Source organism: Streptomyces sp. NPDC052036 (assembly GCF_040680495.1).
Lineage (GTDB): Bacteria > Actinomycetota > Actinomycetes > Streptomycetales > Streptomycetaceae > Streptomyces.
Genome location: NZ_JBFAWW010000015.1, coordinates 56180 through 112494, shown reverse-complemented (window position 1 = coordinate 112494; position 56315 = coordinate 56180). Strand labels below are relative to the sequence as shown.

47 protein-coding genes, 3 pseudogenes and 2 riboswitches (1 of these 52 cut by a window edge) are annotated in these 56315 nt (G+C 71.4%); of the genes and pseudogenes, 16 read left to right on the top strand and 34 right to left on the bottom strand.

What is annotated here, in order from left to right:
• Positions 1-11 precede the first annotated feature (11 nt).
• Together AB0L95_RS21755 and AB0L95_RS21750 are read right to left on the bottom strand one after the other, a co-directional pair.
• Entirely contained in the window at positions 12-3896 is a 3885-nt protein-coding gene (locus AB0L95_RS21755; protein ID WP_365163615.1) for a Pls/PosA family non-ribosomal peptide synthetase, read from the bottom strand.
• Positions 3897-4192: 296 nt separating this feature from the next.
• On the bottom strand, positions 4193-4564 hold the full coding sequence (locus tag AB0L95_RS21750) for a helix-turn-helix domain-containing protein (RefSeq protein WP_365163613.1): 372 nt from the start codon (positions 4562-4564) through the stop codon (positions 4193-4195).
• A 138-nt stretch (positions 4565-4702) separates the two neighbouring features.
• On the opposite strand from AB0L95_RS21750, the gene AB0L95_RS21745 reads away from it, so the two are divergent.
• On the top strand, positions 4703-5353 hold the full coding sequence (locus AB0L95_RS21745; protein WP_365163610.1) for an NAD(P)H-dependent oxidoreductase: 651 nt from the start codon (positions 4703-4705) through the stop codon (positions 5351-5353).
• Between the two features lie 31 nt (positions 5354-5384).
• Here AB0L95_RS21745 and AB0L95_RS21740 read toward each other — a convergent pair whose 3' ends face one another.
• Positions 5385-6308 carry a DMT family transporter gene (locus tag AB0L95_RS21740; RefSeq protein ID WP_365163608.1) on the bottom strand — a complete coding sequence of 308 codons (924 nt, stop codon included), beginning with the start codon at positions 6306-6308 and terminating at the stop codon, positions 5385-5387.
• Between the two features lie 224 nt (positions 6309-6532).
• The gene (locus tag AB0L95_RS21735; RefSeq protein ID WP_365163740.1) at positions 6533-9910 is read right to left on the bottom strand and encodes a pyruvate carboxylase; all 3378 of its coding nucleotides are present in this window, start codon (positions 9908-9910) and stop codon (positions 6533-6535) included.
• A 303-nt stretch (positions 9911-10213) separates the two neighbouring features.
• Between AB0L95_RS21735 and AB0L95_RS21730 the strand changes: the two genes are divergently transcribed.
• Positions 10214-11830, top strand: coding sequence for a PH domain-containing protein (locus tag AB0L95_RS21730; RefSeq protein ID WP_365163605.1), 1617 nt, complete (start codon positions 10214-10216; stop codon positions 11828-11830).
• Here the strand turns inward: AB0L95_RS21730 and AB0L95_RS21725 are convergent.
• Genes AB0L95_RS21725 through AB0L95_RS21710 form a run of 4 tightly spaced genes read right to left on the bottom strand, consistent with a single transcriptional unit; the run spans position 11825 to position 15625 of the window.
• Positions 11825-13330 carry a glycosyltransferase 87 family protein gene (locus AB0L95_RS21725; RefSeq protein WP_365163603.1) on the bottom strand — a complete coding sequence of 502 codons (1506 nt, stop codon included), beginning with the start codon at positions 13328-13330 and terminating at the stop codon, positions 11825-11827. The two genes, AB0L95_RS21730 and AB0L95_RS21725, sit on opposite strands and share 6 nt — an antisense overlap.
• The gene (locus AB0L95_RS21720) at positions 13327-14205 is read right to left on the bottom strand and encodes a methyltransferase domain-containing protein (RefSeq protein WP_365163600.1); all 879 of its coding nucleotides are present in this window, start codon (positions 14203-14205) and stop codon (positions 13327-13329) included. The genes AB0L95_RS21725 and AB0L95_RS21720 overlap by 4 nt, the downstream gene beginning before the upstream one ends.
• Entirely contained in the window at positions 14202-14858 is a 657-nt protein-coding gene (locus AB0L95_RS21715) for a DUF2064 domain-containing protein (RefSeq protein ID WP_365163598.1), read from the bottom strand. Before AB0L95_RS21715 ends, AB0L95_RS21720 begins: the two co-directional genes overlap by 4 nt.
• Positions 14855-15625 carry a glycosyltransferase family 2 protein gene (locus AB0L95_RS21710; RefSeq protein WP_365163595.1) on the bottom strand — a complete coding sequence of 257 codons (771 nt, stop codon included), beginning with the start codon at positions 15623-15625 and terminating at the stop codon, positions 14855-14857. The genes AB0L95_RS21715 and AB0L95_RS21710 overlap by 4 nt, the downstream gene beginning before the upstream one ends.
• A gap of 166 nt (positions 15626-15791) precedes the next feature.
• Between AB0L95_RS21710 and AB0L95_RS21705 the strand changes: the two genes are divergently transcribed.
• On the top strand, positions 15792-16526 hold the full coding sequence (locus AB0L95_RS21705; RefSeq protein ID WP_365163593.1) for a response regulator transcription factor: 735 nt from the start codon (positions 15792-15794) through the stop codon (positions 16524-16526).
• The gene (locus tag AB0L95_RS21700; protein WP_365163591.1) at positions 16516-17628 is read left to right on the top strand and encodes a HAMP domain-containing sensor histidine kinase; all 1113 of its coding nucleotides are present in this window, start codon (positions 16516-16518) and stop codon (positions 17626-17628) included. The genes AB0L95_RS21705 and AB0L95_RS21700 overlap by 11 nt, the downstream gene beginning before the upstream one ends.
• 23 nt (positions 17629-17651) lie before the next feature.
• Here the strand turns inward: AB0L95_RS21700 and AB0L95_RS21695 are convergent, their stop codons facing one another.
• The 4 genes from AB0L95_RS21695 to AB0L95_RS21680 all read right to left on the bottom strand — a co-directional run bounded on the left by AB0L95_RS21695 (position 17652) and on the right by AB0L95_RS21680 (position 21472).
• Positions 17652-18704 carry an NAD-dependent epimerase/dehydratase family protein gene (locus AB0L95_RS21695; RefSeq protein ID WP_365163588.1) on the bottom strand — a complete coding sequence of 351 codons (1053 nt, stop codon included), beginning with the start codon at positions 18702-18704 and terminating at the stop codon, positions 17652-17654.
• Positions 18705-18757: 53 nt separating this feature from the next.
• On the bottom strand, positions 18758-19285 hold the full coding sequence (locus tag AB0L95_RS21690) for a hypothetical protein (RefSeq protein ID WP_365163587.1): 528 nt from the start codon (positions 19283-19285) through the stop codon (positions 18758-18760).
• A complete protein-coding gene (locus AB0L95_RS21685; protein ID WP_365163586.1) occupies positions 19282-20418 on the bottom strand; it encodes a molybdopterin-dependent oxidoreductase in 1137 nt (378 codons plus the stop codon). The genes AB0L95_RS21690 and AB0L95_RS21685 overlap by 4 nt, the downstream gene beginning before the upstream one ends.
• A 109-nt stretch (positions 20419-20527) precedes the next feature.
• Positions 20528-21472, bottom strand: a complete 945-nt coding sequence (locus AB0L95_RS21680) for a LysR family transcriptional regulator (protein ID WP_365163584.1) — start codon at positions 21470-21472, stop codon at positions 20528-20530.
• 105 nt (positions 21473-21577) lie between these two features.
• Here AB0L95_RS21680 and AB0L95_RS21675 point away from each other — a divergent pair, with 105 nt between their 5' ends.
• Positions 21578-22207, top strand: coding sequence for a LysE family translocator (locus AB0L95_RS21675; RefSeq protein ID WP_365163582.1), 630 nt, complete (start codon positions 21578-21580; stop codon positions 22205-22207).
• Positions 22208-22354: 147 nt separating this feature from the next.
• On the opposite strand, the pseudogene AB0L95_RS21670 reads toward AB0L95_RS21675, so the two are convergent.
• The 3 genes and pseudogenes from AB0L95_RS21670 to AB0L95_RS21660 all read right to left on the bottom strand — a co-directional run.
• A pseudogene (locus tag AB0L95_RS21670) lies at positions 22355-22732 on the bottom strand (DUF6114 domain-containing protein); the annotation flags it as partial.
• 109 nt (positions 22733-22841) lie between these two features.
• Complete coding sequence (locus AB0L95_RS21665) at positions 22842-23468, bottom strand: DUF6230 family protein (RefSeq protein WP_365163580.1); 627 nt, start codon at positions 23466-23468, stop codon at positions 22842-22844.
• A gap of 217 nt (positions 23469-23685) precedes the next feature.
• Positions 23686-25092: a short-chain fatty acyl-CoA regulator family protein gene (locus tag AB0L95_RS21660; RefSeq protein WP_365163578.1), complete on the bottom strand. Its 1407-nt coding sequence runs from the start codon at positions 25090-25092 to the stop codon at positions 23686-23688.
• A 375-nt stretch (positions 25093-25467) separates the two neighbouring features.
• Between AB0L95_RS21660 and aceA the strand changes: the two genes are divergently transcribed.
• The 4 genes and pseudogenes from aceA to metE form a co-directional block, all read left to right on the top strand.
• On the top strand, positions 25468-26751 hold the full coding sequence (gene aceA / locus AB0L95_RS21655) for an isocitrate lyase (protein WP_365163576.1): 1284 nt from the start codon (positions 25468-25470) through the stop codon (positions 26749-26751).
• Between the two features lie 120 nt (positions 26752-26871).
• A complete protein-coding gene (gene aceB, locus AB0L95_RS21650; protein ID WP_365163574.1) occupies positions 26872-28470 on the top strand; it encodes a malate synthase A in 1599 nt (532 codons plus the stop codon).
• The gene (locus AB0L95_RS21645) at positions 28467-29327 is read left to right on the top strand and encodes a 3-hydroxybutyryl-CoA dehydrogenase (protein WP_365163572.1); all 861 of its coding nucleotides are present in this window, start codon (positions 28467-28469) and stop codon (positions 29325-29327) included. Before aceB ends, AB0L95_RS21645 begins: the two co-directional genes overlap by 4 nt.
• Positions 29328-29599: 272 nt before the next feature.
• Positions 29600-29821: riboswitch (cobalamin riboswitch) on the top strand.
• A gap of 259 nt (positions 29822-30080) precedes the next feature.
• Positions 30081-31148: pseudogene (metE, locus tag AB0L95_RS21640) on the top strand (5-methyltetrahydropteroyltriglutamate--homocysteine S-methyltransferase); the annotation flags it as partial.
• Positions 31149-31243: 95 nt separating this feature from the next.
• Here the strand turns inward: metE and AB0L95_RS21635 are convergent.
• The 4 genes from AB0L95_RS21635 to AB0L95_RS21620 all read right to left on the bottom strand — a co-directional run bounded on the left by AB0L95_RS21635 (position 31244) and on the right by AB0L95_RS21620 (position 34465).
• Positions 31244-31996 (bottom strand): CbtA family protein, encoded by a 753-nt coding sequence (locus tag AB0L95_RS21635; protein WP_365163570.1) that lies wholly within the window; start codon positions 31994-31996, stop codon positions 31244-31246.
• Between the two features lie 21 nt (positions 31997-32017).
• A complete protein-coding gene (locus AB0L95_RS21630; protein ID WP_365163568.1) occupies positions 32018-32239 on the bottom strand; it encodes a CbtB-domain containing protein in 222 nt (73 codons plus the stop codon).
• A gap of 36 nt (positions 32240-32275) precedes the next feature.
• A riboswitch (cobalamin riboswitch) is annotated at positions 32276-32420 on the bottom strand.
• 85 nt (positions 32421-32505) lie between these two features.
• Positions 32506-33582, bottom strand: coding sequence for an enoyl-CoA hydratase/isomerase family protein (locus AB0L95_RS21625; protein WP_365163566.1), 1077 nt, complete (start codon positions 33580-33582; stop codon positions 32506-32508).
• 79 nt (positions 33583-33661) lie between these two features.
• Positions 33662-34465: an alpha/beta fold hydrolase gene (locus tag AB0L95_RS21620; RefSeq protein ID WP_365163564.1), complete on the bottom strand. Its 804-nt coding sequence runs from the start codon at positions 34463-34465 to the stop codon at positions 33662-33664.
• Positions 34466-34727: 262 nt separating this feature from the next.
• On the opposite strand from AB0L95_RS21620, the pseudogene AB0L95_RS21615 reads away from it, so the two are divergent.
• Positions 34728-34913 (top strand): annotated as a pseudogene (locus tag AB0L95_RS21615) (SGNH/GDSL hydrolase family protein); the annotation flags it as partial.
• A gap of 54 nt (positions 34914-34967) precedes the next feature.
• On the opposite strand, the gene AB0L95_RS21610 reads toward AB0L95_RS21615, so the two are convergent.
• Entirely contained in the window at positions 34968-35420 is a 453-nt protein-coding gene (locus AB0L95_RS21610) for an NUDIX hydrolase (RefSeq protein WP_365163561.1), read from the bottom strand.
• A gap of 178 nt (positions 35421-35598) precedes the next feature.
• Here AB0L95_RS21610 and AB0L95_RS21605 point away from each other — a divergent pair, with 178 nt between their 5' ends.
• Together AB0L95_RS21605 and AB0L95_RS21600 are read left to right on the top strand one after the other, a co-directional pair.
• Positions 35599-36015, top strand: coding sequence for a DUF3224 domain-containing protein (locus AB0L95_RS21605; protein WP_365163558.1), 417 nt, complete (start codon positions 35599-35601; stop codon positions 36013-36015).
• A 455-nt stretch (positions 36016-36470) separates the two neighbouring features.
• Positions 36471-36950: a YfbM family protein gene (locus tag AB0L95_RS21600; RefSeq protein ID WP_365163555.1), complete on the top strand. Its 480-nt coding sequence runs from the start codon at positions 36471-36473 to the stop codon at positions 36948-36950.
• Positions 36951-37345: 395 nt separating this feature from the next.
• On the opposite strand, the gene AB0L95_RS21595 is transcribed toward AB0L95_RS21600, so the two are convergent.
• The 5 genes from AB0L95_RS21595 to AB0L95_RS21575 form a co-directional block, all read right to left on the bottom strand.
• A complete protein-coding gene (locus tag AB0L95_RS21595; RefSeq protein ID WP_365163552.1) occupies positions 37346-38230 on the bottom strand; it encodes a hypothetical protein in 885 nt (294 codons plus the stop codon).
• Between the two features lie 198 nt (positions 38231-38428).
• On the bottom strand, positions 38429-38950 hold the full coding sequence (locus AB0L95_RS21590) for a nitrilase-related carbon-nitrogen hydrolase (protein ID WP_365163549.1): 522 nt from the start codon (positions 38948-38950) through the stop codon (positions 38429-38431).
• Positions 38947-39081 carry a hypothetical protein gene (locus tag AB0L95_RS21585; RefSeq protein WP_365163546.1) on the bottom strand — a complete coding sequence of 45 codons (135 nt, stop codon included), beginning with the start codon at positions 39079-39081 and terminating at the stop codon, positions 38947-38949. The genes AB0L95_RS21590 and AB0L95_RS21585 overlap by 4 nt, the downstream gene beginning before the upstream one ends.
• Positions 39082-39194: 113 nt before the next feature.
• A complete protein-coding gene (locus AB0L95_RS21580) occupies positions 39195-39515 on the bottom strand; it encodes a hypothetical protein (RefSeq protein ID WP_365163543.1) in 321 nt (106 codons plus the stop codon).
• Between the two features lie 90 nt (positions 39516-39605).
• Positions 39606-39995, bottom strand: a complete 390-nt coding sequence (locus AB0L95_RS21575; RefSeq protein WP_365163540.1) for a MerR family transcriptional regulator — start codon at positions 39993-39995, stop codon at positions 39606-39608.
• A 115-nt stretch (positions 39996-40110) separates the two neighbouring features.
• On the opposite strand from AB0L95_RS21575, the gene AB0L95_RS21570 reads away from it, so the two are divergent.
• Both AB0L95_RS21570 and AB0L95_RS21565 read left to right on the top strand, forming a co-directional pair.
• Positions 40111-41184, top strand: a complete 1074-nt coding sequence (locus tag AB0L95_RS21570) for an alkene reductase (RefSeq protein ID WP_365163538.1) — start codon at positions 40111-40113, stop codon at positions 41182-41184.
• Between the two features lie 250 nt (positions 41185-41434).
• Entirely contained in the window at positions 41435-41734 is a 300-nt protein-coding gene (locus tag AB0L95_RS21565) for a hypothetical protein (protein WP_365163535.1), read from the top strand.
• Between the two features lie 343 nt (positions 41735-42077).
• Here the strand turns inward: AB0L95_RS21565 and AB0L95_RS21560 are convergent, their stop codons facing one another.
• The 3 genes from AB0L95_RS21560 to AB0L95_RS21550 form a co-directional block, all read right to left on the bottom strand.
• Positions 42078-42587 (bottom strand): inclusion body family protein, encoded by a 510-nt coding sequence (locus AB0L95_RS21560; RefSeq protein ID WP_365163533.1) that lies wholly within the window; start codon positions 42585-42587, stop codon positions 42078-42080.
• Positions 42588-42648: 61 nt separating this feature from the next.
• On the bottom strand, positions 42649-44478 hold the full coding sequence (locus AB0L95_RS21555) for a thiamine pyrophosphate-binding protein (RefSeq protein WP_365163531.1): 1830 nt from the start codon (positions 44476-44478) through the stop codon (positions 42649-42651).
• Complete coding sequence (locus AB0L95_RS21550; protein WP_365163529.1) at positions 44475-46547, bottom strand: FAD-dependent oxidoreductase; 2073 nt, start codon at positions 46545-46547, stop codon at positions 44475-44477. The genes AB0L95_RS21555 and AB0L95_RS21550 overlap by 4 nt, the downstream gene beginning before the upstream one ends.
• A gap of 900 nt (positions 46548-47447) precedes the next feature.
• Between AB0L95_RS21550 and AB0L95_RS21545 the strand changes: the two genes are divergently transcribed.
• On the top strand, positions 47448-48833 hold the full coding sequence (locus AB0L95_RS21545) for an MFS transporter (protein WP_365163527.1): 1386 nt from the start codon (positions 47448-47450) through the stop codon (positions 48831-48833).
• 122 nt (positions 48834-48955) lie between these two features.
• On the opposite strand, the gene AB0L95_RS21540 is transcribed toward AB0L95_RS21545, so the two are convergent.
• The 4 genes from AB0L95_RS21540 to lnt all read right to left on the bottom strand — a co-directional run bounded on the left by AB0L95_RS21540 (position 48956) and on the right by lnt (position 53952).
• A complete protein-coding gene (locus AB0L95_RS21540) occupies positions 48956-50878 on the bottom strand; it encodes a GAF domain-containing protein (RefSeq protein ID WP_365163524.1) in 1923 nt (640 codons plus the stop codon).
• Positions 50879-50946: 68 nt separating this feature from the next.
• On the bottom strand, positions 50947-51747 hold the full coding sequence (locus tag AB0L95_RS21535) for a 3-hydroxybutyrate dehydrogenase (RefSeq protein WP_365163522.1): 801 nt from the start codon (positions 51745-51747) through the stop codon (positions 50947-50949).
• Between the two features lie 54 nt (positions 51748-51801).
• Positions 51802-52281: an NUDIX domain-containing protein gene (locus AB0L95_RS21530; RefSeq protein ID WP_365163520.1), complete on the bottom strand. Its 480-nt coding sequence runs from the start codon at positions 52279-52281 to the stop codon at positions 51802-51804.
• 9 nt (positions 52282-52290) lie between these two features.
• Positions 52291-53952 carry an apolipoprotein N-acyltransferase gene (lnt, locus tag AB0L95_RS21525; protein WP_365163518.1) on the bottom strand — a complete coding sequence of 554 codons (1662 nt, stop codon included), beginning with the start codon at positions 53950-53952 and terminating at the stop codon, positions 52291-52293.
• 309 nt (positions 53953-54261) lie between these two features.
• On the opposite strand from lnt, the gene AB0L95_RS21520 reads away from it, so the two are divergent.
• A complete protein-coding gene (locus AB0L95_RS21520) occupies positions 54262-55251 on the top strand; it encodes an O-antigen ligase family protein (protein WP_365163517.1) in 990 nt (329 codons plus the stop codon).
• Between the two features lie 106 nt (positions 55252-55357).
• Here AB0L95_RS21520 and AB0L95_RS21515 read toward each other — a convergent pair whose 3' ends face one another.
• Positions 55358-55903 carry a hypothetical protein gene (locus AB0L95_RS21515; RefSeq protein WP_365163516.1) on the bottom strand — a complete coding sequence of 182 codons (546 nt, stop codon included), beginning with the start codon at positions 55901-55903 and terminating at the stop codon, positions 55358-55360.
• A 101-nt stretch (positions 55904-56004) separates the two neighbouring features.
• Positions 56005-56315, bottom strand: partial view of an aspartate/glutamate racemase family protein gene (locus AB0L95_RS21510; RefSeq protein ID WP_365163515.1) — the 3' portion only. The gene runs 475 nt beyond the window's last position; the window shows 311 of its 786 coding nt (coding positions 476-786); its start codon lies off the right edge, out of view; it ends in the stop codon at positions 56005-56007.

The window sequence follows — 56315 nt, the reverse complement described above, 5'->3', positions numbered from 1 at the left end:
CCCCGGCCGAGTCACGTCGTTCGCTTCCGGGGACGCCATGCCTCGATCGGGTTGCCCAGCCAGCGGGTGTCGTCGGGCACCGACTCCGCCGCCATCACGAGCGAGGCGGGACCCAGCGTGGTGCGGGCCCCGACCGTGCTGCCGGGCAGGACGATTCCGCCAGGGCCCAGTGTCGCGCCCGCACGGAGGATCACAGTATCGGTCCGCAAGATCCGGTCGTGGAAGAGGTGGGTCTGCAGCACACAGCCGCGGTTGACCGTGGCGCCGTCCTCCAGCGTCACCAGATCCGTCTCCGGCAGCCAGTAGCTCTCCACCCACACACCCCGGCCGATCCGGGCGCCGAGTGCGCGCAGCCACAGCGTCATCAGCGGTGTGCCCGGCACCGCACCGGCCAGCCAGGGCACGGCCACGACCTCGACGAAGGTGTCCGCCAGTTCGTTGCGCCAGACGAAAGAGCTCCACAGCGGGTGCTCTCCGCTGCGGTGCCGGCCCACGAGCAGCCACTTCGCCACCACGGACAGGGCCGCGCCCGCCAGTCCGGCGGCGAGCAGCACCAGCCCGCACAGCAGCCAGGCCCAGACGCCGAGCGCGCTGAGCGCCGCGACCGTCAGCACGGCGAGCCCCGCCGAGCAGAACACGGGCACGATCCGGCACACCTCCACCAGCGCGCGCGCCCACAGCAGCCGGGCGGGCGGCTCATAGGTGCGGCTCTGGTCGCCGTCGGAGGCGGTGCGCGGCAGCTTCACCGGCGGCAGCCCCAGGTAGGAGCTGCCCTTCTTCGCCTTCTTCGGGGTCGCGGAGAGCACGCCGACCAGCCCGCCGTCCGGCACGCTGCGGCCCGGCGCGGTCATCCCGGAGTTCCCGAGGAACGCCCGCCGCCCGATCTCCGCGCGCCCGATCCGCACCCAGCCGCCGCCCAGTTCGTACGGCGCGGTCAGCGTGTCGTCGGCCAGGAACGCCCCCTCGCCGACCGTGGTCAGACTCGGCAGCGCCAGAACGGTCGACACCTCGGCGCCCCGGCCGATCCGCATCCCGAGCAGACGCAGCCACACCGGGGTGACCAGCCCCGCGTACAACGGGAACAGGGTCTCGCGCGAGCGGTCCATCAGCTGGGTGACCGTCCAGGCCTGCCAGCCGGTCCGGCTGTGTGTCGGGTAGGTGCCCTCGCGCAGCCGAAGACTCATCAGCCGTACGGCGATCAGAAGCAGCAGCGCGTACGTCAGCCCGTACGCGAGTGTGGCGGGAACGAGCGCCAGGGCGGCCCCGCGCAGGGTGGCGCCGAGTCCGGCGGCCGGATCGACGAACGGGTGTGCCACCAGCAGCGCGGCCGCGCCCGCCGGGACCGGCAGGGCCGTCAGCGCGAGGCCGCTGACGCCGTACATCGCCCGCCACCAGGTGCCGCGCCCGGGCCGCTCCTTGGGCCAGTTGCGCTTGGCCTTGCCGAGCTTGACGGCGGGCGCGCCCGCCCAGCGCTGGCCGGTCGGGATCTGTCCGGCGACGGCCGAACCGGGGGCCACCTCGGCGCGCTTGCCGACCCGCGCGCCCGGGAAGAGGATGCTGCGCGTGCCGACCACGGCGTGCGCGCCCACCTTGACCGGGCCGATCTCCAGCCGGTCGCCGTCCAGCCAGTAGCCCGCCAGGTCCACCTCGGACTCGACGGCCGCGCCCCGGCCCAGTTTGAGCAGGCCGGTCACCGGCGGCAGCGAGTGCAGATCCACGTCCGGGCCGATCTTGGCGCCCAGTGCCCGGGCGTACCGCTGCAGCCAGGAACCCGTCAGCGAGGTCGCCCCGCTGTACTCGGCGAGCCGTTCCGCGGTCCACAGCCGCAGATGCACGCCGCCGCCGCGCGCGTACCGGCCTGGTGTGACCCCGCGCAGCAGCAGCCGGGCGCCGCCCGCCGCGATCGCGAGCCGCCCCGGCGGGCTGTGGAACAGCACCGCCCCGGCGGCCACGGCCCACCAGGAGGTGACCGGCGCCCACGGATACGGACCGAACCAGTGCAGTACGTTGCCGAGCGCGGCCAGCGCCACGGTCCAGCGCAGCCCGAGCACCGTGAAGAGGGGGATGAGCAGAAGCAGCTGGAGTGCCCCGGCGCGCTGGGGGACGGGCGTGACCACGCGCTCCGCGCCGTCGTCCTGCGCCGACTCCTCCAGATGGCGGGCCAGCTTGCGCAGCGTGGGCTGCTGGTAGATGTCGAGGACGGCCGCGCTGGGGTAGCGGGTGCGCAGCCGGGTGGTGAGCTGGGCGGCGGCCAGGCTGCTGCCGCCGATCGCGAAGAAGTCGTCGGAGGTGTCGGCCACCGGGATGCCGAGGACCTCGGTCCACTGCTCGGCGAGCCAGGCCTCGGTGCCGTAGAGCTGCGCGGCGGGGCCTTCCAGGCCCTCCAGCGGCCAGGGCAGCGCGTTGCGGTCGACCTTGCCGGAGGTGCGGGTCGGCAGGTCGTCGACCGGCGCGAGCAGCGGGACCAGGGCGGCGGGCAGTTCGGCGCGCAGCCGCTCGACGGCCGCCGCCTGGTCCCAGCCCTCCTGGGTGACGACATAGCCGACGAGGAGCTGGTTGCCGCTGCGGGCGGTGCGCACCGCGGCGGCGGCACCGGCCACCCCCGGCAGCGCCTGGAGCGCGGCGTCCACCTCGCCCAGTTCGATCCGCCGGCCGCCTAGCTTGATCTGTTCGTCGGCGCGCCCGAGGAAGATCAGTCCTTCGGGCTCGGCCCGGACGAGGTCCCCGCTGCGGTAGGCGCGCTCCCAGCCGACGGAGAGAAGGGGCGCGTACTTCTCCGCGTCCTTCTCGGGGTCGAGGTAGCGGGCGAGCCCCACCCCGCCGATGACCAGCTGTCCGCTCTCGCCGATCGCGACCGGCTGCCCGGCGTCGTCCACGACGGCCAGCTCCCAGCCGTTCAGGGGCAGTCCGATCCGGATGGGGTCCTCGCCGGTGAGCAGCGCGGCACAGGCCACCACGGTCGCCTCGGTCGGCCCGTAGGTGTTCCAGACCTCGCGCCCCTCGGTGACCAGTCGCTGCACCAGCTCGGGCGGGCAGGCCTCACCGCCGAAGATCAGCAGGCGGACGTCGTTGAGGGTCTCGGGCTCCCAGAGCGCGGCCAGGGTCGGCACGGTGGAGACGACGGTGATCTCCTGCTCGACGAGCCAGGGGCCGAGGTCGGCGCCGCTTCTGACCTGCGAGCGCGGTACGGGCACCAGGCAGGCCCCGTACCGCCAGGCCAGCCACATCTCCTCGCAGGAGGCGTCGAAGGCCACGGAGAGGCCGGCCATGACCCGGTCGCCGGGCCCGATCGGCTCCTCCTGGAGGAAGAGGTCCGCCTCCGCGTCCACGAACGCGGCGGCGCTGCGGTGGCTGACGGCTACACCCTTGGGTTTGCCGGTGGAGCCGGAGGTGAAGATGATCCAGGCATCGTGCTCGACGCCGGGGCGGGCGGCGGGGACGTCGGACGGGTCGTCGACGGTGATCCGGTGCCCGGCGCCGATGACGGCGCGCACCTGAGCCTCGCCGAACACCAGCTCGGCCCGCTCGTCCGGATCCTCGGCGTCCACCGGGACGTAGGCGGCTCCCGCCGCGAGTACGGCCAGGATCGCCACGTACAGGTCGTTGGTGCCGGACGGGACGCGCACGCCGACCCGGTCGCCGCGGCCCACCCCGGCGCCGGCGAGGCGGCGCCGGAGGGTTTCGACCTCGGCGGCCAGGGTGCGGTAGGTCAGGCTGCGGTGGCCGTCGTCGAGGGCGGGCTCGTCGGGGTGCGCCCGTACCGTGGCCTCGAAGACGTCCACGAGGGTGCGCGGGGATGCGGCGGGGGCGGCGAGGAAGCGCGCGCGGTCGCCGCACTCGGCGCGCAGTTCCGCGTCGGACAGCGCGAGTGCGGGGCCTTGCTGGAGGGCTGCCATCGGGTCCTCACGTGTCGTTCCCGGAACGTTCCGGGCGCTGGTGGGCCGCAGGGATGCCTGGGGATCTTCCGGTCCAGCTCCAAACAAGCGAACAATCTTAGTACGAGGGTGGACACGGACTGGTCCGTCCGCCCTCCGGGGCCCCTCCAGCGCGTCCGGAAGCGGTAATTCCGGTGCGCTGACATGGGGATGTGTCAGCGTGACGAGATATGCCCCACACGCCCCGAGCTCGCCTCACCGAACAGCAGAGCCGCTGACGGGGCCAGGCCGGAGCCGCCCCGCGCCGGCGTCAGCCGTCACTCCACGCACGGCTCCGTACAGGGCCGGCTGTCCGGCAGATGCTCCTTCGCCCACTCCCCGAGCTCTTTCAGCGCCGGCTCCAGAGCGGCCCCCGCTTGCGTGAGGTGGTAGGAGACCCGCAGCGGCGGACCCTCGTCGACCTCGCGCACCACGAGCCCTGCGGCGCCGAGTTCGGTGAGGCGGTCGGAGAGCATGCGCTCGCTGAGGCCGGGAACGGCGCGGCGCAGGGCCGCGAAGTTGGCCGGCTGCTCGACGAGTACGGCCACGATCGGGCCGGTCCAGCGCTTGCCGAGCAACTGGAAGACCCGGGTGATGCCGTCGTCCACGCGCTTGCAGGCGCCGGGGTCGTGGCTCTGTTCGACCGTCATACCCCCAGGATACTGCGCCCCCGTATGGAGGTGAAAAAAAGTAAGTACCTGTGTTATCTATAGTCCAGTACGAAAACTTAGCCCTGGCGGCCGCCTCCCCGGCGGGCGCCCTAGGACACCGTTCATTGGAGATCCCCGATGGCCACCCTCCTGCACCTCGACTCGTCCGTGTCCCCGACCTCCGCCTCCGCCTCCCGGTCGGTGACGGACACCTTCCGCAAGGCCTGGGAGGAACAGCACCCGGAGGGCACGGTGATCTACCGTGACCTCTCCGCCGATCCGGTTCCGCACATCACCGCCGACGCCCACTCGGCCGGGTTCGCCGATCCCGCCGCCCACACCCCGGAGCAGGCGGCCGCCTTCGCCGAGCGCGTGCGGCTGATCGAGGAGCTGGAGCGGGCGGACGCCGTGCTGATCGGCGCCCCGATGTACAACTTCTCGATCCCGTCGACCCTCAAGGCCTGGCTGGACAACGTGATCCTGTTCGGCCGCACCGCGGGCGAGAACCCCTCCGCCAAGGGCACCCCGGTCACCGTGGTCGCCAGCCGCGGTGGCTCCTACGCGCCGGGCACGCCGCGGGAGTCGTTCGAGTACGTGCAGAACTACCTGACGGCGGTCCTCGGCGACGCGCTCGGCCTCGACGTCGACTTCATCGTGCCCGAGCTGACCATGGCCCCGTACAACCCGGCCATGGCCGAGCTGGTGCCGCTCTTCGAGGCGTCCCGTGAGCGCGCCCTGCAGGAAGCGGCCGCCAAGGCCAAGGCCCTCGCCGAGCGCCTCGCCGCCTGAGCGAGCCGGACGGAGGAGCCGCGGTCCTGCCTCAGTCGGCCGTCGCGTGGTGAGGGTCGGCCGAGGCGGACTGCGCTCCGTGCCGCGGTTCCTCCGGTTCGGGGTTGACGCACCCGGCCAGGCACGGGGTGCGCGAGAGGGAGAAGACGCCGTAGCAGAGCAGGGTGACGCCGAGGAACGCCGGCAGCAGCCACAGCCCGTGGCGCGGCGACTCCGCGTAGAGGACGACACCCAGGCAGAAGCTGACGGTCGCGTCGCCGAGCGTGAGGGCCGGTTGGGACGCGATCAGCGGGCCCGCCTGCATGGCGTAGCCCAGCAGCAGGATGGAGAGCGAACCGGCAACCGCGAAGCCATAGGTCTGCCAGGCCAGGAAGAACCCCGTCGCCCCCTGCTCGGACATGATGTTCATGGCGGACTTGACGAGCGCCGCCGTCAGCGCGTTGCCGATCGCGGCCGCTGCGGCCAGGCAGGCCGCACGCGCCAGTCCGTGGGGGCGGCGCAGCCCGGCCAGGACGAGCAGGGCCCCGGCCCCGCCCACCACGGCGAGGGCCGGCACCCACCACAGTCCGGGGACCTGGGACCGCCCGCCGGAGGGGGCGGCCGAGAACAGGCTGACGGCCAGGCCCACGAAGATGCACAGCACGCAGAACCACGCCTTGCGGGACACCCGTACCCGGAACAGCGCGTTGCCGGCCACGAGAGCCAGCGGAAGTTCCAGGATGAAGAGGGGCTGGACCGCGGCCAGGCTGCCCGCGTTCAGGGCCAGGGCCTGGAAGAGCGCGGCGAAGACGACGCCCAGGATGCCCCCGAACCAGAGCGGGCTGCGCAGCAGCTGGCGGACGAGCCCGAACCGCGCCGTGGAGTCGGGCGCCGCCACCGCCGCACGTCGTTGCAGCACCGTTCCGACCGCGTTGCTGCAGGCGGCCAGCACGGCGAACACGACCGCAACAATCATCTGGTTCGTACCGTTCCGCGTCGTGCGCTGTCCACTGCGGGTACAGCACTCCGGTCCCGCTGCCCAGTCGGTTCCGGCTCGCGTTCCACGATGTCACCCATCGGCGGTGGCTTCCAGCGGCGGCTGCGAGACCTACCCGCGGCGCGGTCAGCAGGTCGCGGGCCCGGCCCCCGCGCGACCTTTCTGGCCGGGGCGGGGGACCGGGGGCGCGACGCAGCGCCGGATCAGGCGATGACCATCAGCAGATCGCCGCCCTCCACCTGCTGTACGGAGTCGACGGCCAGGCGGCCCACCGTTCCGGCGACGGGCGCGGTGATGGCGGCCTCCATCTTCATCGCCTCGATCGTCGCCACCGTCGCGCCCGCCTCCACCCGACCGCCCGGCTGTACGGCCAGCGTGACCACCCCGGCGAACGGTGCGGCGACATGCCGGGGGTCGGACTTGTCGGCCTTCTCGGCGGGCGGCAGGTCCGAAGCGACCGAGCGGTCACGGACCTGGACCGGCCGGAGCTGGCCGTTGAGCGTGGCCATCACTGTGCGCATGCCGCGCTCGTCCGCCTCGCCGATCGCCTCCAGGGCGATGAGCAGGCGTACGCCGGGTTCCAGGTCGACCGCGTGTTCCTCGCCCGGGCGCAGCCCGTAGAAGAAGTCCTTGCTGGGCAGGACGCCGGTGTCCCCGTAGGCGTCGCGGTGTGCCTCGAACTCCTTGGCCGGTCCGGGGAACAGCAGCCGGTTGAGCGTGGCCCTGCGGTCCTTGTCCAGACCCTCGCGGTCCTCGTCGGTCAGTTCGGCGGTCGGCTTGGCCTCGGCCCGGCCCTTGAGGGCCTTGCCGCGGAAGGGCTCCGGCCAGCCGCCGGGCGGGTCGCCCAGCTCGCCGCGCAGAAATCCGATCACCGAGGCGGGGATGTCGTACGCACCCGGCTCCGCCGCGAACTGGGCCGGTGTGACACCCGCGCCCACGAGGTGCAGCGCGAGATCGCCGACCACCTTGGACGACGGGGTGACCTTCACCAGACGGCCGAGGATGCGGTCGGCGGCCGCGTACATCGCCTCGATCTCCTCGAACCTGTCGCCGAGACCCAACTCGCGTGCCTGGACCCGCAGGTTGGACAGCTGTCCGCCGGGGATCTCATGGTCGTAGACCCGCCCGGTGGGCGCGGCCAGACCGGCCTCGAAGGGGGCGTAGATACGGCGTACGGTCTCCCAGTACGGCTCCAGGTCGCAGGCCGCCCGCAGGCTCAGCCCAGTGGGCCGCTCCGAGTGGTCGGTGGCGGCGATGATCGCGGACAGGGACGGCTGGGACGTCGTGCCCGCCATGGAGGCCACCGCCCCGTCCACGGCGTCGGCACCCGCGCCGATCGCGGCCAGATAGGTGGCGAGCTGCCCGCCGGCCGTGTCGTGGGTATGCAGATGAACCGGCAGGTCGAACTCCCGGCGCAGCGCCGTCACCAGCCGTGCTGCCGCGGGCGCCCGCAGCAGCCCCGCCATGTCCTTGATCGCAAGGATGTGTGCCCCGGCCTCGACGATCTCCTCGGCGAGCTTGAGGTAGTAGTCCAGGGTGTAGAGCTTCTCGGCCGGGTCGGACAGATCGGCGGTGTAGCACAGGGCGACCTCGGCGACGGCCGTCCCGGTGGCCCGTACGGCGTCGATCGCGGGCCGCATCTGCGCGACGTCGTTGAGCGCGTCGAAGATGCGGAAGACGTCGATACCGGTGCGGGCGGCCTCCTCGACGAAGGCGTCGGTGACCTCCGTCGGATAAGGGGTGTAGCCGACGGTGTTGCGGCCGCGCAGCAGCATCTGCAGACAGATGTTGGGCACTGCCTCGCGCAGCCGGGCCAGCCGCTCCCAGGGGTCCTCGGCCAGGAAGCGCAGGGCCACGTCGTAGGTGGCGCCGCCCCAGCATTCCAGGGACAGCAGCTCGGGGAGGGCGTGTGCCACCACGGGGGCGGCGGCCAGCAGGTCCTTGGTGCGGACGCGCGTGGCCAGCAGGGACTGATGGGCGTCGCGGAAGGTGGTGTCGGTGACGGCGACGGTGGACGACTCGCGCAGCGCCCGGGCGAATCCCTCCGGGCCGAGTTCGGTCAGCCGCTGCTTCGAACCCGCGGGCGGGAGCGCGCCGGACGGGACGCGCGGCAGCTTTGTCGTGGGGTCGACCAGGCGGGGGCGCGCGCCGTGCGGCTTGTTGACGGTGACGTCGGCGAGATAGGTCAGCAGACGGGTGCCGCGGTCCGCGGAATGGCGGGCGGTCAGCAGATGCGGGCGTTCCTCGATGAACGAGGTGGTGACATGGCCCTCCCGGAAGTCGGGGTCGTCCAGCACCGCCTGCAGAAACGGGATGTTGGTGGCCACACCGCGGATACGGAACTCGGCGACCGCGCGGCGGGCGCGGCGCACCGCGGTGGCGAAGTCACGGCCCCGGCAGGTCAGCTTCACCAGCATCGAGTCGAAGTGGGCGCTGATCTCGGAGCCGACGAACGCGGTGCCGCCGTCGAGCCGGATGCCGGAGCCGCCGGGCGAACGGTAGGCGCTGATCGTTCCCGTGTCGGGGCGGAACCCGTTGGCCGGGTTCTCACTCGTGATCCGGCACTGCAGGGCCGCACCGCGGACGTAGACCTTGTCCTGGGACAGGCCGAGGTCGGCCAGCGACTGCCCCGAGGCGATGCGCAGCTGCGCCTGGACCAGGTCGACGTCGGTGACCTCCTCGGTCACCGTGTGCTCGACCTGGATGCGCGGGTTCATCTCGATGAAGACGTGCCGGCCGTCGCGGTCGACCAGGAACTCTACGGTGCCGGCGTTGCGGTAGCCGATGGTGCGGGCGAAGGCGACGGCGTCGGCGCAGATGCGGTCCCGCAGTACGGGGTCGAGGCCGGGAGCGGGGGCCAGCTCGACGACCTTCTGGTGCCGGCGCTGTACCGAGCAGTCGCGCTCGTAGAGGTGGATGACGTCGCCCTGGCCGTCGGCGAGGATCTGCACCTCGATATGGCGCGGGTCCACAACGGCCTTCTCCAGGAACACGGTCGCGTCCCCGAACGCGGACTCGGCCTCACGGGACGCCGCCTCGATCGCCTCCCGGAGCTTCTCGGGCTCCTCCACCCGCCGCATACCGCGCCCGCCACCGCCGGCGACCGCCTTCACGAACAGCGGAAACCCGACCTCCTCGGCTGCCGCGAGCAGTTCACCGACGTCGGTCGAGGGACGCGAGGAGCCGAGCACCGGCACCCCGGCGGCACGGGCCGCGGCGACGGCGCGGGCCTTGTTCCCGGTCAGCTCCAGGACCTCGGCGTTCGGACCGATGAACGTGATCCCGGCCTCCTCGCAGGCCCGGGCCAGATCGGGGTTCTCCGACAGAAACCCGTACCCGGGGTACACGGCGTCCGCTCCCGCCCGGCGTGCCGCCGCCACGATCTCCTCGACCGACAGATAGGCGCGTACCGGGTGGCCCTTCTGCCCGATCTCATAGGCCTCGTCGGCCTTGAGCCGGTGCAGCGAGCCGCGATCCTCGTAAGGGAACACCGCCACGGTTCCGGCGCCCAGTTCATAGGCCGCGCGGAACGCACGGACGGCGATCTCACCCCGGTTCGCGACAAGTACCTTGCGGAACATCAACGGTCCCTTCTGACGGGTGCGCCGGATCAGGCGCCTGGCGAGCGTTGCTGTCTCTGCACCGGCGCCGGACCGGGCCCGCGCCCGGACCGCGACCGGCCGGTCCATCATCTGCCCGCCACGGGCGCTCACGTATGCATCTTCGCCCCCGGTGTGACGACCTCCACGTGGCCGGAAAGCGCAGGGGGACGCGGACAGCGGCCCGGAGCCTCATCCTCCATGGTCCGACGGCGATTCCGGCCGCGCAGCCGCCGCACCCCGAACCGGTGCGGCAGCCCGGACGGCAGTGGCAGGATTCCGCGCATGAGCCAGGTCTTGGAAGTGGTCTGCCGCCCCCGGGGGAAACGCATCCGGTGGTTCTTCGTCGGGCTCGGGGCGGCGGGGGCGGGTCTGGCCACGGTGCACATGGCCCACGGGGGCAGGGTCCTCGGCATGGGGCCGGGTATCGGTCTGCTGCTCACGCTCGGGGGCCTCGCGTCGCTGTACGGGGTCACCGCCCGGGTGAGCGCGGACAGCTCCGGGCTGCAGGTGCGGACGCTGCTGGGCCGCCGGAGCGTGCCGTGGCACGACATCGCCGACCTGCGCGTACGCCTGAAGTACGCGCACACCTCCCGATCCCATGAGACCCGTCGCGTCATCCTGGTGCTGCGTGACGGACGCAAGCGGCTGCTGCCCCTGCCGAGGAGCTGGTCGGCCGACGATCCGGACTTCGAAGCGCAGTTGACGGCGCTGCGCGCCCTGCACCGCCGTCACGGGACTCCGGGGCCCGGCCACGTCCTGGTCGTCTCGGAGCACACCGCCGGGCGCGGCTGGGCCGGGTCGTTGGTCCTGTGCGCGCTGCTGCTCGCGGGCTCGGGACTCGCCGCGTGGTTCGTGCCGAGCGCCGCGTCGGACGAGCGGGCGTGGCGGTCGGCCGTCCCCTGTGCCACCGGGACGCCCGCGAACGAGCGGTCGGGGTCTGCTCTGCCCGAACGCGGCCGAGGGGCTGGGGAGGACTGCCTGACCACCGTACGGGCCGTGATCGCCCGGACCGAGGCCCGCCAGCCCAAGCAACGGAGCTGGGTGTACTTCACCGACCGTCGCCCGATCGAGCGGCTCGAGGTCTCCTACGAGGCCGCCGAGGCGTTCGAGGCGGGTGACAAGGTCGAACTGACCGTCTGGCGCGGTCAGGTGAGGGAGGTCGCCGGGGCGCACTATGTATGGCGCGAGCACATGACCACGTCCGGCGAGGTGGCCACCGTCGCGGCCGGGGCGGCACTCGCCGCGGGTTACCCCGGAGCCCTGCTCCTGCTGCGCCTGCGCGGACGTCGGCTGCCCGACGACGAAGTCCTCCCCTCGGTCCTTCCGTTCGCGGGCGCTCTCGCCGGTACCGCGCTGTGGCTGCTGCCGCTCTGCTACCTCCACCCCACGACCCTGCTCTCCTCCCCCGCGACGATCACCTGGGCGGCCGCGGGTTCGCTGGTCACGCTGGGCCTGTTCGTCTGGGCCTGGCGCGTCACCCGGATCCGTCCGCCCGAAACGGCCGAGGAGACCGGAGGGACCGAAGCGGCGGGTGGATCCGGCGATCAGGAGACGGAGGTGTTCCTCGCCGCCCGCTTCCTGGAGCACACCGACTACAACCCCCACCACTTCGGCACCCACATCGTCCTCGGGGGCGGCTCGCCGCCCGCGGTGACGCCCCACCCCGGTCCCGGCCGGTTCGCAGCGAAACGGATACCGGTGGAGCGGCTCACCGTCGGGACGGTGCGGCGCCCCCGGGGCGGCGACGGCGACACCATCCCCACGAGCTGGCATATCGCCGAACTCGACGACGCGGGCCGGCCGGTCCGCCTCGCCGCCGCCCCCGCCGACCTGACCCGCATCCTGCGCGCACTGAGCTCGGTCGGGGCCACCGTGACCACCGCGGCACCCGGGTCATGACCGCCTCCCGGCAGCCTGTGCCCGAGCGGCGAGCCATGGCCGGCCGCCGCCTCGCGCCGACAGGCGCCGAGCCCGGCCGGAGCGCAGACAGGCGCCGACCGCGACGACCACAGCGGCCACGCCGTACGCCCACGCCTGGAGCGGGAAGCCGGGCAGCAGCCGGCCCGCGAGATAGAGGACGGTGCCGGCCAGGGTGACGGTCAGCCATTCCCAGCGGCCGTCCAGGGCGACGAGGGCGATGACGAGCAGGGAGTACCAGGGGTAGCTGGGCGAGAACAGGAGCAGCGCGGTGCCGGTGAGCAGCAGGGCGCCGCTCCAGGGCCGGTCCGGGTCGCCGCGACGCCACACGTACAGGGCGACCAGCACGAGCAGCACGACCGCCGTCACCTCGGCGGCGGCGTCCGGCAGCAGCAGCCGCAGCAGCGCGAAGCGGCGTACGTCCCCGGGTTGGTAGCCCTCCTCATGGAGGTAGCCGGGCAGATAGCCGAGGACGCCCGTGCCCGACGTGGCCACGTAGGGCGCGTAGGCGAGCGCGACCGCCACGACGGCGGCCGCACCGACCCGCAGGATCCGCGCCGGGCTCCGCTGCCCGCACAGGGCTCCGGGCAGCGCCAGGACCGGCAGGATCTTCACGGCGATCGCGGCCCCCAGCAGCGCGCCCCGGCGGGCACCGGCGGTCGCGGTGCCGAGCGCCAGGACGGTGAGCAGAACGCCGAGGGTGTCGACATGGGCGTTGTCGACCGCTTCGAAGGGCACGGCCGGGCACCAGGCCCACAACGCGGCCCGGGCCGGAGCCCGTTGCGGATCGCCGCGCCGGCGCTGCACCGCGAGCAGGGCCACGGTGGTGCCGAACGCGAGGGCCGCGCCGCCGATTTGGAGCGGCTTGTGGCGGCTGTCCGACGGCGAGACGATGTGGACGGCGAGGAACCAGCCCTCGGCGACCGGCGGGTAAATGGTGGGCACGGTGGGACGGTTGATACGGACGCACAGACCGCTGTCGGTCTGATGAAGTCCCCAGCCCTCACACGCGCCCCGGGAGGGGAACAGCCAGTCGTCGCGCAGCGGGGCCAGTTCGGGTGCCGCGGGCGGGTGGGCGTAGGGGGAGACACCCGCTGCCTGGACCCGGCCGTCCCAGGCATAGCGGTACATGTCGTCGCTGGTGCGGGGCGGCGCGGCGAGCCCGGCGAGCACCACGGCTGCCGCACCGGCCAGCACGAGCCCGGTCGCGGCACGCGCCGGAACCTTGCGCACGGTCCAGACCGCGGCGGCGAACAGGGTCCAGGCGACGCCGTAGCCGGTGAGCAGGCGGCCGGGGGCGCCGAGGTTGTCGCCGGCGCGGAGGGTGCCGACGACCGTCGCGGTGAGCGCGGCGAGGAGGACCACGGTGACGCCGATGCGGATCCGGGCCGTCCTGCCGTTCGCCGGTGCGGCGGGGTCGGGAGGCGAGTGCCGCGCGGATGTCATGGCGTCGCGCGGGGGTGCGGGGGCAGTGTCGGTCATCGCTGGTCGGGCCCTTCGGCGGCCGTGGGACATGCGTCCGGGTGGCCCGGTCCGGGACGGTGGAGTTCCACGAAGGGGCGGCCGTCGGCCGTCCAGCGGCCGGTGAGGACCCAGCCCGTGCCCTCGGCGGCACGCGCGAGCGCGGTGGTGCCGAGGCGGGCCCAGGCGAAGGGGCGGCCGTGGCGGCCCCGGGCGTCCTCGACGCGGACGGTGAGACGTTCGTCGACGTCCTGCGGGGCCGCCTCGGCCAGCAGCCGCCCGCCGGGACGGACCAGGTCGTGCAGTCGGGCCAGCAGCACGGCCGGGTCGCCGCCGATGCCGACGTTGCCGTCCATCAGCAGGACGGTGCCCCACCGGCCTTCCCTCGGCAGGCGGTCGAAGACGGATCGCCGCAGAGCGGATCCGCCGAGGCTCCGGGTCCGGGAGACGGCGGCCGGGCTGACGTCCACGCCCAGCGCCGGCAGGCCACGGGCGGCCAGGGCGGCGACCAGGCGTCCGGGACCGCAGCCGACGTCCAGCACCGGGCCGGTGCAGCGACGCAGCACGCTCGTGTCGGCGGCGTCGGGTGCGGCGCACCAGCGCTCCACGTCCAGGAGCAGCAGCTCCTGCCCCGTGCCCTGGCACATGCGGCGCAGGTACAGCGGGCCGCGGCCCGCGCGCAGGGCGTGGGCGTAGGGGTCGTCCGTCCAGGGTTCGCCCGGCTGCACGGGGGCGAGCGGAGCGGTGCCGGGCGTGATCGCGCTGGGCAGGGCGGGCCGCGGAATCACTGGTGGGGGAGCGAGGGGGCGCGGCTGCGGACCTGCCGGGGCCTGCTCCGGCCACCGGGTGGCGGTGGATTCCATGCGCGACGCCGCGCCGGTTGCCGTGGCGCTCACCGTACGACCTCCGCCAGCCGGTCCAGAGTGGTGGCGAAGCGGGAGCCGGGTGCGCAACGGACGGCGGCCTCGGCCGCGTCGGCGGCGGTGTCCACGTCGCGCAGCACCGGCAGATCGCCCACCGACAGCCCGGCCGCCGTGAGACGGTCTCGCTGGATCGCACCGGTACGGTCGGTGGACATGGGCACGCCCCGTACCAGGGCCCCGGCACGGGCCGGATCGGCCAGGCCCAGCGCCCAGAATCCGCCGTCGACGGCCGGTCCGAACCAGGCATCGTGGCCGTCCCGGCCGACTTCGGCGAGGAGACCGGAGATCAGCTGGGGAGTGTCCATGCCGATCAGGAGCGCGGGACCGTCGGCGCAGTGGGCGAAGGCGGCCGCGATCCGCTCGTCCAGGCCGCCCGATGCCTGGGGTACGACGTCGAACCCCGGGGGTAGCCAGGCGCCGGGGGCTCCGTCCAGCACGAGGACGCGGCGCCGGGCAGGGGTCTGGAGCACCGTGTGGAGGGTGTCGGCGAGGGCGGCCTCGGCCAGGGCGGCGGCCTGCTGCGGCGTGTACGGCGGGGTGAGCCGGGTCTTCACCCGCCCGGGTACGGGCTCCTTGGCGATGACCAGCAGCGTGGCCGGCCCCGTGGCCGTGCCCCGCGCGCTCACCGTCCGGCTCCGGTGACGCCGGTGACGCGCGCGATGTCCGCGGGTCCGGCGGCGGGGCCCCTCGTGACGTCCGCGGCGGGCGGCTCGGCGAGGACGGCGCTCATGTCCCGTACCGCCTGCCAGGTGCCGCGCCAGGTGCCGGTCACCTTGGAACGGCCGGTGCGCGGATGGTAGGGCACGTCCGTCTCCAGGACGCGCCAGCCGGCGTCGGCGGCGCGGACCACCGTCTGCAACGGATAGCCGGACCGCCGGTCCGTCAGGTCCAGGGCGAGCAGCGCCTCGCGGCGGGCGGCACGCATCGGGCCGAGGTCGCGCAGGCGTAGTCCGGTGCGTCTGCGGATCAGCCGGGTCAGCTCCAGGTTGGCCAGCCGGGCGTGCAGGGGCCAGGCGCCGAGGCTGGTGGGCCGCCGTCGGCCGAGGACCAGGTCGGCGGAGCCGGTGAGGACCGGCTCGGCGAGGGCCGGCAGCAGCGCGGGGTCGAGGGAGGCGTCGCAGTCGCAGAAGCAGACCACGTCGGCCGTGGCGGCAGCCAGCCCGGCGTGGCAGGCGGCACCGAAGCCGCGGCGCCGCTCCCGGACCACATGGGCCCCGAGGGAGCGGGCGACGTCCGCCGAGCCGTCGGTCGAGCCGTTGTCGACGACGATCGCGCGCCAGCCCGGCGGGATCCGGTCCAGCACCCAGGGCAGGGCCTCGGCCTCGTCGAGGCAGGGCAGCACGACGTCGACCGGCGGAGGCGAGGAGGGAGAGGAGGGGGATGTCTCGATCACCTCACTCACCTTACGAACGCACAACGGACAAAAGGGAATCGGCGACCTTACGGATCGCTGACGTCCGCCCTGCGCATGGAGTGCTCACCTCTCCCGGTCTTACGGATCTCTGACATCGCCCACCGCTCCCGACGGCCGGCCGAACGGTGGTGCGAGACTCGGTGGCGTGAAACGCGTACTCGTCGTGGACGACGACCCGACCGTCTCGGAGGTCGTCGCCGGCTATCTGGACCGGGCAGGCTTCGCCGTCGAGCTGGCCGCCGACGGCCCCACCGCTGTGGCCCTCGCCGCCGCCCGGCCGCCCGACCTGGTCGTACTGGACCTGATGCTGCCCGGCATGGACGGTCTGGAGGTCTGCCGGCACATCCGCGAGGACGGCCCTCTTCCCGTGATCATGCTGACCGCACGGGGCGACGAGGAGGACCGCATCCTCGGCCTGGAGGTCGGCGCCGACGACTACGTCACCAAGCCGTTCAGCCCCCGCGAACTCGTGCTGCGCGTGGAGTCCGTCCTGCGCCGCGCCGGAACACCGGCGGCGGCCCGTACCGAACCCGCGGAGCCCTGGCTGCGGGTCGGCCCGCTCGCCCTGGACCCCGTCGCCCGGCGCGCCATCCGCGACGGGGCGGAACTCGCCCTCACCATCCGGGAGTTCGATCTGCTGGAGTTCTTCCTGCGCCACCCGGGCCGGGCGACGACCCGCGAGGAACTCATGCGCCAGGTGTGGGGCTGGCAGTTCGGTGACCTGTCGACCGTCACCGTTCATGTGCGGCGGCTGCGCGAGAAGATCGAGGACGACCCCGCACACCCCCACCTGATCAGCACCGTATGGGGGGTCGGCTACCGCTTCGACCCTCCCGGACCGAACGGCCCCGACAAGAACGGAGCCGGCGATGGTCGGTGACACCCTGCTCATCGCCCTGTACGCGGCGATCGGCGCGGCAGCCGCCGGCCTGGGCGGCGCGGTCGCGCTGCGGCTGCTGCGCCGCCGCTCGGTCGCGCTGTCGCTGGCCGTCGTCGCGGCCGTCACGGTCGCGGCGATGCTCGGTGGCACCCTGCTGGTGGCCTGGGCGATGCTCCTCTCCGACCACGATCTGTGGGTCGTGACGACCGTGTGCGCCATGGCGGCGGTCGTCTCCCTGGCGGTCACACTTGTCCTGGGCCGCAGCGTCGTCAGGGGCAGCCGGGCCCTGGCCGAGGCCACCCGAGCCCTCGGCGACGACGGGAGCTTCACCCCGCCCACCGCCGCCCCCACCGCCGAACTCGCCGAGCTGAGCCGTCAGCTCGCCGCCACCAGCGCCAAGCTCACCGCCTCTCGGGAACGGGAACGGGCCCTTGAGGCCTCCCGCCGTGAACTGGTCGCCTGGATCTCCCACGACCTGCGCACCCCGCTGGCCGGGCTGCGGGCGATGACCGAGGCCCTGGAGGACGGCATGGTCGAGGACCCCGCCGTCTACTACACCCGTATCGGCGCCGAGGTCGAGCGCATGAGCGACATGGTCAGCGATCTGTTCGAGCTCTCCCGCATACAGGCCGGGGTCCTCGCCCTGTCGCCCACCCGGATGTCGGTCTACGACCTCGTCGGCGACGCCATCGCGGGCGCCGACGCGCTGGCCAAGGAGCACAAGGTACGGCTCGTCGGCGAGGGGGTCGAGCCCGTGCCGGTCGAGGTCGACGGCCGTGAGATGTCCCGTGTCCTGGCCAATCTGCTCGTCAACGCCATCCGCCGCACCCCCGCCGACGGCACGGTCGCCGTCTCCGCGAGCCGGGATGCCGACAGCGTCGTGCTCTCGGTCACCGACGGCTGCGGCGGCATCCCGCCGGAGGACCTGCCCCGCGTCTTCGACACCGGCTGGCGCGGCACCCACGCCCGGACCCCGCCGGCCGGGGCGGGGCTCGGCCTGGCCATCGTGCGCGGCATCGTGGAGGCCCACCGCGGCCAGGCCGCCGTACGCAACGTCCCGGGCGGCTGCCGCTTCGAGGTCCGCCTGCCGGCGGCGCGCTGAGGGTCTCGCGCGACAGCGGACCGTCAGCCGTCGCGCAGCGGCGCCCCCGCGAACCGGGCCATTCCCTCGGCGAAGGCCACCTGCGGCTTCCAGCCCAGTTCCGCGCGGAGCCGGTCCGCGCAGGCGGTGATGTGGCGGACGTCGCCGAGCCGGTACTCCCCCGTGACGACCGGCAGCGGACCGCCGTACGCCCTGGCGAGCGCGGCCGCCATCTCCCCCACCGTGTGGGGCTCACCGCTGCCCACGTTGTACGCCCGCAGGGTCCCCTCCGGCAGCCCGTCCACCGCGTCCAGCGCCGCGAGGTTGGCGGAGGCGACGTCCCGTACGTGGACGAAGTCCCGCCGCTGGCCGCCGTCCTCGAAGACGCGCGGGGCCTCGCCGCGCTCCAGCGCGGAACGGAAGAGCGAGGCGACGCCCGCGTAGGGAGTGTCGCGCGGCATTCCGGGCCCGTACACGTTGTGGTAGCGGAGCACGGCCACCCGCCCGCCCGTGGCCCGTGCCCATGCGGCGGCGAGATGCTCCTGGGCGAGCTTGGTGGTGGCGTACACATTGCGCGGGTCGAGAGGCGCCTCCTCGTCCACCAACCCGGCGGCGAGCGGTTCACCACAGCGTGGGCAGGGTGGTTCGAAACGTCCCGCGTCCAGGTCCGCGACCCGGCGCGGCCCCGGCCGGACGAGGCCGTGGGTCGGGCATGCGTAGCGCCCCTCGCCGTACACCACCATGGAGCCGGCCAGCCCCAGTCGGCGCACCCCGGCCGCCGCCATGCCGGCGAGGAGCACCGCGGTGCCCAGGTCGTTGCAGCTCACATAGTCGGGCGCGTCGGCGAAGTCCTTGCCCAGGCCGACCATGGCGGCCTGGTGGCACACGGCGTCCACGCCGCGCAGGGCGTCGGCCACGGCTGCCGCGTCCCGGACGTCCGCGTGCCGCCATTCGGCCCCTGGGGGCAGGGACGGCGCGGTGCGGTGGGCGGTGGGCAGCACGGCGTCGAGGACGCGCACCGTGTGCCCGGCGCTCATGAGGGAATGGACGATGTGCGAGCCGATGAAGCCCGCACCTCCGGTGACCAGGATCAACATGCCACCGACCCTAGGACCGCGCACCCGGCCGCGGGCCGCTCGGCGCATGGACGTCAGGGGTTCGTAAGCCCTTCGCTCGTCGACGACGACCCCCCAGGAGGTTCCCCGTCACGGCCCTGACGGCGGTCCTCAGGACGAGCTTCCTGAAGAGCTTCGCGGCGGCCCTCAGGACGGACTCCACGCAGACGCGGCCGCCGCCCGCGGACGAACCCGCGGCCGGCCGTCAGCAGCGCTGTCACCGTCGCCACGGCCACGAGCGCGAGCAGCCAGTTGCGCGGGTAGTCCAGCGGCAGCACCGAGGAGTTGGCGGGGGTCCCTGGACGCAGCAGCACCGGCAGCGCCACGGCCGTCAACGCGCCCGCGACCATCAGTGCCCCGCGCACCGGCCCCCGCCCGCCGCCGCGCACCAACAGCAGCCCGACGACCAGCACCAGGGGGGCGATCACCGCGTCATGGAGCAGCAGGGCTCCGCCGAGCCAGAGCAGTACCCCTGTCGGATCGCCCGCGTCCGGCAGCAGGGACACACCGACACCCATGAGCACCGCACCGGCCAGACCTGTCAGGATCCGGACCGCCTTCACGACAGCACCTCCAGCCGCCCGACCCACTTGGTCTGCAGCACACCGGGCCGGTCGGGGGCGATGACCCGGGCCGGGTAGCCGTGGTCGGGGGCGAGTTCCTGCCCGTTCAGGCGCAGCGCGAGCAGGGTCAGCGGGTCGCGGGCGTACTCATGCCCCATCTCCGACACCCGGTATCCGCCTCGGAGTTGCAGCGACACCACCCGCACCCGCGCGCGCGGCGGGGCATCCGCCCGCTCCAGCAGATCCCTGATCCGCACCCCCGTCCAGCGGGCCGACTTGCTCCAGCCCTCCACGCAGGCGATCGGCAACTCCACCTCGTACTGCGGCATGGCCCGCAGTTCCTCCAGCGTGAGGACATAGGGGCGCGGGCCGGAGACCACCAGCCGGTACTGCTCGGCGACGATCCGGCCGACCCCGGCCGCGGCGGCGGTCCGGTTGACCGGCAGGTCCTGCGGGCCGTGGTCCGGATGGCGCGGCGCGAACAGGTCGAGGTCCTTCAGCGGGGTGAAGGACTGGCCCACCGTGGTCAGCGTGACCGCGCCGACCGCCGCACCGACGCCGGCCAGCAACGAGCGCCGGTCGACGGCATCCTGCTCGAGCAGCGCGAGCGTCCCGGGCGACCGCCCGGACCAATGGGCCCGGATCTCCGGTGCCTTGACCGCCAGGTGCAGCACCAGCGCCCCGGTGATCAACCACGCCATCGCATAGTGCACCGGCACGAACGAGAACGGCCAGGGATACCACTGCACCGTGTTCAGCAACCCGGTGACCACCTCGAACACGGCCGCCGCGACCAGCACGCCCACCGACAGCCGCTCCAGCGCATGGCGCAGCGACCGTACGGGCGGCCATGCGAACAGGCGCGGATACACCGTCCACAGCTTGGCGAGCAGCAGCGGGATCGCGGCGATGCCGGAGGCGACATGAAGCCCCTGGGTGAGCCGGTAGCCCCACGCCGGGCGGCTCGGCAGGTCGTCCGCCGCCCAGGACGGCGGATGCTGCAGGACATGGCTGACCAGACCGGTGACGAAGCACACCGCGAACGCCAGACCCAGCCACCGGCCGATCACGGTCGCCGTGCGGGCGTCGTGCAGCCTGCCTCTGAACACGGGTGGAAAGAAGCGCTGTTCCATGCCCCCATCCCAGCCGCCGCGAGGCCACCGCGGAATGCCCGAGCCCCTTACGGAACAGGGACATTCCGCGCCGAGCGGGGTGCCGCCCGCCTCTGCCGGCGGGGAGCCGTCAGCCGTCTGCGGGGGTCTCCCGCCAGGTGGCGGTCCGTTCGCGCGCGACGTCGCGCAGCAGCCCGAGGAACACGTCCACCAGCGGAGTGAGCGTCGGGTCGGCCCGGGTCACCGCGTGGATGTCGCGGTGCGGCCTCGGCCGGACCAACTCGCGGTGGGTCGTGCCCGGGACGCCGGTCAGGGCCAGGCGCGAGACCAGGGCCACCCCGCTGCCCGCACCGACGAGGGCCTGGGCGACGTCGTACGACTCGGTCTCGAAGCGGACATCGGGGGTGAACCCCGCGGCGCTCGCCGCCCGGTCGAACTGCCGACGGGCGAGGTGGCCCGCCACGATCGTGACCCATGACGCGTCGCGGAGCTGCTCGAGGCGCAGCGGGGCATCCGGCGGTGATCCGGCGGCCAGCGGATGGTCGTCGGGCAGGACCACGACCATCGGGTCGTGCAGCAGCCGGTGGGCGGAGACCTGTGGGGGCAGGGTGAGGGAATCGCTCCAGGAGGCGATGACCGCCATGTCCAGCCTGCCGGCGACGATCTCGTCCGGTCCTCGATCGGACGCCACGTCGACCACGGTGACATCGGCGTCCGGATGACGGTGGCGCAGTGCGGTCAGCGCCGGTGGCACCAGATGCAGGGCCGCGGCCTGGAACGCACCGATCCGTAGCCGCAGCGACAGATGGCCCAGCAGCGCGGCCATGTCCGCCGCGGCCTTCTCCGCCGCCTCGTCGACGGTCCGTCCGTGCGCGGCGAGCAGGGCACCGGCCTCGGTGAGCGTCGCTCCGCGCGGCCCGCGTCGGACGAGGCGCACCTGCCACTCGCGCTCGGCTCTGACCACTTGCTGCGTCACGGCGGCGGGGGTGAGCCGCAGTGCATGTGCCGCCCCGGTCAGCGAACCGTACTCCCCGATCAGGGCGAGCAGCCGCAGTTGCGCGGGATCCACGAGCATGAAGTCAGCTTAACGCTGCACCAAAGATCCTTTACTTCTCTTAAACCAGCTGATCAGGAGAGCCTGAGGGAGTCCCCGACGAACCCGCACCCGGAGGGCCGCCCCGTGCCCAGCCATCTGCCCGCGTTCCTGGTCACCACCTGGCTCCTGGCCATGCTCCCGGGAGCCGGTCAGACCGTCATGATCCGCCAGGTGCTGGCGGGCGGGCTGCGCACGGCACGCGGCACGATCGCCGGCAACGCGGCCGGGCTGCTGCTCTGGTCCATGGCCGCGGCGGCCGGCCTGTCGGCGATCCTGCCGGCGAGTCCTTTGGCGTACGCCGTCGTCCGGGTCCTGGGCGGCATCGTGCTGGTGACGCTCGGGGTGCGGACCCTGACGGCCGCACGCTCGGCCACCCCGGACGCCGGGTCGCCGGCCGGCCGGGGAAGGACCCGCACCGGTTTTCCGGGGGGCTTCGCCATGGGGCTCGGCACAAGTCTCGGCAACCCCAAGGCGGGTGTGTTCGCCGTGTCGATACTGCCGCAGTTCGTCACGGCGACCGGCCCGGTCTTTCTGTCCAGCGTCGCCCTGGGCGGTGTGTGGGCACTGGTCAACGTCTGCTGGTATCTCCTGTTCACCTGGCTGGTCCATCGGGGGCGCGCGCTGGTGACCAGGCCGGCGGTGCACCGGGGGCTCGGGGTGGTCACCGGTGTCGTCCTGCTCGTCCTGGGCGTGGCGGTGGCGGCGGGCGCCTGAGGCGGGCGGCCACTGAGCCGTCAGTCCGGGCTCCGGCGAGCCGTCAGCCGGGGCTCCGGCGAGCCGAGTGCGGGGCCGATCGCCCCCTCGGGCGCTGGATCATCCCCCGGTACGCATGTCCTCCGGGGACAGCGGCTCCGCGGTGCCCTCGGGCGGAATCCAGGCGCAGGCCAGGGAACCGCCGATCAGACCGCAGGACAGGCCGGCGAACAGGCCCCCGAAGTTCGCGAGGGGGAACGAGACGAGGGAGAGCAGCAGGGTGGCGATCCCGGCGAACACGCGCACGTGCTGCTGGAACCACAGGGAGACGCCCAGGACCACGAGCAGCACCCCGATGATCAGGGATGCCGCCCCGGACGTGGTCGACAGGGCCAGCGCGACACCCTGCAGATTCAGATGCGTATAGGGGAAGTACATGATGGGCAGCCCCGCCACGAGGGTGAACAGCCCCGCCCAGAAGGGCCGTTCTCCGCGCCATTCGCTGAATCCGCACCACACTTCGCCGGCGGTGGCGCGACGGGACAGGCGTTTGTGGAAAGGTTCCAGGAACACGTCTCTCCCTGTGGTGAGGCTCGCGGAGGCATACGGCGGGTGGGCGCCACGGCGGGTGCGCGGGCCGTGGAGGGGAGGGGCGTCAGACAAAACAGCGGTGACTGCCTGGCTCGATCTGCAGTTCGAAGCCGGGGACGTTCAAGGTGCCTGCCGAGGCCGCGACCGAGATCGCCCGCACATGGGTGAGGACGACCGTGTTCGCCTGCGAGGCGAAGACGTCGGGGTCGAAGAACCGCGACTTCCTGTCACCCGGATTGATCGGTCCCTTGCGGATGGCACCCGCTGCCACACCGATGTCGATGTCGCCGGCATTCGCCTGAGAGGCTTTTACGGAGATCGCGTCGATGAACAGGTTCGCCGCCTCCGCCTTCTGCCGGTCGGAGCTGGTGAGCAACAGGGTGTAGGGACCCAGCACCGGGATCGGGAGCACCACGGACACGCACAGATTCGTGATGTCCGCATGGTTGAACCCCAGGACCACCACCGGCACGAGCGTGCCCTTCCGGGTCACGTCGACCAACGGGTAGATGCTCACGCCACGGCCGCGCAGCTGATCGGCGGCGAGCTCGAACTCCTGACCGGAGATGAAGAACGACGCGGCCAGCGCTCCTTGTGCCATGCCGATACCGAGGGCGGCCGCGGCGGCGACGGCCGGGAGGAGGACAGTGGCGAAGCGTTTCCAGCACGTCCTGCCGGAGCGGTACAGCATGGCGCCTCCTCCGTCGCGCGGGCGGCCCCACCCGTGCCGGACCGGGGCAGGCGAAGTACTGGTGGCTGATGTCGGAGTCTAGACTTCCGGGCCGGGCAGCCGACGGCACGTCAGCTCGGCCGGTCGGGTGATATGTCCGCCGCAGACACCGCCCCGGCGCTTGTCCCGACGCCGGGCCTGCCGTGTCTCACCCTGCCGACAGGAGACGACATGACGTTCAGGGAACCGAGTCGGTGACGGGATACGGGACGAAGGTGCTGGTGTTCTGGTCGATGCGCAGCGGGTGGCCGAGGGGCGGGGCGGCGCGCTGGGGGCAGTCCAGGCGTTCACAGACCCGGCAGCCCATGCCGATGGGGGTGGCGGCGGAGGCGTTGGCGAGGTCGAGGCCGTCGGAGTAGACGAGTCGGTGGGCGTGCCGGATCTCGCAGCCCAGGCCGATGGCGAAGGTCTTGCCGGGTTCACCCCAGCCGCCACGGTGCCGAGCGATGGCACGGGCCGTCCACAAGTACCTCTGCCCGTCCGGCATTTCGGCAATCTGCACATGAATGCGGCCGGGAGCGGCGAACGCCTCGTAGACGTTCCACAGCGGGCAGGTGCCGCCCGCCCGGGAGAAATGAAAGCCGGTGGCGGACTGGCGTTTGGACATGTTGCCCGCCCGGTCGACGCGGACGAAGGAGAAGGGAACACCCCGCAGTCGGGGACGTTGCAGGGTGCTGAGGCGGTGGCAGACGGTCTCGTAGCCGAGGCCGTGGCGGTCGGTGAGGCGCTCGATGTCGTAGCGCACCTCTTCGGCGGCCGCGTGGAACGCGCCGTACGGCAGGATCAGGGCCGCCGCGAAGTAGTTGGCGATGCCGATGCGGGCCAGGGCGTGGGCGGGTGAGCCGGGCCGGAAGTCCTCCCCGGCCTGGCGGTCGAGTTCGTCGGCGTACTCCAGCAGGGCGAGCTGGGTGGCCATGCGAAAGGCGCGCTGGCCGGGGCGCAGACGGGTGGACAGATGGAGGGCGCGCGTCGGCTCGTCGTAGTGGTGCAGATGGTTGCCGGTCTCGGCGGCGAGCCGGACGCCGTGGCGGTCGGCGAGGCGGGCCGTGAGCGCTCGTTCGACATCGCCGGGGTGGATGCCGATCTCCTGGGCGAGTTCTTCGGCGGCGAGGTCGGTGTCGTGGAGGTAGTTCTGGCGGCGGTAGAAGAAGTCCCGGATCTCCTCATGGGGTGAGCGGGGTTGCTCCGGATCCGTGCCGCGGCCCTCCGTGGCTCCCGCGAGGCGCTCGGCGAGCAGATGGTTGCGGCGGCCGAGGTCGAGCAGGACCTGGGCGACCGCGGGCATCCGCGAGGCCAGTTCCGTCAGGTCGGTGGCGCCGACCCGGGCCTCGGCCAGTTCTCCTGCCAGCACCTCGCGGAGGTCCGCCACCAGCCGTGTGGTGTCGCGTTCGGAGAAGAAGCCCGGGTCGACGCCGAAAGCCTCGGTCAGGCGCAGCAGAACCGGGACCGTCAGCGGGCGGGAGTCGTGCTCCATCTGGTTGAGATAGCTGGGCGAGATGGCGAGAACGCGGGCCAGTTCGGCCTGGCTCATCCGGCGATCCTCGCGCAGGCGCCGCAGACGCGCCCCCGCATACGTCTTGCTCACCCGATCGTCCTCCGTGTCCGGTTCGCGGTCAGCGTACGCGATCAGACGGTCCGTGCGCCCTTCGCAAAGTTGGCAAACGGCGAGCGGAACATTCGCAAAAATTGGCCAACGTCCACGGTTGATGGCACTCAGTGCCAGTGCCAGAGTCTCAGTGCGGCCCGCCGGACACCGACGACCACCGCCCGGTACCGGGGCTCGATTTATGCCCTGACGTCGGAGATCACGGCGAGGCGGGGTCGGGAACGGCAGCATTGCTCACCTCCGCCCCTCGGCGTAACGGCGGGCCGCCTCAAGCAATTCGACACACAGTGCCACCTCCGTTCACCTGAGCGGGGAGATTGGCAGCCAGCACAGACCGAGGAGACGGTGACACTCATGGCAGAGTCGAGGACGAAGGCGGCCGAGGAACTCGCGCGGCGCTGGGCCACCGACCCCCGGTGGCAGGGCGTGGAGCGCACCTATGGCGCCGAGGACGTGATCCGGCTGTCCGGCAGCGTCCGTGAGGAGCACACCCTGGCCCGGCGCGGCGCCGAACGGCTGTGGCGGCAGCTGCACGAACAGGACTACATCCACGCGCTCGGCGCCCTGACCGGCGGCCAGGCGGTGCAGCAGGTCAAGGCCGGGCTCCAGGCCATCTATTTGTCCGGCTGGCAGGTCGCGGCCGACGCCAACCAGGCCGGACACACCTACCCCGATCAGAGCCTGTACCCGGCCAACTCCGTTCCTCAGGTGGTCCGTCGGATCAACAACGCGCTGCTGCGCGCCGACCAGATCGCCACCGCCGAGGACGCCGGAGACACCACCGACTGGCTCGCACCGATCGTCGCCGACGCCGAGGCGGGCTTCGGCGGGCCGCTGAACGCCTTCGAGCTGACCAAAGCGATGATCGCGGCAGGGGCGGCCGGAATCCACTACGAGGACCAGCTCGCGTCGGAGAAGAAGTGCGGCCACCTCGGCGGCAAGGTACTGGTCCCCACCTCTCAGCACATCCGCACCCTCAACGCGGCCCGTCTCGCCGCCGACATCGCGGACGTGCCGACAGTGGTCATCGCCCGTACGGACGCGCTGGCGGCCAACCTGCTGACCAGTGACGTGGACGAGCGCGACGCCGAGTTCGTGACCGGTGAACGCACGGCGGAGGGCTTCTACCGGGTGCGCAACGGCATGGCGCCGGTCATCGCCCGCGGCCTGGCGTACGCCCCGTACGCCGACCTGATCTGGGTGGAGACCGGCACGCCGGACCTTGAGCAGGCCCGCGAGTTCGCCGAGGCCGTCCACGCCCGGTACCCGGACCAGATGCTCGCCTACAACTGCTCGCCCTCCTTCAACTGGAAGGCGGCCCTGGACGACGACCAGATCGCCAAGTTCCAGCGCGAGCTGGGCGCCATGGGCTACCGGTTCCAGTTCATCACCCTGGCCGGCTTCCACTCGCTGAACCACGGCATGTTCGACCTCGCCCGCGGCTACGCGGAGCACGGCATGACCGCGTATGTCGACCTACAGGAGCGGGAGTTCGCCGCCCAGGCCGATGGTTTCACCGCCGTCAGGCACCAGCGCGAGGTCGGCACGGGCTACTTCGACCTCGTCTCCACCGCCGTCAACCCCGCCTCCTCCACCACCGCGCTGGCCGGCTCCACCGAGGCGGAGCAGTTCCACTAGACCACCCTACGGGGCCCCGGACCGCACCCGCCGAGAGCAGCGTCCGTCCGGCCCGCCCCGGCCGAGCGGGGGTCGACCGCCGTCCCCGTCCGACCCCCGCCCCTGTCGTGGGAGAAGCCCATGTCCACCAGTGCACTGACCCACCGTGTCCGCGTTCTCGCGCCCCTCGGCGACCGGCACGACGAGATCCTCACGCCCGGCGCCCTGGACTTCGTCGGCCGGCTGGCGGCGGCGTTCGGCGAGCGCCGTCAGGACCTCATGAGGGAGCGCCGCAGACAGGCACTGCGCCTGGCCAGTGGCTCCCCTCTCGACTTCCCCATGGTCACGTCCGCCGTCCGCGCCGATCCGACCTGGCGCGTCGCGCCGCCTGCCCCCGGACTCACCGACCGCCGCGTGGAGATCACCGGCCCACCGGACCGCCGTATGACGGTCAACGCCCTCAACTCCGGTGCCCGGGTGTGGATGGCCGACTTCGAGGACGCCACCGCACCCACCTGGAACAACGTCATCGGCGGCAAGCTGAGCCTGCTCGACGCCATCGAGCGGCGCATCGACTTCACCACCGCCGACGGCAAGGAGTACCGCCTCGCCGGCTCTGACCGGCTCGCCACCATCGTCGTCCGGCCGCGCGGGTGGCACCTGGACGAGGAGCACCTGGAGTTCGGCGGCGGACCGGTGCCCGCCACGCTCGTCGACTTCGGCCTGTACTTCTTCCACTGCGCCCAGCGGCAGATCGACGCGGGCCACGGCCCGTACTTCTATCTGCCGAAGCTGGAGAACCGCTACGAAGCCCGGCTGTGGAACGACGTCTTCGTCACCGCCCAGGACCTGCTCGGCATCCCCCGGGGCACGATCCGCGCCACCGTCCTCATCGAGACGATCACCGCCGCCTTCGAGATGGAGGAGATCCTCTACGAACTGCGCGCACACAGCTCGGGCCTCAACGCGGGTCGCTGGGATTATCTGTTCAGCCTGATCAAGACCTTCGGCCACCGCACCGACTTCCTGCTGCCGGACCGGGTGAAGGTGACGATGACCGCCCCCTTCATGAGGGCGTACACCGAGCTGCTGGTGCGCACCTGCCACCGGCGCGGCGCCCACGCCATCGGCGGTATGGCCGCCCAGGTGCCGGGCAAGGACCCGGCCGCCCATGAAGCGGCCCTCGCCAAGGTCCGGTTGGACAAGGAACGAGAGGCCGAGGACGGCTTCGACGGCTCCTGGGTGGCCCACCCCGCACTGGTGCCTGTCTGCCGTGAGGTGTTCGACGAGGTACTGGGCGAACGGGCCCACCAGATCGACCGGACACGCGACGACGTGGAGGTGACGGCCGCGGACCTGCTGTCGGTGCGCCGGATCGGCGGTCCGCCCACGGCGGAGGGAGTGCGCACCAACATCGCGGTCGCACTGCGCTACTTCGCCGCCTGGCTGCGCGGCCAGGGCGCGGTCGCCCTGTACGGTCTGATGGAGGACGCGGCCACCGCCGAGATCGCCCGGGTGCAGATCTGGCAGTGGCTGCGGCACCGGGTGATCGACCGGGAGACGGTACTGCGGCTGCTCGACGAGGAACTCGCCGCGCTCGGCGCCGAGTACCCGTGGGCGCCCCTCGACGAGGTGCGTGCACTCTTCGAACGGAACGCGCTGGCCGGTGAGTTGCCGCTGTTCTTCACACCGGACGCCTACGCCGCCCACTTGGTGCGCCGGGCGGAGCCGCGATCATGAGCGACGTCATCCGACGTGTCGGAGTGGTCGGCGGCGGCCAGATGGGCGCGGGCATCGCCGAGGTGTGCGCACGGGCCGGCCTGGACACGGTGGTCTGCGAGGCCGACGCCACGGCCGCCCGCGACCGCGTGGCCTCCTCGCTGGACCGTGCGGTGCGACGGGGCAGGCTGGAACCGGCCGTGGCACAGGACGCCCTCGCCCGCACGGTCTTCACGGGCAGTCTGGAGGACCTTGCAGACCGGCAGCTCGTCGTGGAGGCCGTCGTCGAGAACGCCGACGCCAAGACCGAGGTGTTCGCCGCGCTCGACAAGATCGTCGAGGATCCGGCGGCCGTCCTCGCGACCAACACCTCCGCCATCCCCGTGATGCGCCTCGGCATGGCCACCAGCCGCGCCGACCGGGTCGTGGGACTGCACTTCTTCAACCCGGTTCCGGTGCTGCCGTTGGTGGAGGTCGTGACCTCCCTGCACACCGCGCCCGAGACCGTCGCCGTGGTCGAGGACTTCGCGACCGGCACCCTCGGCAAGACCGTCGTCCGCTCCCCGGACCGGGCGGGCTTCGTCGTCAACGCGCTACGGGTCCCGTACCTGCTCGCGGCGATCCGCATGGCGGAGTCCGGCTTCGCCACCGCCGCCGACATCGACACCAGCATGGAACTGGGCTGCGCCCACCCCATGGGCCCGCTGAAGCTGGCGGACCTGATCGGGCTGGACACCGTCGCCTCGATCGCAGAGTCGCTCTACGACGAGTTCAGGGAACCCCTCTATGCTCCTCCCCCACTGCTTCAGCGGATGGTGCAGGCAGGGCTGCTGGGCCGTAAGACCGGCCGGGGGTTTCACACGTACGGCCAGGGCTGAGGGCCTGGCTCGGCCGGGCTGAGGGGCCCGGCCCCCGTCGCCGGCCGCGGGAACCGGCGACGGCACACAGGGGAAGGGCGGGAAGCGCGCGTACGCGGTTCCCGCCCTCGACCCGTCCCCCGCACGACGACCCATGCGCCGACGCACGTCGACCACGTATCCCATCGCGCACCGCCCGCACGTCAACCGCGTACCCGGCTCGCGTCAACCGCGTGTTTCACCTCACCATCCGAATGACGGACGTGACCCACCGCAACCTCGAACGGCCCCTTAGGCTGGCCCGTGCAGCTGGTTCGCCCCGTCCGCCAGGCGGGAGCGTCGTAAGAGGGAACCCGGTGGGAATCCGGGACTGCCCCGCAGCGGTGAGCGGGAACGACCGCCGTCATACGCACTGGGCCCGACGAACAGGGTTTGGGAAGCGACGGCCAGTAGGTGTCTCGTACGACGAGACGTGCCCGCGAGTCCGAAGACCTGCCAACTGCCCGTGTGCGAACGACTCGCACGCGGACATTCCGGTGACCTCGAGGGCGGGTCGGCGTACATACCAGGCGGACGACGGCGCTGCGCGCGAGGTCGTACCGCCCGGTCCGTCACCCCTTCGCGCACTCGACCCGTCCCCGGGATCTCAGGGATTCATCTCGCGAAGGAGATCTCCGTGACCACCAAGCCCGCAGTCGCGGCAGCACGGGCCACCGTGTACGGCTACCCCCGGCAGGGACAGCACCGGGAGCTGAAGAAGGCCATCGAGGGCACGACGCCCGCCGCTCCCAGCCCTACGCCGAACGGACCACGGCCCAACACGCCCGCCTTGGTCTGCCGCTGCTGCCGACCACCACCATCGGCTCCTTCCCGCAGACCGGCGAACTGCGCGCCGCCCGCGCCGACCTGCGCGCGGGCCGGATCGACACGGACGGGTACGAGGAGCGCATCAAGACCGAGATCCGGGAGGTCATCGCCTTCCAGGAGAAGACCGGACTCGACGTCCTCGTACACGGCGAACCCGAACGCAACGACATGGTCCAGTACTTCGCCGAGCAGCTCTCCGGCTATCTCGCCACCCAGCACGGCTGGGTCCAGTCCTACGGCACCCGCTACGTCCGCCCGCCGATCCTGGCCGGCGACATCTTCCGCCCGGAGCCGATGACGGTGCGCTGGACGACATACGCCCAGTCCCTCACCGACCGGCCCGTCAAGGGCATGCTCACCGGCCCGGTCACCATGCTCGCCTGGTCCTTCGTGCGCGACGACCAGCCCCTCGCCGACACCGCCCGCCAGGTCGCACTCGCCCTGCGCGACGAGGTCCACGACCTGGAGACGGCCGGGACCCGCGTCATCCAGGTCGACGAACCCGCCCTGCGCGAAACGCTGCCGCTGCGCGCCGCCGACCGCCCCGCCTATCTGGGGTGGGCCACCGAGGCGTTCCGGCTCACCACCGGCGGTGTGCGGCCGGACACCCAGATCCACACCCATATGTGCTACGCGGAGTTCGGCGACATCGTCCAGGCCATCGACGACCTCGACGCCGACGTCATCAGCCTGGAAGCCGCCCGCTCCCATATGCAGGTCGCCCGCGAACTCGCCGCCCATGGCTATCCGCGCGAGGCGGGGCCCGGGGTGTACGACATCCACTCCCCGCGCGTGCCGAGCGAGCAGGAGGCGGCGGAGTTGCTGCGCACCGGGCTGAAGGCCATCCCCGCCGAACGTCTGTGGGTCAACCCCGACTGCGGCTTGAAGACCCGCGGCTGGGACGAGACCCGCGCCTCGCTGGAGAACCTGGTCGCCGCGGCCCGCACCGTCCGCGGTGAGCTGCCCGCGTCCTGATCCGCCGGTCTCACCAGGGACCGGGTCTGTCGGTGCCCGGAGAACGCGAGAGGGCCCCGGATGGTTCCGTGGGCCCTCTTGTGTCTCGGGTCAATTCAGCTCGGAGCGGCGACCGCCCGGCCCCGAGTGGCCGGTACGGGCTTCGGATTCAGCTGGCGCTCCGCCAACTCGCCGAAGAGCAGACCGAATCCGCCCCACAGGACGAGCTGGATGGCAAGGGCCGAGAGACGGAACCGCCACAGCAGGGTGGCCGGGAAGTCCTTCGGCACCTCGTTGACCACCGGGAGGAAGGCATACGCCAGACCGATCAGGACGGCGAAGCCGACGACGGCGACAACGGTCGCGTACCAGTTGCCCAGTCGCGGCGCGAGCCGCTTGCCCAGAATGGTGGCGGCGATCGCCAGGAGCACACTGAGCAGCATCATCAGGAAGTACAGGGTGGTCCGCTTGCCGATGGTGTCGGGGTTGCCGACCGACGGCGGGTTGGCCGGATACTTCAGGAACGGCACGACGTACACGGCCAGCAGCGCGCAGCCGGACAGCAGCAGCGCGGTCGCCCGCGGGGAGAAGCTGCCGACCCGGCCGAGCGCGAAGCAGAAAGCGAGTGCGGCGATGCCGCCGAACGCGACTCCGTAGACCAGGACGCCGGTGGCAAGACCGGCGGTGGACTGCAGTGAGCGGGAGACGACTTCCATCTCGTGTTCGTGGGAGTGGGCTGCCTCGAAGCTGATCGCGCTGTCGACGTTCGGCTCACCGAGGAGGTAGGCCACGACCAGCGCGAGCAGGCCGGCGGCCAGGCCGCCGAGCATGCCCCGCACGAGAAGGTTGCGTACGGTTGCGGAGTTCATGGGTGTGCGGCGTCCCTCGCGTCAGTGGCAGGGGAAGCCGAGCAGGTGGCGGGCGTCGTGCACCCACTCATGGACGTCCGTGCCGTTGAACACGGAGGTGGCGCCCTGCTCGGCGCCGACGAAGTACAACAGGATGAGCATGAGGATGCCGAAGAAAACCGCCCAGGGAGCTATCGCGTTCAGCGGCAGCTTGGCGGGAACGACGGGGGTGGTGGCTGTCGGCTGGGCGACGGTCTGCGCCATGGCAGGACCTCCTCTGGGAGTTCGCGTCCCATCTCGGTGGTGCACAGGACGACAGCCACGGGTCTGACTCACGAGCCGCCCCGGGAGGCGTCTCGCACACAGTGGCGCGACCGTGCCGGACTTTCACCGGCTTCCGTCGTACCGTCGTCAATCTCGGAGAGACCGTACCGCGTGTCGGGTGCGTGGCCAAGATGGCCTCCCCCTGGCGTGATCTTCCTCTCCACACCAGGCGGACAAGAACACCGCGCGACACGGGCGCCGCTGGCTCACCGGGCCGTCTCCGTGGCGGTACCGGGTCCGGCGAGCCCCAGTTCGCGGTCGCCGAGGGGGGCGAAAAATCGCTCCACGTCGGAGTCGGACACCTCGGCGAGGGTCGCCGGGGACCAGCGCGGGTTGCGGTCCTTGTCGATGATCTGGGCGCGGACGCCCTCCACCAGGTCGTGGGTACGCAGGGCCGCGCAGGAGACGCGGTACTCCTGGTCGAGGACGTGTTCCAGCCGGCCGAGGCGGCGGGCGCGGCGCAGGGCGGCCAGGGTGACCTTGAGGGCGGTGGGCGACCTGGAGAGCAAGATCTCCGCGGTCTCCTTGGCCGTCCGACCGCCGTGAGCGAGAAGCCGGTCGAGAATCTCCTCGACGCTGTCGGCGGCGTAGCAGCTGTCGATCCACTCCCGCTGTCCGGCCAACTCTCCCGGCGGTGCGGGCCGTGCATGGCGGACGAGGGCCTCTCGTACGGGCGTCTCGGCGAGGTCGTCGAGGAGTTCGGGGACCGAGGTGGACGGTACGTAGTGGTCGGCGAGGCCGCACAGCAGGGCGTCGGCGGCACCGATCTGCGCACCGGTGAGGGCGAGGTGGGTGCCCAACTCGCCCGGGGCGAGGGCGAGCAGATAAGTGCCGCCGACGTCGGGGACGAAGCCGATGCCGGTCTCGGGCATCGCGACCCTGGACCGCTCGGTGACGATGCGAACGCTGCCGTGCGCGGAGACGCCGACCCCGCCGCCCATCACGATGCCGTCCATGGTGGCGACGTACGACTTCGGGTAGCGGGCGATACGGGCGTTGAGGCGATACTCGTCGCGCCAGAACGCGGCCGAGGCCGTGCCGTCCCCGTCGCGGGCGTCGTCGTGGACGGCCCGGATGTCGCCGCCCGCGCACAGGCCGCGCTCCCCCGCGCCGGTGATGACCACGGCCTCCACCGCGGGGTCGTGTTCCCACGCGGTCAGGGCCTCGTCGATGCGGCGAACCATCGCATGGTTCAGGGCGTTGAGTGCCCTCGGGCGGTTGAAGGTGATACGGGCGGCCCGCCCGGAGGTGTGGAACAGGACGGGTTCCTCACTGCCGGTCATCCGAATGCCTCCGTCAGGCCGCGGGCCACGAGGACGCGCATGATCTCGTCGGTTCCTTCCAGGATCTGGTGGACTCAGGTCAGGTCGCGGACGATCTCCTCGGGGCCGCAGCCACCGTGGTGTCGGCGGCCCGCACCTCGCGCAGCCGTGCGGACAGGTCGTCCAGCAGTTCCGGCTCGGAGTCGACCAAGTAGAAGTGCCCCCCGGGGAACACCTTGATGCTCGATCCACCGACCGACGCATGCGACCACGCATGTGCTTCGGAGATGGTGACATCCGGGTCGCTGTACCCGACATAGATCGAGAGCGGGCAATTGATGGTCCGGCCCGGCCGAGGAGAGTAGTTCCTGATCATGCGCAGATCCGCACGGAGGGCGGGGAGCAGCAGCGGGCGCAGATCCTTGTCCTCGTACGCCGCCGAGTTGACGCCGTCCAGGGACTTGGCGAAGTCGACGACCGATTCATCGTCGTCGTCAGGCAGGTCGCGGTTGTTGGTGCCGGGGCCGCCGCTGCCGGACACGACGAGCATGGCCGGGGGCCGGCCATGGTTCTCCTCCAGCCGCAGCGCCACTTCGAAGGCCAGGTCCGCACCCATGCTGTGCCCGAACAGGACCAGGCCGCTGTCGAGCAGCGGAGCCAGCTGCTCGGCGATCTCGCCGGCCATCTCGTTCATGTCCTCGACGAACGGTTCTCTGATCCGGTCCTCCCGCCCCGGGTAGCGGACCGCCAGCAGTTCCACGTCGGCGGGCAGTCCACGGCGCCAGCCGCGGAAGACACCAGCGGAACCGCCGGCATGGGGGAAGCAGACCAGGCGCTGCCTCGGCCCGGCAACCGCGCCGAACCGCCGCAGCCATATCGCCGTATCAGACGAACTCACAGACATAGGGTGTTCTCCAGCAATGAGTGCATCGCGAGATCACGTTGACCCTACATTGATCGCGGAGTCGGAGAAGGCGGAGAAGGCGGACTCGGAGACGGCGCCGCGATCTCGGCGTTGCTCAGGCCGCTCGCGACGGCGGCCAGGACGCGTTCGCGTTCGGTGAGATCGGACAACTGGCCTTCCGGTCTGAGGGTTTGTCCGGGCAGACCGGTCTCCGGCGGTGGTTGCCTGCGAGGCGCTCAGCCTCCGGTCGGCTCCGAGCCCGAACGCCGTCGTCGACTTCGACGCCGTGGTCCGGGACCCCGCCGACCCCCACCGCATCCTGCCCGCCTACGACGCGGGCGACCACCTGCACTTCAGCGACGCGGGGCTCAAGGCGATGGCCGACGCGATCGACCTGAACGACCTCGGTTTCACCTCCGAACCGGTCCCCGGAGGCAACGCCGCCTGAACCCCCTCCCCCGGGAGCCCGGCCGGGGCTTCGCCTCCAGCCAGCCCTTCATGCTTACAGCCGGACCGTGAGCACTGCCGGGTGTCGGCTGGTGCGGGCCGTCAGCGCAGCCTGCCAGACATCTGTCAGATGTGGGGGGATCAGACCGGGCTCCATGGCGTCCGGCGGGCAGAAGCGGTACTCGCTCAGCTCTGATTCCTGCAGAGTGATCGCGGCCTGGTCCTCGGCGCTGAGGGTGCCGCCGTCGAAGATGTACAGGACCTGTGCCCCCCGGCCCGGAGAGCTGACCCAGGCGTGCACCAGCAGACGGTCGATGGGCGGGGTGATGCCGAGTTCCTCGCGTACCTCGCGGGCGGCTGCGTCCTGAGGGGTTTCATCCCGGTCGACGGCGCCGCCGGGGAGATTCCAGTAACTCTTGTATGTCGGATTGACGATCAGGACGTCGCCGTCGGCGTTGGAGAACAGGGCAGCCGCCGAGGCGGTCAGAGTGAGGAGGGGAGCGTTCATGGTCGGGTCCTGGTGGCGTGGGAAACGAGCGGGGTGTCGAAGGAACTGAGGTGCGGCTACAAGTCTGCCGACCGCCCGAACGCAAGAAGGAGTCGCACACTACAAGCGCTACTTGATGAGCCGGCAGCAGTCCGCCCAAAGGAGGAGCGGTGTCAGACCGCACCGATACGGTCGTTCCATGAGAGCTACAGGAACGTTCACTGTCAAAGCGTTCGTCCCGACCGAGCTGAAGCCGGACCCGGCTGTGTCCACTGGGCTTCCGGTGGGTGTCGCGACGATGGAGAAGCATTTCGAGGGCGAGGTCGCCGGTCGCTCGGCGACCTTGTTCACCGCTGCCTTCGACCAGACGACCGGCGTGGGCACCTATGTGGCCATGGAGTCGTTCGACGGCTCGCTGTGCGGCCGGGTCGGCGCCTTCAACTTCGTGCACTCGGCGACGACGTCCGGCAGCGATCGCACGGCGGAGTTCTTCACCATCGTGCCCACGAGCGGCACGGGAGAGCTGGCCGGGATCTCCGGTGCCGGAGGAATGGCCGTCGACGCTGACGGGACGCATCGGATCTGGTTCGACTACGAGTGGGAAGTGGGCCGATGACAGACGAAGCGCATCACGTCGTGGATCGATCTGCGGGATGCGCCCTCATGGCAGGTCCGGCTCCACGTTTGATGCTGGGGGGACGTCCGAACAGCAATGAGCGTGCGCTGCTCGGGAGCCTCGATCCGGCGGGCGCCGATGAGACGTGACCCACATCCCGCCCGAGGCACACGTTGACGCAGTTGATCCATGGGCCGTGGCGATGGAGCGCTGGGGTCAAGCCTGCGCGTGAGGCCGAGTGCGCCCCGCCGTCCTCGGACGCCACACGATCCAGACCGCCCCGACACCGGCGGTGAAGTCGACATCGGCCGACACCACGTCCGGCGATCTTTGAAGACTGGTCTCAGCGCCCATCGCCGCAGGGTGCAGCCCGGTGGCCAGAGCCGTGTGGAACACTCGCCGTCGCTGTTGGAGCAAATGGTCGATCAAACGGTGACCAAGGGGGATTGCTTTTCATGAGCGTGAGCATTGGGTTCATCAGCGCGACAGGGGAGGAGCTGGACAGGGCGGAAAGGGAACCGAGTTGGGCCAAGGCGTACGTCTACGAGCTGTACGCCTGCGATCCGATGCCGGATCGTCCCTACGGCGGCCCGGGCAAGGCGTGGGCCGGCCTCCAGTTCCTGCTCGACGAGACAGAGGTGGATATCGAATTCCTGATGGACGGGTCTCAAATCCTTCAGGAAGGCACCCTGTTCGGGTGGTCTGCGGAGCAGATCCAGAGCGTGGCCCGGCGTCTGCGGGCGACCCCGTGGGAACAGTTGGCGGCCCACTACGCCCCGGAGCGGATGACGGTTGAGGAGGTGTACCCCAACATGTGGAGGTTCGATGCCGAGGGCGAACTGGAGTGGCTTGAGCGCTCCTACGAGGAGCTCGTCGCATTCTTCGCCGGGGCGGCTGAGCGCGGTCATGGGGCGTTCATGAGCTTCAGCTTCTAGGGCCGCACCCTCCATCACCCCGGCGCAGGCGCTTCAGGGCAGGAGGGCGGGTGGTCCGGACCGGCAACCGGCCGCCCAGATCGGACACCTGCCGGCCGCGGGACGGGAGTGCCACCGGGCTCAGGCGGTGCCGGGCGGTCGTGGTCATCCGCGTGTCCGGCCGGGTTTCGTCGAGGCCCGGGATTCCGGGTCCGGACGAGAAAATGGGGCGGCGGCCGGTCCGTGCCCTGCTTCGGTGGCGAGGCCGGGTTCGTGGCCGCGGCGCCCTGGGAGCATGACAGCGGCGACTGCGGCGGCCGCGCAGATGACGCAGCCCAGCACGGCCGTGGCCCCGTAGCCGTTGGGGTCGGGCAGGGACTGTCCGGGCAAGGTGTGCGATGCGAGCACCGTGGCGCTCAACGCGCTTCCGTGGAGAACCCGACGTAGCGCAGGACCTGGTTGAAGCCCATTGCGCTCCCGACCTCCTGGGCGGCCACCGAGTTGACGATCAACCCGGGGACCAGGGCGAAGACGCAGCCCACGCCCACGCCCGCCACGCCCGTCACGAGGAACAGCTCCCACAGGCCGGACCGGCTCAGCGCGAACAGCAGCATGGACACGAGGACGACGCCGCAGGACAGCGGCAGCGTCAGCCGCCAGGACAGGCGGCCCGCCACGAGCGGGACGGCCCTGCCGGCCAGCAGGCTGCCGACCGAGAAGGGCAGCAGGATCATCCCGGTGACGACGACCGACGCACCAAAGCCGTGGCCCGCGCCCACGGGTGCCTGGGCCAGCCGCGTGACCAGGGACAGGAGCAGGTACATCCCGATGCCCGCGGCGAGTCCGATCACGTCGGCGGTCAGCACGACGCGGTTGCGGAGCTTGCGCAGGTCGACCAGTGGCGGGCCGATGCGCAGCTCGTACACGATCCAGACCGCCAGACAGGCCAGGGACGCGGCGAGCAGGCCGAGCAGGGCCGGCGATGTCCAGCCCCAGGACCCTCCCTTGCTCAGCACGAGCAGGAGCCCGGCGAGGACCGCGCCGAACAGGACCGCGCCCACCACGTCGAAGCGACGGCAGGCCAGATGCCGGGAGCGCGGCACGACGAGCGCGGCCGACACGAGGGCGGCGGCGCTGACCAGCGCGCCGAACCAGAAGCTGCCGTGGTACCCGAAGCCCTCGGTGATCAGACCGGTCAGCGGGTACCCCAGGCCGACACCCGCCACGGTGGTGATCGACAGCAGCGCGATGGTGGAGCGGAAACGTTCCGCCGGCAGGTTGTCTTCTGGTCCCGGCGGCACGGGTGGTGGTGGGCGTGCCGCCCGGGTCGGGTTGTGCGGGGTACTTCGAGGGGTGCGTCCCTCGACCGGACCCGGCGGAGGTGATCCCGGACTCCCGAAGTCCCTCGGACCTCGTTGTCCGTCATCGCTGGGCCGCCGGGGGCTCCGTCTTGCGTCACTCCGGCCGGCCCGCGGGCCGGCCGGAGACGGGGGGCACGGTCACTGGGCCGCGGTGGAACGCTTTTCGTCGACCCGGGTGGCCTGGGCCGCGACGGCGGTGCCGCGCTCGTGGAGGGGCGCGGTCGGCATGCGGTCGACCTGCAGGCTGAGCAGTTCCGGGCGGGCGTAGTGGCCGCGCGTGTCAGCCATGCGCTTGCGGCGGTCGATCATCGTGAAGTCCCGGTCGGCGATGACCTCGCCCTCGCCGGCGGCGAGCGGCTCACCGACGATGCGGCCCTCGGGGTCGACGATGGCCGTGAAGAATCCGTGGGAGAACAAGCCGACGGGGACGCCGTTGTCCTCGACGAGCTTCGCCTTCTGGTCGTCGTCGAGCCAGGCGGTGGCGTTGACCACGAAGCAGGCCGACTCCAGCGCGTGCTGGCGGATGGCGACCTCCATCTGGGGGGCGAATTTCTCGCTGCCGAGGCCGCCGGGGAACATCGCGGCGTGAATTTGCTCGCCGTCGGCGATCAGGGCGTAGGGCGCCTTCACGAAGCCGAAGTACGGACAGTACGGGATCACGGTCTCCGGGAAGACCGCGAACTCGACACCCTGCTTCCCAGCTCGTGGATCTTCTTCACGACACGTTCGACGGTGCCCGCGCGGCTGTAGAGCACCGGGCTTATCTGGACGGCGGCAACCTTCACGGTCATGTTGTAGCTCCTCAGTCGCAATCTGTGGTCATTACGGTCTGGCGCTGACGAGCCAGCAATAGGGGCATTTGCTCCTATATTCCAGAAGGGCAAGGACCGGCCTCAGAGCAGCGTCAGTCAGGCTTGCAGACCTGGTACTGGTCCAGGCGGACGAGCTGCTTGCCCTGCTCGTCGCCCTTCTCGATCTGCCATCTGACGTCGGCCTGGGCGATCGCGGTGCCGGCCGGGGTGGTGAGCGAGGAGTGGGCAAGGAAGCAGGCGTACGCGAAGTCGGAGCGGCCGCCGCTGACTTGCTCCCTCTTCGTGGAGCTGCGATTCGGCCGCTGGAGTTCGAACTCGGCAGCCGGTTCGGGTCCTTGACACGCAGGGCGAAGCAGGTCCAGCCGGCCGCCGCGCAACACCCGCGCCCTGGCGGAACTCGACCACCTGGACAACCGGACAACCTGGCGACAGCGCGCCGTCCGGGTCCCTGCGCCGCGCAGTCCCTCAAGTACCGCATCCCGATCCGGAACCACGGTGCGCGTTCAACGCCCTGAGCGCGTGCCGGCCGGAGTGCGCAGGCTCTCTCGGTGGGCCCGGGCCGTGGCCATCAGGCCGTCCAACGCTTCCCGGGTCCGCACGAGTTCGTCGATGTACTCGGAGAGGCGGTTGCGCTCCTGCGCCATCCGCTCGAGAGCGGCATCGGAGTTGCCCTCGCTGGGCGTGTCGACGCAGGGCAGCAGCTCGGAAATCGTACGACTGGACAGGCCCGCCGTGTACAGACGTTGGATGAATCGCACGCGCTCCACCTCGGCCTCCGTGTAATGCCGCTGCCCACTGGCGCTACGGCTGCTGGTCAGCAACCCCTGCTCCTCGTAGTAGCGCAGCGACCGCACGCTGACGTCGGTACGTGCCGCGAGCTCGCCGATCCGCACGACCGTCTCCCCTCGTGAACCACGCCACACCGCTTGCCTCTGACATCCATGTCAGGTTTTAGCGTAGCGCTGTGCCCGGTACTAGGCACGCGATGCACAGACGGAGGAGCCCGACGTGACGACGTTGTTCAGCAGCTACCGACTCGGTGAACTGACCCTGCCCAACCGGATGGTGATGGCCCCGATGACCCGCGTCAGGGCCGCGGCCGGCGGCGTTGCCACGCCGTCCATGGCAACGTACTACGCGCAGCGCGCGTCGGCCGGAATGATCGTGTCCGAGGGCGTGCAGCCCAGCCTCGTCGGGCAGTCCAACCCGGGCACGCCCGGACTGCACACCGAGGAGCAGGCCGCCTCATGGCGTGCCGTGACCGACGCCGTGCACGTCAACGGCGGACGGATCTTCGCCCAGCTCATGCACGGCGGCCGGGTCTCGCACCCCGACACGACCGGCCACCAGCCCGTCGGCCCCTCGGCGATCGCCGCAGTGGGCGACGTCTTCACCCCGACCGGCCCGCAGCCCGCACCCATGCCCCGCGCGCTGGACACCGCCGAGGTACCCGAGCACGCCCACGCGTACGCCGAGGCGGCCCGCCGCGCGATCGACGCGGGCTTCGACGGAGTCGAACTCCACGGCGCCAACGGTTACTTGATCTCCCAGTTCCTCTCCTCCAACGCCAACCGGCGCACGGACCGCTACGGCGGCACGATCGCGGGCCGGATCCGGTTCGCCGTGGAGGCCGTGGCCGCGACGGTAGACGCGGTCGGGGCGGCCAGGACGGGCATCCGCCTCTCCCCGGGGGGCGGCTTCTGGGGCGTCGAGGAGACCGACGCACTCGCCCTCAACACCACGTTGCTGACAGAGCTGTCCCGTCTCGGACTCGCTTACGTCCACCTGGAAGCGACCACGGACGAGGAGGTGCTCATCGGTCTACGCCGCGCCTGGCCCGGGACCTTGATCATCAATCCGGTCCTCCCGATGGGCCCCAAGCAGACCGGTCGCGAGGAAGCCGACCACTGGCTGGGCCTGGGCGCCGACCTGATCAGTTTCGGCCGCGGTTTCCTGGCCAACCCCGATCTCGTCGAACGCCTCCGCGTCGGCCTGCCGATCGCTCCCATCGACGAGACCACGTACTACCAGGGCGGCGACGCCGGCTACCTCACCTATCCGGCCTATCCGTACACGGCCTGACGCCCGCGCGGCGGCTCACGCCTCCGCGAGGTCGCCAACAGGGCGAATGCGGACGCACAGGCTGGGCGGGAGCCGTCGCCCAGCCCCATGTCGGCGCCTGCAGTCCGAGCGGGGGCAGATCCGGCACTCACGCGGGCTGTTCCCGCAGGGGAGGTCTTGCTTTCGGCCTGCTCCACCGGGCCGACGTGACGGTGACCCGGCTGTGGAACAGGGCGTCGAGTGGGCACGCGAACTGATTATGATCTTGGTCATGTCTATGCAGAACTCTGACAAAATCCTTTCCCGCAAACAGAGGCTTCAGGAGAAGCAGCGCCGCCAGTTGGCGGTGGTCGACACCGTGGACAAGGCCGAGGCCAAGGTCCGCAAGGCAGAGGTTGAACTGGCCTTGGCTGTCACCGAGGCAGTGCAGGTGTTCGGCGACGAGCAGTTGGCGTCCGAGGGGCTCGACATGCCGGTCGAAGCGATCCAGCGCTTTCTCGGCATAGCCCAGGACGAAGCGGCCAGTGCCGGCGACCTCGCCGAGACCGCCGAGACCGCCGGCAGATCCTGAGCCTGACGTTCGCGGGGAGCCGTGCTGCGAGATCGCGGTCGACCGCCTCTGTCCGAACTCCCGTCTCGGCCGAAGGCCGCGCCCCGTGGCACCTCCCGTCCAGCCGCTGCCGAGCGGGACCCGCTGGAGCCGGCCGCGACCCGGCGGGGCCCCCACTGCCAGCAGCCGATCACCATCGTCGCCCTGCTCGCCGTTCCGAAAGCCGCCGTTCTTGCGCGACAGGTCCGACAGCGTCCCCGGCACCAGGTCACGTACCCGGCGCCGAGGTTGAAACGCGACGGCTTCCTCATCGCCGGGGGCGGCGGCGGTGGTGACCGCGCCGCCGCCCGTCACGATCGGACCGTCAGGAGTCCTCAATGGTGATGAAGGGGTCCCACTGGAAGTACCCCTGCAACTGCCGGTGCCGGTCGAGGATCTGGAAGTAGAAGTGGTACACGACCTTGCCGACGCTCTTCACCGTGGTGCGCCAGTAGTGGTCCTGGTACTTCTGCGTCACGAAATCCGGACTGCCCTCGCTGCCCTCCCGCGGCAGCGGATAGACGCCGTCGACCACCTCGATTTCCGGCGTCCTGATGAGTGTGTGGTCGCGGTCGCTGCTCACGTACCGGTACAACAGCGCCTTGTAGTCGCTGCCCAGCGACACCGTCGTCTCCCGCCACCGGACGGTGTCCCCGGGCTCGGCCCGCAGGTTCAGCTCGGCGCCCGAGGTGCCGACGATGTGGTCGTGCCGCGTCGTCATGTAGATCAGGCTCTGGTCGACGTAGGTCGGCGCGTCGGGATTCCGCGACGCGTTGGGATTCTGCTCGACGATCGTGGCCGCGTCGAACGCGATCAGTACATTCAGATCAGCCATTTCTTTCCCCCTCGGGATTCGAGATTTTCGGATACGGGAGTTTCGGCCACGAGGATGCCGGTCACGAGGTATTCGGCACCTTGTACGCCATGGCCCGCGGATAGTCGTGCCGGTGCAGGCGGACGCGGACCAGGAGGGGTCCGGCGTTGACCGGGTCGTGCGGGTCACCGAGGCGGGCCAGCAGGTCGTCCAGCTCCGCGGGGCGGGCGACGCTCAGGCCGCTCGCCGGGGTGTCCTTGTCGGCGAAGACGGCCGCGAGGCGGTCGTAGTGCCAGGGGTGCAGGACGTTGTAGAAGTCCGGCTCGGCGGGGTCCTCTCCGGCGTAGTAGGCCGGGTGCACCAACATCTGCTCGATGCCGTAGAAGGACCCGTTGTCCAGGACGAACACCACCGAGCGCAGCCCGAGGCGGGTGTGAGTGGAGATCTCCTGGCAGGTCTCCTGGAAGGCGCCGTCGCCGACGAACACCATCGGGCGGGCGCCCTCGCGTTCCGGGGCGAGCGCGGCGCCGGTGGCCGCGCCGACCGACCAGCCGATGGACAGCCAGCTGATCTGGGACAGGAAGCCGCCTGCGGACAGGGACAGGTTCATCGAGCCGATGAGGGAGAACGCGGCGTCGGACACGACCGTCCAGTCGTCCGTGGTCTCCCGGCCCAGGAAGTGGTTGACCCGGTCGAACACGCCGTCGTACGTGAGCCGTTCGGCGTCCCGGGACCGCGCACCGCTGACGCTCAGCGAGGCGCGGTACTGCGCCAGGCCGGCGGGGCGGTCGTCCCGCGCTCCCCCGTAGCTGTAGGACTCGGCGTAGTAGTCCGCGGACAGACCCTCGGTGCCGTAGGCCTTCGCCAGCGCGTCCTGGACGGCGGGCAGCAACTGGGCGAGCTGGACGTCGGGGAAGTAGGAGGTGCCGACGCTGACTCCGCCGTGCGCCGCCATCACCCAGTCGGTGCCGACGTTCTGCTCGCCGTCGAGGTTCTTCGACGTGGACCAGGCCCCGAGTCCGATCCGGCAGGTGGCCCAGTCCTTGAAGATCGCGTGCACGTCCGGGTGGCTGGCCTTGCCGTTGTAGACGCCGTGGAACTGCGGCATGTCCTCGTCCACGACGGCCTTGGCGCCGACGGTCGTGCAGAACGGTACGCCGGTTGCCTCCACCAGGTCGGTGAGTTCCCCGCCGAGCCGGTACCGGGCGATCTCCTCGCCGGCCCACACGATCGGGCGGGGCCTGCCGTCCGGGCCGGGGTGCTCCTCGATCAGGGTGAGGATCGCCTGCACGGCGCGGTCCAGCATGCTCTGGTTGCGCTCGCTGAAAGGCCGTTCGCGGCGGACGATCGGCTCCGTCGGCTCAGGGCAGGGCTCGTCCCACAGGTCTTCCATGACCTCCAGGTAGACCGGCCGGCGCTCGGATACGCACGCGGTGAGCGCGGCGTCGATCTGGGCGGGTGCCAAGCCCGGATGGGAGATGACCTGTGCGTCCACGGTGACCTGTCGGTAGACGTCCAGGTTGCTCTCGGCGCGGGGGCTCATGTGCGAGGTGAGCAGCCCGACGGCGCGGAAGTTCTGCCACTGCTCGTACGGTGGGCAGGCGTTGACGGCGATGAGCGGGATCTGCTCGACGTACGCGCCGCCGCAGGCGTTGAGCAGATTGAACGCGCCCACGCTGTACGTCACCGCCGCCGCGCCCACGCCGTGGATGCGGGCGTAGGCGTCGGCGGCCTGGCCCGCGCCGCCCTCGGTCGGAGTGCCGACCCACTCGATGTCGCCCTGGGCCCGCAGGGTGGTGAGGAACGGGCCGAGGTGGTTGCCGGGGACGCCGAACAGATGGGTGATGCCCAACTCAGCCAATCGCAGGGCGAGATAGCGGGCGATCGTGCAAGCCGGGGTGATCGCGCTCACGAGGACTCCCCTTCCCGGTCCGCACCCGAGACGTCCTGGTCCGAACCGTTCCTGTCGGTGACCGGCGGGGCCTGATGGACGGCAAGGGCGGCGCGGACGGCGCTCTCCAGCGCGCCCTCGATCCAGGCGTGCTTGAGGGAGGTGTGCTCGCCGGCGAAGTGCACTGGGCCCTCGGGCCGGGAGACGTCCAGGTGGAAGCTGGTCATCTGGTGCGCGGTGTAGATGGCGGCCTCGCCGAAGGCGTACGGGTCGCGGGCCCAGCTCTGCGTGGCGCCGCGGCCGGTGAAGAACACCTCGATGCGCCGGCCGTGCACGGCCTGGAGGTTGCGCAGGGCGTAGAGGTAGCGCTCCGCCTTCGGCATGGAGTCCCAGCGTGCGGCGTCGTCGGACCAGGAGTACGAGGCGAGGACGACGCCGCCGCCCGTGCTGTCCGCGATCGGGTGCGAGGGGTAGTACATGAACCGGTTGGGGTTGTCGGCGGCGGAGCCCCCGCCGAAGCAGTGGGTGGCGGGCCGGACGGCGGGGCCGCGCAGCGGCAGACTGCCGTCGATCCGCCGCATCTCCTCGGTGACGAGGCTGTCCTTGACGGCGGCGCCGAGCAGCCCGGCCTCCGGCTCGGGCAGCGTGGGCACGGACACGGTCTCGGTGTCCGCCTCGTGCCCCCGCCGATAGTACTCGTACAGGCCGGGCGCGATGCCGTCCAGCGTGTCGCGCCAGTCGTCCTCGGTGAACTCCCACCAGCGGTGGCTGAATTCGAGCAGCACCTTGGTGGCCTGGTCATAGTGGGTCTCGATGATGGCGCGGCGCTTCTTGTACGACATCGAGGGGACAATCTCCACGAAGCGCAGCGCGGAGAACGGGATGGTGACGACCGCCAGGTCCGCCGTCCACAGACGAGGCAGTTCCTTCGGGTCTTCCTCGTCGACGGTCTGTACCGCCACGCCCCACCCGTCCGGTCCGACCGCCCCGGTGCCATCGGGGTCGGTGTCGCGGCTGGGGTCGTGGTACTCAAGACGGATCATGCGCTGACCGAGCTGCACCTCGTCGTGCAGGCCCTGGTACAGGGCGTGCGGCAGGCGCCAGCTGCCGCCGGGGATCTCCCAGTAGCGGACGGCGGGGTTGATGTCGCTGCGGCTCAGGAAGCTGTGGAAGAAGGAGAGGTAGAGCCGCGAGGACATGTTCTCCAGGGTTCCGACGGCCTCGACGGCCTCGTCGCTGAGCCCGGCGCGGTCGCGTAGGAAGGAGCCCATCGAGTAGCCGTCGAAGTCGCGGATCACCCGCGCCCAGCCATCGACCCACTCGTCGAACGGCTTGTTGACTCGCTTGCCGTCGACGACGTCGGAGTAGTAGTCGCGCACGCTCTCCAGCGCCTCGTCCACCATCCGCGCTACGGGGGCGCGGACCTCGTCGTCGGTGAGATGGAAGCCCTCGTTGATCCGCTCGGGACCGTCGGCGTAGTGGGCACGCCGCACCTGGATGCGGTTGGCGCGGATCCAGGAGTTGCCGCGCTTGTCGGGTTCGGCGAAGTCCGGGCTGTCGTCGCCGTACGTCCACGTCCGGCCGGTGAAGGAGGTGTACGTCACCGGAGGGACGGGCACGTCGGGACCGCTGCCGGTGTGGGGATCGATGTCCACGTTGTAGAACTGGCGTCGGCCGAGCCCCAGTTTGTCGACAAGGGCGAGGACGAGCGGGTGGAAGTCGGGCAGCCGCATGGCCCCGGCCTCGGCGTACTGGGCCGGGTCGGCGAAGGGCTGGTGGTGCTTGGTGGTGCGGAACGTCTTGATGCGTCCGCCGACACGGTTGGCGTTCGCCTCGAGGATGGTGACGTCGTGCCCCGCGTCCTTGAGCAGCCGGCCGACGACGAGGCCGGTGATGCCGGCGCCGATGACGAGGACCTTCTTGCGGGGGTGACGGGTGGTACCGAGGCGGCCCGTGTCTATCAGAGCGTGCAGATATTCGAGTTTGAGGTCATTGCCGTCGGGTCCGACGAGGAGGAGTTCACGGGCGAGCCTGAGACAGGTATGCCAGCGGGCGCGGGTGGCGGAGTTGTCCCGTGGAGTGTCGGTCATAGCCTGCGATCGTAGATATGCCGAAACGGTTTAGCGGTTGGCCCTGAAGACAAAGTCCTGAAACCACCGAGAGGACTGAGTGGCGCGATTTCTACTTGCCTGAATTCCGGACAGGAAGGCGGAAGATCCCTGAGGGGCGGAAGGGAAGTCGGATGCAACCGGAATAGCAATTCACTTGTGGAATGTGAAGCCCCCGAGAAGAGGATGTGCCGACCCCGCTCACCGATCCGACAGACAGGCCACCACTCCACTCCCTCAACTGACCGGCCCACCAGCGACGTTGGCATATGCTTCCGGCCAACGTGCGCCTGACCGCCGCCACGTCACCACCGGGCGGCCGGCGTTCTCGCCGTGGAACGCATATTCGTCGCACGTGAATTCGACCACTCGGGCTGCACCGTGACATGGCACGGTTACAAGTCCCGTGGGACACCTGCTATATGGCAGGCACACGGCACCGGGCCGCTGACCCGGAGGGGGCCGTTCGTAGGCACCGACCATCAATCAGGAAACGATCGGAACACCTCATAACCGTTGAGCCGGAGGACCCGATCCTCGGCGTCCATCTCGGAGTAGAGGTCTGCCGTCGGCCGCCATTTGAGAAGCGAGCGATGCGTGCTGCCGCTCGTAAACGACCTCGCGACGTCACGGTCTCTGGTTTGCAGGCTCCTTCTGCCTCCAGCGCGTCGAGTGCCACCGTTCATGGACCACGCCGAGCCTTGCTCCCTCGCGAAGAAGTCGCTCCTACGCAGCGTAGTCAGCACAGGAGGCCGACATGGTGGGCGCACGCACTCCCATGTCCAGAACTATGGTGTCCCACCACATACGCCTCTGACCTGCACGTTCCTACGGTGTGGCGACACGCAAACGTCCCCCGTCGAACGCCAGGAAGTGGTGCCGATGTCCTCCCCTGCGACCGCTCCACCAGCCCCGTCCAACCTCCCCCGCATCGTCGCCGCCAGCCTCATCGGTACCACCATCGAGTGGTACGACTTCTTCCTGTACGGGTCCGCCGCCGCGCTCGTCTTCAACAAGCTGTTCTTCCCGGACTCCGACCCGCTGGTCGGCACCCTTCTGTCGTTCCTGACATATGCGGTGGGGTTCGCCGCGCGTCCGATCGGTGCTCTGGTCTTCGGGCACTACGGTGACCGGCTCGGGCGCAAGAAACTGCTGGTGCTCAGCCTGCTGTTGATGGGCGGGGCGACCTTTGCCATCGGTCTGCTGCCCACGCACGCGACGGTCGGCACCGCCGCTCCCGTGCTGCTCACCGTACTGCGGCTGGTGCAGGGGTTCGCGCTCGGCGGTGAGTGGGGCGGCGCCGTGCTGCTCGTGTCGGAGCACGGTGACGCGCGGCGGCGCGGCTTCTGGGCCTCCTGGCCGCAGACCGGTGCGCCGGCCGGACAGCTCCTTGCCACGGGGGTGCTGTCCCTGCTGACCGCCGTGCTCTCCGACGACGCGTTCGGGTCCTGGGGATGGCGCATACCGTTCCTCCTGTCCGGAGTGCTGGTGGTCATCGGTTTGTGGATTCGTCTGTCTGTCGATGAATCGCCCGTATTCCAGGACGCGTTGGCGCAGGCCGAGGCCCGGAAAGCGGCCAGCGACACCGACACGGAGAAGCTGCCGTTGGTGTCCGTCCTGCGTCACCACTGGCGCGACGTGCTGGTCGCGATGGGCGCGCGGATGGCGGAGAACATCAGTTACTACGTGATCACCGCCTTCATCCTCGTCTACGCCACCACGTCGGCCGGCGTGTCCAAGCAGACGGCTCTGAACTCCGTCCTCATCGCCTCCGCCGTGCACTTCGCCGTCATCCCGGCGTGGGGTGCGCTGTCGGACCGGATCGGCCGTCGGCCCGTCTATCTGCTGGGCGCGGCCGGAGTCGGTCTGTGGGCGTTCCCGTTCTTCGCACTCATCGACACGGGCAGCTTCGGCAACCTCGTCCTCGCCGTGACCGTGGGCCTGGTGCTGCACGGGGCGATGTACGCACCCCAGGCGGCGTTCTTCGCCGAGATGTTCGCCACCCGTATGCGGTACTCGGGTACGTCCATCGGTGCCCAGTTCGCCTCCGTGGCGGCCGGGGCCCCGGCGCCGCTCATCGCCACCGCTCTGCTGTCGGACTACGGCAGTTCGACGCCGATCGCGCTGTACGTGATCGGGGCGTCCGTGCTGACCCTGGTCGCGGTGGGCGTCGCGAAGGAGACACGCGACCGCGATCTGGCGCGGGTGGAGACCTCCGCAGACACCACGTCCGCGGAAACCCGGGCCGCGGACGCCCGTACCGTCTGATCTCCCGTTCCTTCCGCCGGTCCCGGGTGCCGTGGCGCCCGGGACCGGTGTGTGTCCGGCCTCGTTCGGGCCATTCCGGGGTGCGGTCCGCCGGGGTGGCGCGCCGCGGCCACGGCTCGGGGTCAGTGCCGGGACGACGACAACCGGTGCAGTCGCAGGGCCAGTTGTATCTCCAGGGCACGGGCCGGGCTCTGCCAGCCGTCGCCCAGCAGGCGGCTCACCCGCTCCAGGCGCTGCGCCACCGTGTTCACATGGACGTGCAGCAGGTCCTTGGTGCGTGCGGGGCTCATCCCCGAGTCGAAGTAGGCGTCGAGCGTGCGGACGAGATCGGTGCCGCGCCGTTCGTCGTAGGCGACGACCTGGCCGATCGTGCGCTCGACGTATCCGGAGATGTCCCTGTCCCCGGCGAGCAGCAGCCCCAGGAAGCCGAAGTCCTCGGCGGCGGCACCGTCTCCGGCCCGCCCCAGCAGGCGCAGAGCCTCCAGGCAGCGCTGCGCCTCCGTGTGGGCCACGGCCACCCGGTCCGGGCGGGCGGCGAGGTCCTCGAAGGGGGCGGAGGCACCGACCGTGACCGCCTCGTGCACGGCGGTACCCAGCTGCCGGGCGGTGCGGCGGGCGAGGTGCGTCGCGGAGCCGCCGCGTTCCAGGGGCAGCAGCAGGACCGTACCGCCGTCGCGCACGGCGGCGAGACCGTGCCGGGTGGCCGCGAGGTGGAAGGCGGCGGACCCCAGGCGACGGCGGGCGGCGGCCTCCTGGTCGGCGTCGTCCGCCGTGCCGTCGAGGCGGGCGGCGAGCAGCACATGGGTGGCGTCGAGATCCGCGCGCAGCCGCGCGGCCCGTTCGCGCAGGACGCGGGGGTCACGGTCACGGGCGTCAAGGAGGTCGTCCAACAGCTCGCCGCGGACGCGTTGTTCGGCCTCCGCTGCCGAGCGGCGGGCGAGCAGCAGCAGGGAGGTCACCATCGCGGCGCGCTCCAGGGTGCGCTGGTCGACGGGGTCGAGCCGCGTATGGCCGCGCAGCACCAGCGCGCCGAGCAGTTCACCGCCGGCCGCCACCGCGGCGACCCAGTCGTCCTCGTGCCGTACGGCGTGGCCCTCGGCGCGGGAGGCTTCCAGCGCCGCGGCTGGGGCGGCGTCCGCCTCGGCGAACTCGACCGTGCCGTCGAGGACCTGCGAGACGGCTGCGGCCACGTCGTGCACACCTCCGCCGCGCAGGACGAGTTCGGCGAGCCGGTCGTGCACGTCCGAGGCTCGCTCGATGACCGCGCTGCCGTCACGGATGATCTCGTTGGCCCTCGCCAGCCGGGCGAGGGCCGAACGGGTCTCGGTGAGCAGGTTCGCGGTGTCGATGGCGGCGGCGGCCAGCGCGGCGAACGAGCCGAGGAGAGCGATCTCCTCCCGCTCGAAGACGCGGGCCCGCCGGTCGGCGGCGAACAGCACCCCGATGACCTGTGAGCCGATCATCAGCGGCACGCCGAGGATCGCCACGAGCCCCTCGTCACGGACACCGGTGTCGATCGTCCGTGTGTGCTGGAAGCGGGCGTCATGGAAGTAGTCGGGCGTCACATAGGGGCGGGCGGTCTGGGCGACGAGTCCTCCGAGTCCCTCGCCCATGCCGAGGCGCAGTTGCTGGAAGCGGGCGGCGACCGAGCCCTCGGTGACCCGCATATAGGTGTCGCCGGCGGCCTCGTCATGCAGGGTCAGATACGCGACGTCGGTGCTCAGCAGCGAGCGGGCGCGCTGGACGATCGCCTGGAGGACGGCGTCGAGGTCACGCAGCCCGGCCAGATCGTGGGCGGTCTCGAAGAGCGCGGACAGCTCCGCCTCCCGGCGGCGTCTGCCCTCCATCTCGGCACGCACGCGCAGTGCGAGCCGCTTCGCCTGGTCGAGCGCGTCGATGTGCTCGGGCGTCAGGCCCTCGGCCCGGGCGAGCAGCACCGGCTGCTCGTAGGCGTCGGCAGACGCGCGCCGGGCCAGGAGCTCCAGGAACGGGGCCTCGGCATGGGTACCGAGGGGTGCCGCGGACTGTGCGTGATCGCGTGACATGCCCCCAGGATGGCCCACTTCCGGACCGGGTCCACCGGCCTTGTGGACAACTTCTGGCATGTTCCGGCTCAGTGCGCCGTCCAGCCGCCGTCGAGGACCAGCGACGTGCCGGTGATGAAGGAGGCCGCTGGGCTGCAGAGATAGGCCACCGCCTCGGCGACCTCCTCCGGTTCGAGGAGTCGCTTGACCGCCGTGTCCTGGAGCAGCACCTCGGTCAGCACGCGCTCCTCGGGGATTCCGTGCGCCTTCGCCTGGTCGGCGAGCTGCTTCTCCACGAGGGGCGTACGTACATAGGCGGGGTTGACGCAGTTCGACGTGACGCCGTGGGGGGCGCCTTCCAGGGCCGCGGTCTTCGAGAGTCCTTCGAGGCCGTGCTTGGCGGCGACGTACGCCGACTTGAAGGCGGAGGCGCGCAGCCCGTGGACCGATGACACGTTGACGATGCGGCCCCAGCGCTGGCCGTGCATATGGGGAAGTGCTCCGCGGATGAGCCGGAACGGCGCCTCCAGCATCACCGTGAGCATGGTGTGGAAGGCGTCGGGTGGGAACCCTTCCAGGGGCCGCACCAGTTGGAGCCCGGCGTTGTTGACCAGGACATCGGTGCCGTGGGCGGCGAGTTCGGCCGCGTCCAGGTCGGTGAGGTCGAGGACGTACGGCTCGACGCTGCCCGGGAGCCCGTCGGCCGCGCCTGCGAGGGCGTCGAGACCAGCGGCGTCCCGGTCGGCCGCTCGCACCTTGGCCCCGGCGGCCGCCAGCCGCAGCGTGCAGGCGCGGCCGATGCCGCCGGCGGCACCGGTGACGAGGGCGATGCGTCCGCCGAGATCGAGGGAGGGGGCGTGGGGGGCCGACAGAGGGCTGGGCTCGGTCATGCGTCAACCCTAGGCTGCGCCCGGCCCCCTCTACATATGGCCACAACCCATACTTCACCCCAGGTTAGTGGGGTCGAACCACGTGGGTGCTTCCGACAGAGCCTGCTTGATCCGCAGTAGCGCGAACTCGCTCAGCGCGGGCAGCGCATCCACCGAGAACCAGCCCACCTCCAGCGACTCGTCGTCGTTGACACGCGCCTCTCCGCCGATCGCACGGCAGCGGAACGTGGTGTCCATGTACTGGCACCGGTCGCCGTTGGCGTAGGTCACCGGAGCCAGCGCCTGGACGAGGACGACCCGCTCGGGGACACAGTGCACGGCCGTCTCCTCGTACACCTCGCGCACGGCGCAGGCGGCGGGCTGCTCCCCCGGCTCCGGTATGCCCCCGATCACCGACCACTGCCCGTTGTCGGCCCGGCGCCCCAGCAGGACCCTGCCGTCGTCGTCGAGGACCACGGCGGTGACGCCAGGGAGCCAGAGCAGTTGATGGCCCGCAGAGGCGCGGATGGTCCTGATGAAATCGGGAGTAGCCATGGAGGGACCCTATCGGGCCGATTCCGCGGCCTCTGGGTCTCCGAGACGGGTGCTCCGGACGGTTCGGTCACGACGACCGCGCGCCGCCGACGCCACCGCCCAGCCCAGCCCGCCGACCGCGACGAGCACGAGCACCGCCTCGGGCAGGACGCCGAGGCGCGTGGCAGGGGTCTCGGAGGAACGCAGTGGCACCTTCTGGACGAGCGAGTCGGCCACGAACATCCCGGTCCGCTGGGTGATCTTTCCGTCCGGCATGATGATCGCGCTGACGCCGCTGGTCACCGGGACGGTGACGGTCCGGCTGTGCTCGACCGCGCGCACCCGGGACATGGCGAGCTGCTGGTAGGTCATCTCGCTGCGATCGAAGGTCGCGTTGTTGCTGGGTACCGAGATCAGCTGGGCGCCGTCCGTGACGGTGGAGCGCACCGTCCAGTCGAAGGCGGCCTCGTAGCAGGTGACAAGCCCGATCTTGGCGCCCGCCATGGTGAACACGCCCGGCTTGTGTCCCGGACTGATGTCCTGGCGCACCATCGCCGTCCAGTTCTTGTTGATGGCGCCGACCAGCGACCGCAACGGGAGATACTCGCCGAACGGCTGGATCTGCCGCTTGTCGTAGGTGTCGACGGGCCCCTTGTCCGGGTCCCAGAGGATCTGCTCGTTGTAGAGCTTGCCTCCCCGCTCGACGACACTGCCCACCGAGATGGGTGCGCCGATCGCGCGGGCGGCGCCGCTTATCACCGCGGCGGCATCGATGTAGGCGAAGGGGTCGATGTCGGCGGAGTTCTCCGGCCACAGCACCAGGTCGGGCCGGGGTACCTTGCCCGCCTTGACCTTCTCGGCCAGGCGCTCGGTCTCGCGCGCGTGGTAGTCGAGAACGGCGCGCCGCTGGGCGTTGAACTCGAAACCCTGGCGCGGCACGTTGCCCTGGATGACGGCGACGGTCGCGGTGCCGTTCTCGGCCTTGTCGCTGACCAGGGAGCGGGCGGCGACGGCGCCCACCACGGGAGCCACGATGCTCAGCAGTGCCGCGACGGCCGCTCCGCGCCGCAGGACGCCCCCGTTGCGCCGTCCGTCCACGACGACGCGCACGATCTGGTGGAGACCGAAGCCGCACAGCACGACGGCGAAGCCGAGCACCGGGGTGCCGCCCACCGCCGCGAGCGGCAGGAAGACACCGTCCGCCTGGCCGAAGGCGATCTTTCCCCAGGGGAAGCCGCCGAAGGGCGCGCGGGCGCGTGCCGCCTCGCCCGCGATCCACAGGGCGGCCGCCCACACCGGCCATGCGGGCAGCCGGGAGACCAGGACGATGCCCGCACCGACAAGCGCGACGAAGAGTGCCTCCACCGCGACGAGCGCGAGCCAGGGGCCGGGACCGACCTCCACGCCGGTCCACACCAGCAGCGGCAGCAGAAAACCGAGGCCGAACAGATAGCCGAGGCCGAGGCCGGCCTTCCAGGTGCGGCCGCGCAGGGTCCAGCTGAAGAGGGCGAAGGCCGGGACGGCCAGCCACCACAGGCTCCGGGGCGGAAAGCTGACGTAGAGCAGTACTCCGGAGAGCGCGGCTGCGGCGGCCGGAAGGAGGCGCCTTGCCCGGCGGACACCACGGGGTGCGGGTGCGGCCTCGGGTTCGAGCTGTTCCGGCTCGCCCACGGGAGTTGCGGTGACGGTCACCCGGGGAGTGTACGGCGCGTGACCATGGACCGGACAGCTCGGTCCGCTCGGGCCGCCGGGGCTTCCACCCGTGATTCCACCGTTTTGCTCCGCCCTACTGCAGCAACGTTCCTGCGCAACTCGTCCACACACCGGCGCATCACCCGTTACGGTGTGCGCGAGCCTGTGACGTGCAGCCGGACACAGCCGGGACGGTGGGGCCCGGCTCAGGGGGGCGGCGGAGTGGGATCCACGGGAACGGAGCCCGCGGCCGGGGCCGCGGATGCGGACGGCGAGAGACGAAACGTTTCGGATGCGACGGGCGTCCTGATGCTCGGCGCATGCGCGGTCTGGTCGCTGATCACGGCCGCCGCGCACGGCGGGCGGCCTGAGGGCGTCCTGCTCGCGGTGCTGGCGGTCGCCGCCGGCTACTCCTCGGGGCGCATCCTCGGGGCGCTGCTGCCGGTCACCGCACCCGCGGTCGGCGCCCTGTGCGGAGTCGGGTTCGCGGTCGCCGCATCCTACGCAGCGCTGGGCCCGCCGTCCCCGGCGCCGCTCGGCTCCACCGGTGCGATCGCCGCTCTGCTGACGCTCTCCTCGGGAGCAGCGTGTTGTGCGGCGTGGGCGGCCCGGGACCCGGCGCCGCGGTTCGCGCTCCGCCTGTCGGTCGTGGGGATCGCGGGGGTCGCGGCGGCACTGGGCTCGACGCCGGGCCTGGCCGCGTCCATCGGCCTACTGCTGTACTCCTTCGCCGCGGGCCGGACACACCACCGCGCCGGGGTACTGGCCGCCTTCGCCCTCGTGGTGACGGCGGTGACCGCGGCGACCTGGGCGGTGGCCGGGAACGTCACGCCCGGCGGCCCCTCGGCCGTTGTCGAGGACCAGTTCGGCGGGCACCGCGTCCAGTTGTGGCACGACGCGCTCACCCTGGTCGGAGAACATCCGGCGCTCGGTGCGGGGCCCGGACGCTTCGGTGAGTTGAGCCCCGTGTCCGCACAGTCCCTCCTGCCCGACGACAAGCCCCATTCCGCCTCCCTGCAGCAGGCGGCGGAACAAGGGCTGATCGGGCTGGCACTGCTCGCGGCGGTCTTCTGCTGGTTCCTTCACGCCCTGTGGCGCACCCGGCGACCCACGCCGATCGCCCTCACGGCGGGCGCGGCCCTGACAGCGCTGGCGGTGATCGCGTCGACCGGTGACGCGCTCAGCTTCACCACGGTGACGGCGGGCGCGGGTCTGCTGGCCGGGATCGCGACGGCACGCCCGCTGTGGGAGGGCGAGGGAGCCCCACGGCCGGGCGGGAGGAGCGGACCGCCGCGATGACCACCGGACCACCGCCGTGTCATAAGGGGGCGGCGAGGGGCCGTGGTGAATGGCGTGGCGAGAGGCCGTAGTAAATAAGGAGTAAGAGGAGCGCTGAGGGTCGCCGTCAGTGCGTGGCGCCCGGCAGGCTCGGGTGCAGCCGGGCCCGGATGACCCGCACCGCGGACTCGGCGTTGTCCACGGTGATCGTGAAGGTGTGCCCGTCCCACAGACGCAGTACGACGCCCTCGCCACGCCGTACGATCACGGCCGTGCCCTTCTCGGGGCGCCAGCGGTAGCCCCAGCCGCCCCACTGGCGGGGCGTGACCCGGGGCGCGAAGTCCGCTCCGGCGACGAGCGAGAGAGGGATGCGGCGACGCGGCAGACCGATGTGGCCGCAGCGCACCTCGAGGCACTCCTTGTCGACCTTGACCGCGACATGCACGAACGCGAGCGTGCCGAAGAGGACCAGCAGACCAGCCGCGATACAGCCCACGACGGACATGACCAGGGGGACGATGCCGGATGACCACGCGGAGTCGACGGCGAGCTCGACACCGAGTGCCATACAGGCGGCGCCGACGAGCGCCGCGAGCCACTGGGCGCGGTTGGTCGCGCGTCCGGTCCAGATCTCGGGCTGCGGAGCCCTGTCACGGTCGAGGTGCTCCCTCATGCCCTTGAGGGTACCCATGTTTCGGAACGCGGGCATGGTGTTGCGCAGCGTCACCGGTCCGCGTGACGGCCCAAAGTCACGAGCGGACTCGGGACCGGTCCTCAGCCGGTCGTGCTGACCGACTGCAGGAGCTTGCCCTCGTCGTACGACAGTGCCGCAGCCGGCAGAGCACCCTCACGTCCGCTGAGCAGCACCGTGACACCGGCGCTCGAGGAGGCCTCCGGAGCCACGTCCGCACCGATGCGGCGCAGTGCCTGCGCGGCGACGGCGCCGGCGGAACCGTGCAGGACGAGTGGCGGCCGGCCGGGCTGCTGCACTGCGGCACGGATCCGTTCGGCGACCAATTCGTAGTGGGTGCAGCCCAGGACCACGGTCGTCACCTCGGCCGGTGTGCGCGCCGCGGCCGCGGCCA

Excerpts from the sequence above, each read along its gene's own strand:
- AB0L95_RS21625 (WP_365163566.1), bottom strand. The coding sequence starts at position 33,582 with ATGACCGGCAGTGAGGAACCCGTCCTGTTCCACACCTCCGGGCGGGCC.
- AB0L95_RS21745 (WP_365163610.1), top strand. The coding sequence starts at position 4,703 with ATGGCCACCCTCCTGCACCTCGACTCGTCCGTGTCCCCGACCTCCGCC.
- AB0L95_RS21535 (WP_365163522.1), bottom strand. The coding sequence starts at position 51,747 with ATGACCGAGCCCAGCCCTCTGTCGGCCCCCCACGCCCCCTCCCTCGAT.
- AB0L95_RS21740 (WP_365163608.1), bottom strand. The coding sequence starts at position 6,308 with ATGATTGTTGCGGTCGTGTTCGCCGTGCTGGCCGCCTGCAGCAACGCG.
- AB0L95_RS21700 (WP_365163591.1), top strand. The coding sequence starts at position 16,516 with ATGGTCGGTGACACCCTGCTCATCGCCCTGTACGCGGCGATCGGCGCG.
- AB0L95_RS21635 (WP_365163570.1), bottom strand. The coding sequence starts at position 31,996 with ATGAACTCCGCAACCGTACGCAACCTTCTCGTGCGGGGCATGCTCGGC.
- AB0L95_RS21550 (WP_365163529.1), bottom strand. The coding sequence starts at position 46,547 with ATGACCGACACTCCACGGGACAACTCCGCCACCCGCGCCCGCTGGCAT.
- AB0L95_RS21755 (WP_365163615.1), bottom strand. The coding sequence starts at position 3,896 with ATGGCAGCCCTCCAGCAAGGCCCCGCACTCGCGCTGTCCGACGCGGAA.
- AB0L95_RS21630 (WP_365163568.1), bottom strand. The coding sequence starts at position 32,239 with ATGGCGCAGACCGTCGCCCAGCCGACAGCCACCACCCCCGTCGTTCCC.
- AB0L95_RS21730 (WP_365163605.1), top strand. The coding sequence starts at position 10,214 with ATGAGCCAGGTCTTGGAAGTGGTCTGCCGCCCCCGGGGGAAACGCATC.
- AB0L95_RS21610 (WP_365163561.1), bottom strand. The coding sequence starts at position 35,420 with ATGAACGCTCCCCTCCTCACTCTGACCGCCTCGGCGGCTGCCCTGTTC.
- AB0L95_RS21530 (WP_365163520.1), bottom strand. The coding sequence starts at position 52,281 with ATGGCTACTCCCGATTTCATCAGGACCATCCGCGCCTCTGCGGGCCAT.
- AB0L95_RS21685 (WP_365163586.1), bottom strand. The coding sequence starts at position 20,418 with ATGGAACAGCGCTTCTTTCCACCCGTGTTCAGAGGCAGGCTGCACGAC.
- aceA (WP_365163576.1), top strand. The coding sequence starts at position 25,468 with ATGGCAGAGTCGAGGACGAAGGCGGCCGAGGAACTCGCGCGGCGCTGG.
- AB0L95_RS21560 (WP_365163533.1), bottom strand. The coding sequence starts at position 42,587 with ATGGCTGATCTGAATGTACTGATCGCGTTCGACGCGGCCACGATCGTC.
- AB0L95_RS21725 (WP_365163603.1), bottom strand. The coding sequence starts at position 13,330 with ATGACCGACACTGCCCCCGCACCCCCGCGCGACGCCATGACATCCGCG.
- AB0L95_RS21735 (WP_365163740.1), bottom strand. The coding sequence starts at position 9,910 with ATGTTCCGCAAGGTACTTGTCGCGAACCGGGGTGAGATCGCCGTCCGT.
- aceB (WP_365163574.1), top strand. The coding sequence starts at position 26,872 with ATGTCCACCAGTGCACTGACCCACCGTGTCCGCGTTCTCGCGCCCCTC.
- AB0L95_RS21680 (WP_365163584.1), bottom strand. The coding sequence starts at position 21,472 with ATGCTCGTGGATCCCGCGCAACTGCGGCTGCTCGCCCTGATCGGGGAG.
- AB0L95_RS21620 (WP_365163564.1), bottom strand. The coding sequence starts at position 34,465 with ATGTCTGTGAGTTCGTCTGATACGGCGATATGGCTGCGGCGGTTCGGC.
- AB0L95_RS21695 (WP_365163588.1), bottom strand. The coding sequence starts at position 18,704 with ATGTTGATCCTGGTCACCGGAGGTGCGGGCTTCATCGGCTCGCACATC.
- AB0L95_RS21600 (WP_365163555.1), top strand. The coding sequence starts at position 36,471 with ATGAGCGTGAGCATTGGGTTCATCAGCGCGACAGGGGAGGAGCTGGAC.
- AB0L95_RS21665 (WP_365163580.1), bottom strand. The coding sequence starts at position 23,468 with ATGCTGTACCGCTCCGGCAGGACGTGCTGGAAACGCTTCGCCACTGTC.
- AB0L95_RS21645 (WP_365163572.1), top strand. The coding sequence starts at position 28,467 with ATGAGCGACGTCATCCGACGTGTCGGAGTGGTCGGCGGCGGCCAGATG.
- AB0L95_RS21750 (WP_365163613.1), bottom strand. The coding sequence starts at position 4,564 with ATGACGGTCGAACAGAGCCACGACCCCGGCGCCTGCAAGCGCGTGGAC.
- AB0L95_RS21585 (WP_365163546.1), bottom strand. The coding sequence starts at position 39,081 with ATGACCGTGAAGGTTGCCGCCGTCCAGATAAGCCCGGTGCTCTACAGC.
- AB0L95_RS21540 (WP_365163524.1), bottom strand. The coding sequence starts at position 50,878 with ATGTCACGCGATCACGCACAGTCCGCGGCACCCCTCGGTACCCATGCC.
- AB0L95_RS21605 (WP_365163558.1), top strand. The coding sequence starts at position 35,599 with ATGAGAGCTACAGGAACGTTCACTGTCAAAGCGTTCGTCCCGACCGAG.
- AB0L95_RS21515 (WP_365163516.1), bottom strand. The coding sequence starts at position 55,903 with ATGAGGGAGCACCTCGACCGTGACAGGGCTCCGCAGCCCGAGATCTGG.
- AB0L95_RS21565 (WP_365163535.1), top strand. The coding sequence starts at position 41,435 with ATGTCTATGCAGAACTCTGACAAAATCCTTTCCCGCAAACAGAGGCTT.
- AB0L95_RS21545 (WP_365163527.1), top strand. The coding sequence starts at position 47,448 with ATGTCCTCCCCTGCGACCGCTCCACCAGCCCCGTCCAACCTCCCCCGC.
- AB0L95_RS21520 (WP_365163517.1), top strand. The coding sequence starts at position 54,262 with ATGCTCGGCGCATGCGCGGTCTGGTCGCTGATCACGGCCGCCGCGCAC.